The 57,671-nt window shown below is 45.9% G+C and carries 49 protein-coding genes and 1 riboswitch (1 of these 50 running past the window's edge); of the genes, 18 read left to right on the forward strand and 31 right to left on the reverse strand.

Annotation, left to right across the window (positions count from 1 at the left end; all coding sequences use genetic code 11):
• Positions 1-90: 90 nt before the first annotated feature.
• The 3 genes from hslO to GY843_RS08200 all read right to left on the reverse strand — a co-directional run bounded on the left by hslO (position 91) and on the right by GY843_RS08200 (position 3,110).
• A complete protein-coding gene (gene hslO / locus GY843_RS08190) occupies positions 91-963 on the reverse strand; it encodes an Hsp33 family molecular chaperone HslO (RefSeq protein ID WP_297308422.1) in 873 nt (290 codons plus the stop codon).
• Between the two features lie 204 nt (positions 964-1,167).
• On the reverse strand, positions 1,168-1,992 hold the full coding sequence (gene rfaP, locus GY843_RS08195; RefSeq protein ID WP_297308424.1) for a lipopolysaccharide core heptose(I) kinase RfaP: 825 nt from the start codon (positions 1,990-1,992) through the stop codon (positions 1,168-1,170).
• Positions 1,983-3,110 (reverse strand): glycosyltransferase family 4 protein, encoded by a 1,128-nt coding sequence (locus GY843_RS08200; protein WP_297308426.1) that lies wholly within the window; start codon positions 3,108-3,110, stop codon positions 1,983-1,985. The genes rfaP and GY843_RS08200 overlap by 10 nt, the downstream gene beginning before the upstream one ends.
• A gap of 369 nt (positions 3,111-3,479) precedes the next feature.
• Between GY843_RS08200 and GY843_RS08205 the strand changes: the two genes are divergently transcribed.
• Complete coding sequence (locus tag GY843_RS08205; RefSeq protein WP_297308428.1) at positions 3,480-3,845, forward strand: hypothetical protein; 366 nt, start codon at positions 3,480-3,482, stop codon at positions 3,843-3,845.
• A 115-nt stretch (positions 3,846-3,960) separates the two neighbouring features.
• On the opposite strand, the gene fdhF is transcribed toward GY843_RS08205, so the two are convergent.
• The 4 genes from fdhF to yrfG are packed head-to-tail and all read right to left on the reverse strand — an operon-like array spanning position 3,961 to position 9,335.
• A complete protein-coding gene (fdhF, locus tag GY843_RS08210) occupies positions 3,961-6,705 on the reverse strand; it encodes a formate dehydrogenase subunit alpha (protein ID WP_297308430.1) in 2,745 nt (914 codons plus the stop codon).
• A complete protein-coding gene (locus GY843_RS08215) occupies positions 6,702-8,228 on the reverse strand; it encodes an NADH-ubiquinone oxidoreductase-F iron-sulfur binding region domain-containing protein (protein WP_297308432.1) in 1,527 nt (508 codons plus the stop codon). The genes fdhF and GY843_RS08215 overlap by 4 nt, the downstream gene beginning before the upstream one ends.
• A gap of 34 nt (positions 8,229-8,262) precedes the next feature.
• Positions 8,263-8,670, reverse strand: a complete 408-nt coding sequence (gene hslR, locus GY843_RS08220) for a ribosome-associated heat shock protein Hsp15 (RefSeq protein ID WP_297308434.1) — start codon at positions 8,668-8,670, stop codon at positions 8,263-8,265.
• Between the two features lie 2 nt (positions 8,671-8,672).
• Positions 8,673-9,335, reverse strand: a complete 663-nt coding sequence (yrfG, locus tag GY843_RS08225; protein ID WP_297308436.1) for a GMP/IMP nucleotidase — start codon at positions 9,333-9,335, stop codon at positions 8,673-8,675.
• Between the two features lie 31 nt (positions 9,336-9,366).
• Between yrfG and nudE the strand changes: the two genes are divergently transcribed.
• Both nudE and cysQ read left to right on the forward strand, forming a co-directional pair.
• Complete coding sequence (nudE, locus tag GY843_RS08230) at positions 9,367-9,921, forward strand: ADP compounds hydrolase NudE (RefSeq protein WP_297308438.1); 555 nt, start codon at positions 9,367-9,369, stop codon at positions 9,919-9,921.
• Between the two features lie 52 nt (positions 9,922-9,973).
• A complete protein-coding gene (cysQ, locus tag GY843_RS08235; protein ID WP_297308440.1) occupies positions 9,974-10,789 on the forward strand; it encodes a 3'(2'),5'-bisphosphate nucleotidase CysQ in 816 nt (271 codons plus the stop codon).
• A gap of 38 nt (positions 10,790-10,827) precedes the next feature.
• On the opposite strand, the gene GY843_RS08240 is transcribed toward cysQ, so the two are convergent.
• Entirely contained in the window at positions 10,828-11,112 is a 285-nt protein-coding gene (locus GY843_RS08240) for a hypothetical protein (RefSeq protein WP_297308442.1), read from the reverse strand.
• A 284-nt stretch (positions 11,113-11,396) separates the two neighbouring features.
• On the opposite strand from GY843_RS08240, the gene GY843_RS08245 reads away from it, so the two are divergent.
• A complete protein-coding gene (locus tag GY843_RS08245) occupies positions 11,397-11,978 on the forward strand; it encodes a Fe-Mn family superoxide dismutase (protein ID WP_297308445.1) in 582 nt (193 codons plus the stop codon).
• Positions 11,979-12,048: 70 nt separating this feature from the next.
• Here GY843_RS08245 and maiA read toward each other — a convergent pair whose 3' ends face one another.
• From maiA to fahA, 3 genes are read right to left on the reverse strand one after another with little or no spacing between them, the layout of a single operon-like run.
• Positions 12,049-12,690, reverse strand: coding sequence for a maleylacetoacetate isomerase (gene maiA, locus GY843_RS08250; RefSeq protein WP_297308520.1), 642 nt, complete (start codon positions 12,688-12,690; stop codon positions 12,049-12,051).
• 11 nt (positions 12,691-12,701) lie between these two features.
• Positions 12,702-13,244, reverse strand: coding sequence for a VOC family protein (locus tag GY843_RS08255; RefSeq protein WP_297308448.1), 543 nt, complete (start codon positions 13,242-13,244; stop codon positions 12,702-12,704).
• A 17-nt stretch (positions 13,245-13,261) separates the two neighbouring features.
• Positions 13,262-14,587 (reverse strand): fumarylacetoacetase, encoded by a 1,326-nt coding sequence (gene fahA / locus GY843_RS08260; protein ID WP_297308450.1) that lies wholly within the window; start codon positions 14,585-14,587, stop codon positions 13,262-13,264.
• A gap of 135 nt (positions 14,588-14,722) precedes the next feature.
• On the opposite strand from fahA, the gene GY843_RS08265 reads away from it, so the two are divergent.
• Positions 14,723-15,619, forward strand: coding sequence for a LysR family transcriptional regulator (locus GY843_RS08265; protein WP_297308452.1), 897 nt, complete (start codon positions 14,723-14,725; stop codon positions 15,617-15,619).
• A 6-nt stretch (positions 15,620-15,625) separates the two neighbouring features.
• On the opposite strand, the gene GY843_RS08270 is transcribed toward GY843_RS08265, so the two are convergent.
• Entirely contained in the window at positions 15,626-16,243 is a 618-nt protein-coding gene (locus GY843_RS08270) for an arylesterase (protein ID WP_297308454.1), read from the reverse strand.
• Positions 16,244-16,257: 14 nt separating this feature from the next.
• Between GY843_RS08270 and GY843_RS08275 the strand changes: the two genes are divergently transcribed.
• A complete protein-coding gene (locus GY843_RS08275; protein ID WP_297308456.1) occupies positions 16,258-16,944 on the forward strand; it encodes an ABC transporter ATP-binding protein in 687 nt (228 codons plus the stop codon).
• A complete protein-coding gene (locus GY843_RS08280; RefSeq protein ID WP_297308458.1) occupies positions 16,941-19,400 on the forward strand; it encodes an FtsX-like permease family protein in 2,460 nt (819 codons plus the stop codon). The genes GY843_RS08275 and GY843_RS08280 overlap by 4 nt, the downstream gene beginning before the upstream one ends.
• Before the next feature lie 75 nt (positions 19,401-19,475).
• On the opposite strand, the gene GY843_RS08285 is transcribed toward GY843_RS08280, so the two are convergent.
• The 3 genes from GY843_RS08285 to GY843_RS08295 all read right to left on the reverse strand — a co-directional run bounded on the left by GY843_RS08285 (position 19,476) and on the right by GY843_RS08295 (position 23,777).
• Positions 19,476-20,162 carry a transglutaminase-like cysteine peptidase gene (locus GY843_RS08285; protein ID WP_297308460.1) on the reverse strand — a complete coding sequence of 229 codons (687 nt, stop codon included), beginning with the start codon at positions 20,160-20,162 and terminating at the stop codon, positions 19,476-19,478.
• A 75-nt stretch (positions 20,163-20,237) separates the two neighbouring features.
• A complete protein-coding gene (locus GY843_RS08290) occupies positions 20,238-20,495 on the reverse strand; it encodes a hypothetical protein (protein ID WP_297308462.1) in 258 nt (85 codons plus the stop codon).
• A 501-nt stretch (positions 20,496-20,996) separates the two neighbouring features.
• Positions 20,997-21,084: riboswitch (cyclic di-GMP riboswitch) on the reverse strand.
• Positions 21,085-21,200: 116 nt separating this feature from the next.
• Positions 21,201-23,777 carry a DUF748 domain-containing protein gene (locus GY843_RS08295; RefSeq protein WP_297308464.1) on the reverse strand — a complete coding sequence of 859 codons (2,577 nt, stop codon included), beginning with the start codon at positions 23,775-23,777 and terminating at the stop codon, positions 21,201-21,203.
• A gap of 67 nt (positions 23,778-23,844) precedes the next feature.
• On the opposite strand from GY843_RS08295, the gene GY843_RS08300 reads away from it, so the two are divergent.
• From GY843_RS08300 to GY843_RS08310, 3 genes are all read left to right on the forward strand, one after another.
• Positions 23,845-24,435, forward strand: coding sequence for a hypothetical protein (locus GY843_RS08300; RefSeq protein ID WP_297308466.1), 591 nt, complete (start codon positions 23,845-23,847; stop codon positions 24,433-24,435).
• 449 nt (positions 24,436-24,884) lie between these two features.
• A complete protein-coding gene (locus tag GY843_RS08305; RefSeq protein ID WP_297308467.1) occupies positions 24,885-25,283 on the forward strand; it encodes a heavy metal-responsive transcriptional regulator in 399 nt (132 codons plus the stop codon).
• Positions 25,284-25,403: 120 nt separating this feature from the next.
• A complete protein-coding gene (locus GY843_RS08310) occupies positions 25,404-25,880 on the forward strand; it encodes an MEKHLA domain-containing protein (protein WP_297308469.1) in 477 nt (158 codons plus the stop codon).
• Positions 25,881-26,007: 127 nt separating this feature from the next.
• Here the strand turns inward: GY843_RS08310 and GY843_RS08315 are convergent, their stop codons facing one another.
• The 3 genes from GY843_RS08315 to GY843_RS08325 form a co-directional block, all read right to left on the reverse strand.
• A complete protein-coding gene (locus GY843_RS08315) occupies positions 26,008-28,209 on the reverse strand; it encodes a bacteriohemerythrin (protein ID WP_297308471.1) in 2,202 nt (733 codons plus the stop codon).
• A gap of 310 nt (positions 28,210-28,519) precedes the next feature.
• Positions 28,520-29,344, reverse strand: coding sequence for an ABC transporter substrate-binding protein (locus tag GY843_RS08320; protein ID WP_297308473.1), 825 nt, complete (start codon positions 29,342-29,344; stop codon positions 28,520-28,522).
• A 125-nt stretch (positions 29,345-29,469) separates the two neighbouring features.
• The gene (locus GY843_RS08325; protein ID WP_297308475.1) at positions 29,470-30,360 is read right to left on the reverse strand and encodes an aspartoacylase; all 891 of its coding nucleotides are present in this window, start codon (positions 30,358-30,360) and stop codon (positions 29,470-29,472) included.
• 200 nt (positions 30,361-30,560) lie between these two features.
• Between GY843_RS08325 and GY843_RS08330 the strand changes: the two genes are divergently transcribed.
• From GY843_RS08330 to GY843_RS21030, 3 genes are all read left to right on the forward strand, one after another.
• Positions 30,561-31,412 (forward strand): hypothetical protein, encoded by an 852-nt coding sequence (locus GY843_RS08330; RefSeq protein WP_297308477.1) that lies wholly within the window; start codon positions 30,561-30,563, stop codon positions 31,410-31,412.
• Positions 31,413-31,594: 182 nt separating this feature from the next.
• Complete coding sequence (locus GY843_RS08335; protein WP_367183820.1) at positions 31,595-32,011, forward strand: LysE family translocator; 417 nt, start codon at positions 31,595-31,597, stop codon at positions 32,009-32,011.
• Between the two features lie 39 nt (positions 32,012-32,050).
• Positions 32,051-32,212: a hypothetical protein gene (locus GY843_RS21030; protein WP_367183821.1), complete on the forward strand. Its 162-nt coding sequence runs from the start codon at positions 32,051-32,053 to the stop codon at positions 32,210-32,212.
• 72 nt (positions 32,213-32,284) lie between these two features.
• On the opposite strand, the gene GY843_RS08340 is transcribed toward GY843_RS21030, so the two are convergent.
• From GY843_RS08340 to rpiA, 4 genes are all read right to left on the reverse strand, one after another.
• Positions 32,285-33,787 (reverse strand): peptidoglycan-binding domain-containing protein, encoded by a 1,503-nt coding sequence (locus GY843_RS08340; protein WP_297308479.1) that lies wholly within the window; start codon positions 33,785-33,787, stop codon positions 32,285-32,287.
• A complete protein-coding gene (locus GY843_RS08345) occupies positions 33,784-35,109 on the reverse strand; it encodes a hypothetical protein (protein WP_297308481.1) in 1,326 nt (441 codons plus the stop codon). The genes GY843_RS08340 and GY843_RS08345 overlap by 4 nt, the downstream gene beginning before the upstream one ends.
• Entirely contained in the window at positions 35,088-36,779 is a 1,692-nt protein-coding gene (locus GY843_RS08350) for an adenylate/guanylate cyclase domain-containing protein (RefSeq protein WP_297308483.1), read from the reverse strand. Before GY843_RS08350 ends, GY843_RS08345 begins: the two co-directional genes overlap by 22 nt.
• A 266-nt stretch (positions 36,780-37,045) precedes the next feature.
• Positions 37,046-37,717: a ribose-5-phosphate isomerase RpiA gene (gene rpiA, locus GY843_RS08355; RefSeq protein ID WP_297308485.1), complete on the reverse strand. Its 672-nt coding sequence runs from the start codon at positions 37,715-37,717 to the stop codon at positions 37,046-37,048.
• A 155-nt stretch (positions 37,718-37,872) separates the two neighbouring features.
• Between rpiA and ilvA the strand changes: the two genes are divergently transcribed.
• Positions 37,873-39,387, forward strand: coding sequence for a threonine ammonia-lyase, biosynthetic (gene ilvA, locus GY843_RS08360; protein WP_297308487.1), 1,515 nt, complete (start codon positions 37,873-37,875; stop codon positions 39,385-39,387).
• A gap of 23 nt (positions 39,388-39,410) precedes the next feature.
• On the opposite strand, the gene GY843_RS08365 is transcribed toward ilvA, so the two are convergent.
• From GY843_RS08365 to GY843_RS08390, 6 genes are all read right to left on the reverse strand, one after another.
• Entirely contained in the window at positions 39,411-42,113 is a 2,703-nt protein-coding gene (locus GY843_RS08365; protein ID WP_297308489.1) for an EAL domain-containing protein, read from the reverse strand.
• Between the two features lie 82 nt (positions 42,114-42,195).
• Positions 42,196-43,158 carry an RluA family pseudouridine synthase gene (locus tag GY843_RS08370; protein ID WP_297308490.1) on the reverse strand — a complete coding sequence of 321 codons (963 nt, stop codon included), beginning with the start codon at positions 43,156-43,158 and terminating at the stop codon, positions 42,196-42,198.
• A 53-nt stretch (positions 43,159-43,211) separates the two neighbouring features.
• Positions 43,212-43,712 (reverse strand): hypothetical protein, encoded by a 501-nt coding sequence (locus tag GY843_RS08375; protein WP_297308492.1) that lies wholly within the window; start codon positions 43,710-43,712, stop codon positions 43,212-43,214.
• A 171-nt stretch (positions 43,713-43,883) separates the two neighbouring features.
• On the reverse strand, positions 43,884-45,281 hold the full coding sequence (locus tag GY843_RS08380; protein WP_297308494.1) for a TRAP transporter large permease: 1,398 nt from the start codon (positions 45,279-45,281) through the stop codon (positions 43,884-43,886).
• On the reverse strand, positions 45,281-45,886 hold the full coding sequence (locus GY843_RS08385; RefSeq protein WP_297308496.1) for a TRAP transporter small permease: 606 nt from the start codon (positions 45,884-45,886) through the stop codon (positions 45,281-45,283). Before GY843_RS08385 ends, GY843_RS08380 begins: the two co-directional genes overlap by 1 nt.
• A gap of 147 nt (positions 45,887-46,033) precedes the next feature.
• A complete protein-coding gene (locus GY843_RS08390; protein WP_297308498.1) occupies positions 46,034-47,017 on the reverse strand; it encodes a TRAP transporter substrate-binding protein in 984 nt (327 codons plus the stop codon).
• Positions 47,018-47,465: 448 nt separating this feature from the next.
• Between GY843_RS08390 and GY843_RS08395 the strand changes: the two genes are divergently transcribed.
• The 4 genes from GY843_RS08395 to GY843_RS08410 all read left to right on the forward strand — a co-directional run bounded on the left by GY843_RS08395 (position 47,466) and on the right by GY843_RS08410 (position 53,451).
• Complete coding sequence (locus GY843_RS08395; RefSeq protein WP_297308500.1) at positions 47,466-49,076, forward strand: methyl-accepting chemotaxis protein; 1,611 nt, start codon at positions 47,466-47,468, stop codon at positions 49,074-49,076.
• A 129-nt stretch (positions 49,077-49,205) separates the two neighbouring features.
• Entirely contained in the window at positions 49,206-49,865 is a 660-nt protein-coding gene (locus GY843_RS08400; protein ID WP_297308502.1) for a hypothetical protein, read from the forward strand.
• 18 nt (positions 49,866-49,883) lie between these two features.
• Positions 49,884-52,211 (forward strand): EAL domain-containing protein, encoded by a 2,328-nt coding sequence (locus tag GY843_RS08405; protein WP_297308504.1) that lies wholly within the window; start codon positions 49,884-49,886, stop codon positions 52,209-52,211.
• 13 nt (positions 52,212-52,224) lie between these two features.
• On the forward strand, positions 52,225-53,451 hold the full coding sequence (locus GY843_RS08410; protein WP_297308506.1) for a hypothetical protein: 1,227 nt from the start codon (positions 52,225-52,227) through the stop codon (positions 53,449-53,451).
• A 102-nt stretch (positions 53,452-53,553) separates the two neighbouring features.
• Here the strand turns inward: GY843_RS08410 and GY843_RS08415 are convergent, their stop codons facing one another.
• The 3 genes from GY843_RS08415 to GY843_RS08425 all read right to left on the reverse strand — a co-directional run.
• A complete protein-coding gene (locus GY843_RS08415) occupies positions 53,554-54,693 on the reverse strand; it encodes an alginate export family protein (protein ID WP_297308508.1) in 1,140 nt (379 codons plus the stop codon).
• 241 nt (positions 54,694-54,934) lie between these two features.
• Positions 54,935-56,299, reverse strand: a complete 1,365-nt coding sequence (locus tag GY843_RS08420; protein WP_297308510.1) for a sigma-54 dependent transcriptional regulator — start codon at positions 56,297-56,299, stop codon at positions 54,935-54,937.
• A gap of 21 nt (positions 56,300-56,320) precedes the next feature.
• Positions 56,321-57,671: the 3' portion of an ATP-binding protein gene (locus tag GY843_RS08425; protein ID WP_297308512.1), read on the reverse strand. 911 nt of this gene lie beyond the right edge of the window; only the last 1,351 of its 2,262 coding nucleotides appear in the window; its start codon lies off the right edge, out of view; its stop codon occupies positions 56,321-56,323.

Genomic DNA, 57,671 nt, shown 5'->3' on the forward strand with positions numbered 1-57,671 from the left:
GGCGCGTATTATGCACAAAAATTGCTCGTTGCGCCATTATTGAAAGCAATTCGCATTTGACCTGACTCAAATTTAATCAATTAATACAATTTAATGTATTTGATCAGAACCTGAAGCGGCCCCACCCTCAACAAAAAGGGCTTCAATATCCGCCAGATCAAACTCATAGTGGGCATTACAGAACTGACAGTTCACATCGATCTGACCACGCTCCTCAATTACCCCAACCAGTTCCTGCTTATCCATCATTTTCAGTGAAGCTGCACTACGTTCACGCGAACAAGTGCATTTAAATCGAACGTCATCCGCTTTATACAAGCGGCACTGTTCTTCATGAAAGAGGCGATAGAGCAGTGTTTCATTATCTAAAGTAAGCAACTCTTCACTCTTCAACGTTGATGCCAGATGACTGATCCGCTCCCAATCTTCTTCGCCGGTACCTTCAGCAGGCAAAACCTGAAGCAACATACCTGCAGCTTTTTCACCGTCTGAAGCCAGATGTACTTGGGTAGGTAACTGTTCGGAACTCACAAAGTAGCTTTCCAGGCAAGCAGCTAGGTTGCCTCCCACCAGTGGTACGACCCCCTGATAGCGCTGCCCTTTCTCCGGCTCAACGGTGATCACCACCTGTCCCTGTGGCAGCAGATCAATGAAGTTAGCATCATCTTTAATATCACCATCAAAACGCGCAATAGCGCGTAGATCATGATTATGAGTGCATTCAGCCATTAACAGACGAACATCACCTTGCCCTTGTGCCTGCAGAATCAAACGCCCTTCAAACTTCAGGTTGGAACTTAACAGGCAAACAGCCGCTAGCATCTCTCCCAATACCTGTTGAATAGCAGGAGGGTAATCATGGTTTGCAAAACAGTCACTACAGGTCTGTTCCAGACCGCTAACAACGCCACGAATATCCAGTTCATCAAACAGGATTCGTTGAATCTGATCAGAGTTACTCATTAATGGAATCTACAATGGTTAATCAAGCGGAATACCGAGCGGTATTCTAGGAAAGTAGCCATTCTAACATAGCTGCTAAGGTGAAGTGCAGCCCTCAGAATAATCCAAGATACCAGACTCCACCTGCGGGCCTAAAGACGGTTTAGTAGATGACAAGCAATCTAATGAGCTGCTAAACAGCTTCCTTCAGCGACAGAAAGATTTTTACTGCTTTGCGAACAAGTCATTTGGTTCACGCTTCCAGTCCCTGATATAAAGCTGACGAGCCCGAGCCTGCACTTTTTGCCAAAAATCCTGTCTCTGCTGCAAAGCTTGCCGCAGAGGCAAGCCGGTGTAGACCTTAATAAAACGGAATACATCCCGTCGTGTCAGACCAATATCCATGGCAGAGAAATAGATACTCGCTACATCTTTGACTAACCAACGTTCAGGTACCTGACTGCGGATTTGTGCGCGGTGTAAATCAACCAGGAAGAAGTCCGGGTTTTGCGGATGTTTTTCTTCTGACTGATCTAAAAGAAAATGGCAGAGATACAGATCGCGATGATTGATACCATTTTCATGAATCGTACGCGCTATATACGCAACACGATCAATGATTTTTCGCTTATGTGAAGGATGAGGAGCCTGGTCCAGCCACGGCTCACAGTACTGAGCCAGGCTATAAGTTTCTGTTAACTCGCGGGTAATAAGAAAAGAGGTTTGTGCTGCGGGATTAAGACCTTTTTTTCCATAAGCCACTGCATCGAGTGTCTTCAAACCCAGACTCTGGATTAGCGCTATAGCCTCCCACTCATTTCTCGCACCTACTACTGGCAATCTGAGCTGAACAAGGTTTTTAATAACCTCTTTCCAGCCAACGCCCTCATGCAATTTTGCGTAAAAGCCTTTGCCTTCTATTTCAAAGCGTTGTGTTGTTCTGCCCTCTTTGGAGCGAACAACCTTACCTTGAATTGACTTAACCGCCTCAAAAGGATCACGATCAGCCAGCCAACGTTTAACCGTTTCAGAATTGATGATTACTGACATCGTTGCTCCCCGATGCGCTCAATACACTCAGCAGCGCGCAATGGGCGCGAATAAATATCTGCACTTTCAGCAAAGGCGCCACAACGTTGTTGCCAGTTAATATCACTGGTTAATAAATCTAACAACGCTTGATCAAGTTCCTGCTGTTTAAAAGGCATATCGACCACAGAACCCAGCTGATTATCCCGAATATAAAAGGCATAGCCACAATTTGCAGTACAAATCACTGGCAGGCCTGCAACAACGGCTTCCAGAATAACGTTGCCGGTATTCTCCAAATACGCGGGATGCATTAGCAGATCACAAGCAAACAGTAACTGCGGCACATCATCACGCTGCCCCACAAAAATAACCTGATCGGCAATACCCAGCTGCTTTGCCAGTTTCTGATAATCTGGTAAGCGTTTGTCACGCCCTATCACCAATGCTCGTACCTGACTTTTCTCATCCTCTGGCAGGGCAGATATTGCATGAAGCATCCTATCCAGACCCTTGCGCTTATAATCCGATCCTAGAAAACCAACGACCTTATGCTCAGGTGAAATACCCAGAGACTCGCGTACAGCAGCACCTTCAGCGGCACCACTCTCAGTTCGAATACGATTTCGGTTTATTCCGGGAGGCATTAGGTGGAAACGTTCAGGTTGAGTGTCGTAATACTTTTTATAAGCCTCACCCTCATTCTGCGATAACAGCAGGGTCTCAGTAGCAAGATTTTTATCGAAAACCCCTTTCTCAAAAGTTAAAGACCAACGACTACGGGGCAATAGTCTGTAAAAGAACGGCTTGTCTTCGTACACTTTGGTTGCAAAACAGGTGTCGGCACAATAGTACACATCAAGATCCGGCATTTTGTTAAAGCCGATCACCAGATCAACAGGATCATCCTTTAAGTGCTGCTGCAGCTCTCGATGAAATCGGCAATTTGTACTGTGGTTACTAAGGCGTTTGACCGAAAGGATTTTTACCTTTAATTGCTCCGGTTTTTCTCCTTCCCAAGCACCCGTATAGACAGTCACATCATGGCCTCGATTTAGTAACTCCATCGCAATTGTCAAAAAATTACGCTGCAGGCCACCGTATGGGAAGTACTTAAACAAACATAAAGCGAGCTTCATTAAACACCTTTTTCATACAGTCTTTGCCGGTTAGCACGTCGTTTGCCTAAAACTAGGCTTATCACACATTAGCTCCCACATTTACGTGCAGAACGTACAGACTGTTGAATTACCTTATCTATGATTTCTAGGTAGCCTAGCTCCATCGTTACACGCAAAACATCTTATCTATACGTGCAGCATTAGCCAGGGCCAATAATCCGGCTAGTTTACCGCCATTCTTCTGGCCCTGATAGTTTGACTTAAGGAACCTACAAGAAACGAGCTCCTGAAACCTGCCAAAAATAGCTTAACTTTTCCGACTAAAAATTGAACAATGGAAGACTTAAGAGCCGAAAGGGCAATTATCACAAGACAAAGGATACAGTGATGACAAAGAGGTTACCGGGTTTAGCAAGTATCGTTTTGCTGTCCCTAGGCGCTATGGGCCCGCAAGGAGTGCAAGCAGCAGATGAGTATTTAGAAGCTTCACGCGCTGCCTGTAATCACATTCGTGATTGCGCAATGGGAAAAATGTCAGAAATCCCCCCCGAATACAGACCCATGATGGAGCAAAGCCTTGCCACAATGTGCCAATCCCTGCCTTCAGCAGAATCGATCCCCGGATTTGGTCCAGCTCACAAGATGTATGCACCTGCACTGGCTTGCATGAAAAGCATTCCAACTCAAAGCTGCAAATCTTATCTGGATGATGGACTCATGACGCCTGAGTGCAAGAAGCTGGAAAATATGTAGGCTGGTATTTAGGGACAAGAAGTACATAAGGTGCTCTCAGAATTTGAAGGGAATCACTCTTCCTTCTGAAAGCATCTATTACTAGCCCTCTCTCCAAGATTCCGCCTCAATCGGTCTATAACTCGCTAACATCTACGCACTCGACATTTACCGCACAGGTTTTAAATTCTGGAATTTTCCCATACGGGTCAAGCGCGGCATTGGTGAGTAGATTTGCCGCCGCTTCATGAAAACAAAATGGAATAAATACCATTCCCGGCGGAACTTCTTTATCCAACCTTACCTTCAGGGTCACTTCTCCCCTTCTGGAACTAACCTTAATCGATTGCCCCGGCTCAATACCCCTCGCGCCGAGCTCTTTCGGATGTAAACTTGCAACAGGCACCTGCTCCAGTTGATTCAATACATTGGAGCGGCGCGTCATAGCACCGGTATGCCAATGCTCAAGCATTCTTCCCGTGGTGAGGATAAGAGGGTACTCTTCATCCGGACTTTCATCTGGTGCCACCAACTGAGTAGGTACCAGCCGCCCCTGCCCGGTTTCAGTTGGAAAGCCGCTTCCAAAGAGAACATCTTGCCCATCGGGATATGTGATCGAGTCTTCATTTTCTAAACGAGACCAGCTGATACCTGATAGGGATGCCATTGACCCCGACATTTCAGAGAAGACCTGCTGAGGATGTTCATAACTCCAGGCTAAGCCTAAACGTTGCGCCATAGCATTTATGATCCACAAATCCTGCTTAGCTTCTCCAGGTGGATTAACTGCCTGACGGCCCAATTGAACCTGACGGTTGGTATTGGTAAAAGTGCCATCTTTTTCGGCAAAAGCAGAAGCAGGCAAGACCACATCGGCCAAAGCGGCAGTTTCGGTCAGAAAAATATCCTGAACCACAAGATGATCCAGTTTAGCCAACGCCTGACGAGCTTTTGCAACATCCGGATCAGACATTGCCGGGTTTTCACCCATGATATACATGCCTGATATACCGCCCTGCTCAATCTCATGCATTATTTCAACAACGGTTAAGCCTGCTTCTTTATCCAGTTCAGCATCCCATAGTTCCTCATATTGAGCGTGAATCTGGGCATCAGACACAGGCTTATAATCAGGAAACACCATTGGTATAAGCCCCGCATCAGAGGCACCTTGAACATTATTCTGCCCCCGAAGTGGGTGCAATCCCGTCCCAGGCTTCCCAATATGCCCGGTCGTTAAAGCTAACGCGATCAGAGCCCGGACATTGTCTGTGCCATGAATATGTTGAGAAACCCCCATTCCCCAGAAAATAAGGGAGCGCTCTGCGTGGGCATAACTACGTGCAATATCACGTATAGTTTCAGCCGGAACGCCACAAATCGGAGCCATCTCTTCTGGGGAAAAGTCTTCAATAGCAGTTTGCAGCTCGGAAAAGCCAAAAGTATTTTTTTCTATATAGTCATGATCTACCAGATCTTCAGTAAAGATCACATGCAACATTGCATTCAATAAAGCGACATCAGTTCCTGATTTAAACTGAACCATAGGATCGGCATGGCGACCAAGCCCCTGGCCCCGTGGGTCCATGACAATCAGACGAGCTCCATCCTCTACCGCCTGTTTGATATAGCTGGCGGCAACGGGGTGGTTCTGTTCCGGACGGGAACCAATAACAATGATCAAGTCTGCCTTTAGCGCATCCATAAACGGCGCCGAGACAGCTGCTGAGCCAATACCTTCCATAAGAGCGGCAACAGAAGAGGCATGACACAAGCGAGTGCAATGATCGACATTATTAGTCTTAAAGGCTGTACGGATCAGTTTCTGGAACAGATAAGCCTCTTCGTTTGAGCCCTTCGCAGAACCAAACCCCGCTAATGCCTGCCCACCACGTGTATCTAAAATGGACTTTAATCCGCTAGCAGCCCGATCCAACGCTTCTTCCCAGCTTGCTTCTCGGAAGTGAGTAAAAGGATTTGCAGGATCGACTGACTCTTCAGCATTTTTTGGCGCATCATCACGTCGAATAAGCGGCACGGTTAAACGCTGTGGGTGATGTATATAATCAAATCCGAAACGGCCTTTAACACAGAGTTTATTCTGATTGCTTGGCCCATCACGGCCAACGGCTTTAATGATCTGATTATCATTGATATGAAAGCTCAGCTGGCAACCAACACCACAGAATGGGCAGAGGGAATCAACCGTCTTCTCAGTATCAGATTGGATGACAATCTCATCTGTTTGCGGATTCTTAGGTAGGAGAGCCCCTGTTGGGCAAGACTGAACACACTCCCCACAAGCCACACAGGTACTAGCATCAACAGTATCAGCTTGGTCGAAGATAATGCGGGAACGTCCACCACGAAAGGCCATACCTAACACATCGTTATGTTGTATATCCCGACATGCACTTACACAGTTATTACAATGAATACAGGCATTCAGATCCACTGCCAACGCAGGGTGTGACAGATCACATTCAACCTGTCCTTTTCCAGCAAAGCGAGATGTTTTCTGACCCACCTCCTTCGCCATTTCCCAGAAATGTGAATTCTTTTCAGCGGATTGTTCATACTTGGGATGATCTGCCAGTAACAGTTCCATCACCATTTTACGCGCCTGTACCACCTTGGCCGATTGAGTCATCACCTTCATGCCTTCCTGCACTGGGCGGGAGCATGATGCAGTAAGAGTACGCTCGCCTTCGACCTCAACGACACACAGGCGGCAACTACCCTCGGCCTCGTTATATTGATGATAACCAGAACAAAGGTGAGGTAAGGTGTTACCTAGCCGTTTGGCACAGTCGAAGATTGTTTCCCCATCATGAGCCACAACTTGTTGATCATCCAACGTAAATGTAACTGGCTGGCTCATCTGAAATCCTCAGCGAAGTAGGTCATAGCACTTATTAAGGGATTCGGAGCTGCTTGGCCAAGACCGCATATCGATGCAGACCTCATCACTTCGCTGAGTTCTTCCAGAAGTGAAAAGTCGAGCTTTTCATCCTCAAACATCCCAGCAATTTTTTCGCATCCAACCCGACATGGCGTACATTGACCACAACTTTCATGATCAAAGAAATTCATAAGGTTCTGGACTACCGCTTTCATATTGTCTTGATCCGACAACACAACAACAGCGGCAGATCCCACGAAACAACCATACTGCTCCAGTTCACCGAAGCTCAGGGGTAGATCACCAAGCCCAGCCGGCAAAATGCCACCGGACGCCCCGCCTGGTAGGTAAGCTTTAAAGCTATGCCCAGTAAGCAGACCGCCACAATATTCAGAGATCAGCGTATTAACACTCGTTCCTGAAGGCGCTTCAACCACACCCGGTTTATTCACCCGGCCGGACACCGAATAAAAGCGTGGGCAGCCCGCATCAATGTAATTTTGCGCCCCTTTATTTAGGATTTCGGTGACCCGCCATAAAGTTTCTACGTTATTCACCAAGGTCGGGCGACCAAATAATCCGGATTGCGCCGGATAAGGAGGTTTAATTCTAGGAAGACCTCGTTTACCTTCAATACTTTCAAGAAGTGCAGTTTCTTCTCCGCAAATATACGCCCCTGCGCCACGCCTCAGGTGCAGTGTACGCCCCTTACACAGGTCGGACTGGCGCAGATTTTCCAGCTCTTTCAGAAGAAGGGAGCGGATATGAGGGTATTCATCACGCAGATAAATATAGATATCCTTGGCATCAATCACTTCTGCCGCAATCAACATTCCCTCAAGCATCTGATGCGGATTGGTTTCCAGGCAGTGGCGATCTTTGAAGGTCCCAGGTTCCCCCTCGTCAGCATTAACAACAAGAACGCGCTCACCAGAAGAGGCCAGAAGAAACTGCCATTTCCTAGCAACAGGAAATCCCGCCCCGCCCATGCCGCAGAGCTGGGACTTTTCTAGTTCAGAGAGGATAAACGCAGTATCTATTTTACCGTTCTGTAGAGATTGTAAGACTGCATAACCGCCTTGCGCTTGATACTCGTTCAAGTCTGGATAATTAACGGTAGGAGCAATGTCATGAACGGTAACTGGAGCCTGACTGCAAGCTCCGACGCAAGGGACTGTTTTCGATCCAATGGGGAGAGGTGATTGCCTGGAGATCTGGCAAGTGATGCCATCACAATACTTTATATGCTGATCATCAGGTTCATCAGACACCTGAAAATGCGCGTAAAAAGTTGCACATTCATAAACCTCTGCCTGCGAAAGTCTCATGGCCTCAGCTAAAGCAGCCAATGTATCCCGGCTTAAATACCCATATTCATCTTGCAGCACATGAAGGTTTTCAATCAACAAATCTCGTTGATTGGCATCTTCACCTAGAAGCTTTGTAACCTCGCTAAGACGCATTTCATTAACGCGGCGACCTTTAGGGAAAGATGCTTTCATAGGAAATCCTATTTATTAGTGAACAACGGGAATTCTACTTATCAAAAATACCACGCTCGCCATCCTTGAATGAACGGATCTGACGGCGCTCTTTTTTATTCGGTCTGTTTCGCGGGTTCAAGCTACTACCCATGGCTTTACGCTGAGCAGCATGATCTTCACGTTTTTTGATACTGGCTTCCGTTTCCCGATACAGTTTCTGCGCTTCTGGAGCACCGCGACGTTGATCTGAGATCTCAACAATCACAATCTCTTTTTCGTCAAAGCCCTGACGGACTTCTAAAACCGCCCCAATCTCCACATGTCGGCTACATTTAGTGCGATGACCGTTATAGTGAACCTTACCTCCATCGATCATCTGTTTGGCAATGGCACGAGTTTTATAGAATCGTGCCGCCCATAACCACTTATCCAGGCGTACCTTATCTTCAGGCTGGGTCATTCTTATCCGTTTTGTTTTGGTGTTATTTCGTTAAAGTGTTCAATAGCTGAAAAGTCTTCTATCTCGCGTTTCGGCTGCTGACTATCCGGCTGGTAAATAGAAAGCAGATAATGGATGCCATAATCACGTGCACTTTTCAGTACCGACAAACTGTCGTCTACTAACAGTGTACGCTGTTTATCGAATGGTTCCACTTGCTGCAGCTGTTCCCAAAATTCGGGATTTTCCTTCGGCAGACCAAAGTCATGGGAACAGATTACGTCATCAACCAGTTTATCCAGCCCGGTTTTTTTAATTTTCAGTGAAAGACTACCCCGGTGTGCATTGGTCACAATCACTGTCCGGATATTCTCTTCTTTCAATATTTTCAGAAAATCCTGAACATGAGGGCGAAAAGCTATCTTTTCTTCAATCTCAACCTTCAGATCAGTAATTGGGACATTCAGCTCCCGAGTCCAATAGTCCAGACAGTACCAATTAAGCGTTCCCTGCTGCTGAATAATTTTGTCATGTAGCCATTCACGGGCTTCACCTTCATCCATTTTATGGATTTCTGCATAACGCAGGGGTAGATGTTCCAGCCAGAAAAAGGTATCAAAGTGTAGATCAAGGAGAGTACCGTCCATATCAAGAAGAACGGTATCAATATTCTGCCAATCAAACATTGCTCAGGCCATTCATTAAGGAAACTTCAGTATGCCGGTTAAACCTGAAATTTTGAAGATTACTAGCACTGCACAAAGCCGGTTATTTAAGGTCGAAGAGATAGAACTGCGTTTTTCCAATGGTGTAGAACGCACCTACGAACGCCTTGCGAAAAGAGGCTTGGGCGCAGTGATGATCATTCCTGTGACCTCAGACAACGAAGTGCTTCTGATTCGAGAATATGCTGTGGGGTTAGAGGAGTACACACTCACTCTGCCTAAAGGGCTGATTGATCCTGGTGAAAACGAACATATTGCGGCGGACCGGGAACTGAAAGAGGAAGCCGGATTTGGCAGTAAGCGCCTGGATACGCTAAAAGTTATGACATCAGCGCCTAACTATATGGGCCATACTATCACTGCTGTGTTAGCGCGTGATCTCTACCCCTGCCGTTTGCAGGGTGATGAACCAGAAGAGATGGAAGTGGTTAGCTGGCCGCTGGATAAGCTGGATCAACTGTTACTGGATGAGGATTTCACCGAAGCCAGAGCAATAGCTGCCTTGTATATGACAAAGGATTTTTTAGCCCGAGAAACTAAAGAGTAGAAACTCCAGAAAACAAAACGATTCCAAAGATAAGAATAAAAGGGAGTCAGTTATGCAAAACCACCAACAATTAATTGATGCTCTATATCAAATCTGCCAACAGGCAGCTGTAGCGATCATGGACGTGTATCAAAAGGATGACTTTTCCATTCAGGAGAAACAAGACCACTCACCTGTTACACAAGCAGACCTCGCCGCCCATGAGATAATTAAACAAGGCCTGACCGAATTAACACCAGATATTCCGCAACTGAGCGAAGAAGATACATCCGTCACGTTCACTCAACGCCAGCAGTGGCAGAAGTTCTGGTGTATCGATCCTCTCGACGGCACCAAAGAGTTCATCAACCGTAATGATGAGTTCACTATCAATATTGCGTTGATAGAAAACAACCGCCCGATTCTCGGCATTATCTATATTCCGGTAACAAAAGTTGCGTACTGGGGCAGTATCGAACTGGGAGCTTGCAAGCTGGAACATGGGGAGCAAGCTGTTCATATCCGTAGCCGCCCTATGACCGAAAATCTGATTGTCGCGGCCAGCCGCCGCCATGGTCAGGATGCAAGTGCCAATCTACTTAAACCGATTGAACATCACTTTAAGCATATCCGAAACAAGGGAATGGGTAGTTCTTTGAAGATGTGTCTGATCGCAGAAGGGGCTGCCGACTTCTATCCTCGCCTATTCCCCACCAGCGAATGGGATACAGCCGCAGCACAGGCAATAGTGGAAGCCGCTGGAGGGAAGCTGGTGAACGCCAGCAGTCTGGAACCTTTGAGATACAACCAAAGGGAATCGCTGGAGAATCCATATTTCTATGTTTGCGGTGATCCTCAATTCCCGCTGGAAGAGATTGCCAGACGTTAATATAAAAACGGGAGCTTTAAGCTCCCGTTTTTAGTTAATTATTTCTCCGCAGCGCAGGATTGATTACCTCGCGCCAACACCTCTTCAACCTTGAACTTAAAGTCAGGGTCATTCACCTGATTTGCTCGGATCAGTTTCACCTCGTTATCACTGAAATGCTTATGCACATATTTAGCTAAACAGTCACAACGCGCCTCAGTCGCACCAGGCAATTGCATACAATCTTCTTTAAAAGGTCCGAACGTGGAAGATGTCAGGAATTGCGTTTTCACCATCAACACACCCAGTGAAACAACCGCAATCCAGATAAGAACTTTATACATCGAAAACAACCGCTTTTTATAATTATGAATGGAGCCCGTCATTCTAGGGGGAAAGCTGAACAGTTTCAGCAAACTTTAGTCGCAGCCCTTTAAATTCTTAAAATCAGCCCCATATTACAGGCAATCCACAGATTAAAAGCACACTTTTTGTACCATGAAATAATCAAACTTGGGTGCTATTATTTCTGGGCTTTTTGATTTTTAGAGTTGGTTGACCGTGGGGACAACGGGGTCAACCGCCATCGACGACTGTCTACAAGACTGATACAAATAAGGTGACACTTATGAGCTTTGAACTACCAGCACTGCCTTACGCAAAGGATGCACTGGAACCACACATCTCTGCAGAAACTCTGGATTTCCACCACGGCAAACACCACAACACATACGTGGTTAAGCTGAACGGTCTGGTTCCTGGTACTGAGTACGAAGGCAAAACACTGGAAGAGATCATCACTTCAGCTCCTGCTGGTGGCGTATTCAACAACGCTGCACAGATCTGGAACCACACTTTCTACTGGAACTGCCTGTCTCCAAACGGTGGCGGTGAGCCAACTGGCGCTATCGCTGATGCGATCAACGCTAAATGGGGTTCTTTTGCTGCATTCCAGGAAGCACTGAATGACAAAGCTGTTAACAACTTCGGTTCAAGCTGGACTTGGTTGGTTAAAAACGCTGACGGTTCTATCGAAATCGTTAACACTAGCAACGCTGGTTGCCCACTGACTGAAGGTCAGACTCCACTACTGACTGTAGACCTGTGGGAACACGCTTACTACATCGATTACCGTAACGTTCGTCCTGACTACCTGAAAGGTTTCTGGGCGCTGGTTAACTGGGACTTCGTAAACGCTAACTTCGCATAAGTTTCGTTTCCACAAATTAGAAAAGGCACCCTAGGGTGCCTTTTTTGTTTTGTTCAAACTTCAACTAAGTTCAGAATAGATCTCTTTGCTTCTCAGGAGCCGCTTCCATAAATGCAGGGATTGTCTGGCAAGCCGCGTGAATACGCTGGATCATCGGGTAGGGCGACAGATCGACCTCGAAGCGCTGCGCATTATAAACCTGAGGCACCAAACACAGGTCAGCCAAGCCAGGTTGATCTCCATGACAAAAGTCACTACTCAGCTCCGACTCTGCCAGCATAGCCTCCAGAGCTTCAAAGCCTTCATATATCCAATGCCTGTACCATTGCAACTTTTCTTCTTCGCTGATCTCCAGCGTAGCTTTTAAATAACGCAAAACCCTTAGATTATTTAAAGGATGAATATCACAGGCGATCAACTGAGATAGTCCTCGAACACGCGCCCTAGCCAGAAGATCATCGGGGAGTAAGCGATACCTTTCAGGATAACTCTCTTCAAGGTATTCACAGATAGCCAAAGACTGAGGGATAAAGTCCCCCTCCAAATCCAGAACGGGAACTGCAGCTTGCGGGTTACGTTGCTTATGAAACGCCCCCCGCTGCTCAGATTTCAGCAGATTAACCGGAATCTGCTGATAACTGAGTTTTTTCAAGTTCAGAGCGATGCGAACTCGATAAGAAGCTGACGAGCGGAAGTAATCGTAAAGGTTCAGCTCCTGCACGTTTAGAGTTCCTTAAACTCGTCTTCATGCAGCCATGCAGCGTGACGTGGAGCGCGTTTGGTCTGAGACCACTCTTCCAGCATCAGAGGAGCTACCTCAGCCAATTTCTTCAGTTGTTCATCGGTGCCACAACGATAGGTCAGCTCCAGACGATGTCCGTTAGGATCAAAGAAATAGATAGAGCGGATAATGCCATGATCAGTCACCCCCACCACATCAAGCCCCTGGCTTTCCAGTTCAGCCTTTGCCGCTTGCAACGCTGCCTGATCTTCAACCTCAAAAGCGATATGCTGGCACCACTCCGGCGTATTAAGATCACGTCCCATCTCAGGTGAGTTTGGTAGTTCAAAGAACGCCAGAATATTCCCCTGCCCTGCATCCAGAAAAACATGCATATAAGGGTCCGGCTCCTTGGTAGACGGAACACGGTCCTCGGCAATCGCCACCAGAAAATCCATATTCAAAACTTTCTGATAGAACTCAACCGTCTCTTTTGCATCTTTACAGCGGTATGCCACATGGTGGATCTGTTTAACATTAATCATCTTTTACGCTCTTATTTTTATTTTGTTTCTGATCTGGCAGGCAGGACCTGAGCAGACACCTCACCAAAACCGATTCTCGCAGCACCCTGTCGCTGACAGCAGCCACTCATCATCACGACATCACCGTCCTCAAGGAACTTACGTTGCTCGCCGTTCGACAGCTGAATTGCCTCTTTTCCGCCCCGGCTAAGCTCTAAAAGTGAGCCGGCTTCTTCATGCTCCGGGCCAGATTGGGTGCCACTCCCTAAAAGATCCCCGGGACACAGGTTGCAGCCATTCACAGAGTGATGAGCCACCATCTGCCCCACAGTCCAATAGGAGTGTTCAAAGTTAGATTGAGAGAGCTTCTCCGCTTTTGTTGCCTGCTTACGCATTCGCTCTGTTTCAAGATAAACCGATAGTTCGATATCAAATGCGCCATACTTCCGGGTGTTCGCCGAATCCAGATAAGGCAGTGGTTGAGGATCTTCACTCTGTCGATCCCAGGCCTTTCGGTAAGGAGCCAATGCTTCGAGCGTTACGATCCAAGGGGAAACGGTCGACGCAAAATTCTTAGCCAGAAACGGCCCCAGCGGCTGATATTCCCAAGCCTGAATGTCACGGGCAGACCAGTCATTGAGAAGTGATAAACCAAAGACATGCTGGTCTACAGCGTCGATGTCGATACGCTCCCCTAACGTGTTACCGCAACCTATGTAGATCGCCATCTCGAGTTCATAATCCAAGCGCTGGCACGGTGACATAACAGGTTCCGCAGCGTCAGGCGCTTTTACCTGCCCGTATGGGCGATGGAATTTCTGTCCGGAAACGGCAATAGAGGAAGCTCTACCATGGTAACCAATCGGCACCCACTTATAGTTGGGCAGCAAAGGGTTATCCGGACGGAACAAAGAGCCAACCGCTGTGGCATGATGGATGGAGGTATAAAAATCAGTGTAATCACCTATCCTACACGGCAAGCTATATTCCACTGCTACCTGAGCAATCAGCATCCGGCTTAGCGGTTCTTCAAGTTCGCTACCCTGACGTAACGCTTTTGATAACTCTGCGCGCAATCCTGACCAAGCGGCAGCTCCCATGGCCATCAGTTCATTGAGTTGCGGCTTTGCACAAGCCCCAACAGCATCCTGAACCGAATCACTGAACAGGCCACTAGCAGCTAATGCAGCCATATCCAGGACCTGATCACCGATGGCAACACCTACACGGAAGGGTTCATCACTAGCCGTGGGGCGAAACACGGCAAATGGTAGATTCTGGATAGGAAAATCAGTCAGCCCGTCATTTGCAGAAACGACCCAGCTTTTCAGTTCAGGATCATGGGTCTCGTTCAATTGATACATTGCAGCCTCTATAAATTGAGAACAGGCAGGCCCGCTCTATCAGGTTATCCCTATAATTTAGTCTCACTAATCAAAACATCAATCCATATATATGGGTTAAACTGTCTCAATAATGAAACAAAGATAGAGTTTCCGATGGCAAACCTTGATGACACGGTGATCTTTAACAAAGTTGCCGAGCTGTGTAGCTACACTCAGGCAGGAAAGCAGCTAAATATTCCCAAAGCCACAGTCAGCCGACGTGTGCGTATTCTAGAAGAGCAGCTTGGAGTAAAGCTGATCAATCGAGATACCAGGAAACTGAGCCTCACAGAAGCTGGGCACTATCTCTACAACAGCACCCACTCATTACTGACTCAGGTGCAGGAAATTGAGAACTCCACCGTCAGCTTTCAAACCCACCCAGCAGGGGAACTAAGGATAACCATGCCAGTGGAGATCGGGATCCGAATGCTTAATGAAATTATCTGTGATTTCGCTAAAGCACACCCTCAGATCCAACTGGATATACACATGACAAACGATGTGGTCGACATAATCAGAGAAGGCTTTGATGTCGCAATCCGCGGAGGTAGCCCGAAAGACTCGAATCTGATCGCTAGAAAGATCATGTCCAGCCGATTCCATATTTGTTGCTCCCCAGAATATCTCCGCGAACACCCCAGCCCAGCACACCCCTTCGACCTAAAGCAGCATCAACTGATCGCCTTCCCTTACAGTAGTTACCAACAGTTGAAACTCCGCAAAGGGCAGGAAGAGGTAAATATCCATGCCAATAGCCGTATCTCAGCAAATAGCCTCGATATGTTGCTTAAAGCAGCAAAGAAAGGGCTGGGAATCGCGATTCTACCGACATCGGTTTGTTCAGATGCAATCAGGTCAGGCGATCTGATCTCACTCTTTAACGACTGGCATGGGGAAGATATCGGCCTTTACGCTCTCTACCCCGACCGGGTAAAAACCAAAAAGCTAGAGCTATTTATCCAGTATATTGAGCAGCGGCTTTCAGAGCTGGAAAAAGGCTTTGTGTAGCCCTTTCTACTCTTCAAGCAAAATCTCAAGATATGGCCACACCGTCGCCAAAAGATAGGGCTGACCCTGAGCACTGGGGTGAATACCATCCTCCTGCATCCGTTCAGGATATAAAGCCACCTGTTCCATAAAGAATGGAACAAGTGCGATACCTTGGTCATCGGCAAGGTCCGGATAAATTGCTTGGAATTGCTTGTTGTACGCAGCACCGTAGTTGGAAGGTAGTTGGATACCCAACAACAGTACTTTTGCTCCGGCGTCTTCGGCCATATTTACCAGACGATTAAGATTCCTTTTCACAGCAAAAGGAGGTGTACCGCGTAAACCATCATTACCACCCAGCTCGATAATCACGATTTCTGCATCAACCTGTTGCAGCAGTTTGCTGAGACGGGCGATGCCATTTTGGGTAGTATCACCACTGACACTGGCATTAATTACTTCATGGGGATATCCCTCTGATTGCAGCCGTTGCTGCAACAGATACACCCACCCCTGCTCGCGCTCCATCTGATATGCAGCAGAAAGACTATCGCCCAACACAACAAGGGAACGAGCCTGAACCGGAAGTGTCACAACTACGCATGAAAGTACGAATACAAGAAAGGTCAGCAGTTTACGCATAGGAATTCCAGATAATGCACACAGTGGATACAGTTGTCAGCGCTCAGGATCTCGCAAAACAGTTTACGACTCAAGCCGGTCACCTGGATCTCTTTACCGGTATTAATCTTGAGATCAAACGAGGAGAGAGTGTCGCTATCATCGGCCCCTCAGGAACAGGAAAATCCACACTGCTCTCCCTGTTGGCTGGACTGGACCAACCAAGCTCAGGAAAAATACTACTGAACAATACTGATCTTAATTCTCTGAACGATAAACAACGTGCAGAGTTCCGTAACCAGCATATCAGTTTTGTGTTTCAGGCATTCCATCTACTACCCGACCTGACCGCGCTACAAAATGTAATGCTGCCTTTACAGATCCGCAATCACAAGAAGGCTGAACAGGAAGCCGCCGTTTGGTTGGAGAAGGTAGGCCTTGGCGAACGGCTCGATCACAAACCAGCTGAACTTTCCGGTGGCGAACAGCAACGTGTTGCTATAGCCCGTAGCTTTGCCACAGAACCCACCCTACTGTTTGCCGATGAACCAACAGGTAATCTGGATGAGCACACGGGAGAACAGATCATCCAGCAACTGTTTTCTTTGAATCAAGAACAGCAAACCACTTTGATTTTGATTACTCATGATCCCCTGCTTGCCAGGCGCTGTCAGCGAGCGCTGCGATTACATAACGGCACACTGGAGGAGATTGAAGCATGATTCAGTCGGCTTCTTTCAGGCTTGCCACCCAACAAAGTATCAGTAGTCTGAAACTGAGTGAGTGGCGCGCACTGATTATCGCCCTGACGTTGGCCATTACCATCGCTAGTTTGATGGCTGTACTGGGAGAGCGTATCGAAAAAACACTGATGCGTCAGGGCAGTGCAATTCTTGGAGCAGACCTTGTCCTGAGTAACAGCCGCCCTCTATCCAATGAATCAATTCAACAAGCTAAAGCACTGGGGCTTGAGTTTAACGAAGTCACGCAACTGGCCACTATGGCAAACAGCGGTGACAACTTCCTGCTGGTATCTATCCGAGCTCTCAGTGCCCCTTACCCTCGTGGAGGGATAGCATTACAGCAAGAGATTGATCAGCCCCTGCCTGATCCAGGTACCGCGTGGGCTGAAGCGGGTGTATTTGAACGCTTAGGGTTACAGACAGGTGACCCGTTGGTTTTAGGAAACTCAACATTCACGCTAAGCGCCCAGATTCAATCGGCTCCTGATCGAGGTCGAGGCTTTATCAGCTTCAATCCACAGATTGTGATCAATCAAAATGAGTTGAAAGCGACCGGTCTGCTTGGTCCAGGAGCTCGAATGCAATACCGGCAGCTTTTTGCTGGAGGCTCCGTTGCGCTACAACAACTGGAAGAAACTCTGCAACAAAACCTAAAAACCGGCGAACGCCTCACCTCGCTGAGTAATGAGGAAAGTCAGCAGAACAGCGCTTTAAACAAAGCGTCCTCCTATCTTCGCCTCGGGGCACTCTTTGCACTGCTGATCTCAGCTATGACAATTTTCCTTAGCTTGAGGCGTTTTACCCAGAGCCAGAATAAACGCGCCGCCCTGTTCAAAAGCCTTGGTTTAAGTAATCAACAACTGCTGCAGCTATACCTGAATCAACTGGGTCTTGCCTGGATATTCTGTTCTATCTGTGGAGTTATTCTGGCCTATCTATTGGAACAACTGGGACTGCAACTCTTGCATAGCCTTCTTCCACAGCCGGTGCCAGAAGCCGATATTTACACTTATCTCTCGGGCCCACTGCTGGGCTTGGCAATCCTGTTTTGCCTTGGCCTACCCGCTCTGTTCCGGTTGCAACAAAGCAACCCAATTCAGCTACTACAGGATCAACCTTCCCCGCTACGCTGGGGCTCAAAGCTTCCCTACATTGCAGCCTTTGCTCTACTGCTGATCTTCACCAGTTGGTACCTGAATAATTTATTACTTACTCTTAGCCTGACACTCTGCTTGTTATTGATCGGCAGCGGTCTGGGTTGGCTGGGAGCCCGTCTAGCCGAACGACTGGCAAACAGCTTTTCCCGTCATCATCGTCTGGGGAATCTATTGCTTAGCCGAGTACAACAGCAGCAACGTTGGTATCGTATCCAGATCCCGGTTATTTGCCTGCTGTTTGCTCTGCTGAGTATTAATCTGATCGCCCTGAATGACCTCTTAGGGCGCTGGCAGAACCAGTTACCTGAAGATACTCCCGACCATTTCCTGATCAATATTCAGGACTGGGAAAAAACCGAAGTTGAAACTCTGCTAGAGAAGCACCAGATCAGTAATCAGCTCTGGCCAATCTATCGTGGTCGCCTCAGTAAAGTGAACGACAAACCTCTCTCTGAAGCCCTAACTCCGGAACAGCTCGCGCAACCCTCTTTGAAGCGGGAGTTAAACTTGACCAGCTCTGCCCTGATGCCGGCGCACAACAAACTGGTTGCGGGGGAGTGGTTAACTAAAGGCAGCGTCTCCATCGAGCGAGAAGAAGCGGAGGAGCTGGGACTGAGGATTGGTGACAAGATCAGTTTTGATATTGCCGGACGAGAAGTCAGCGCCACAATAAGCAGTATCCGCGAAGTACGCTGGGATTCGTTCCAGCCTAACTTCTACTTTATTTTCTCTCCCGGAGTTCTGGATCAATTCTCAGCCAGTTATATGACCAGTTTCCATCTGGGAGATTACAGTGCTGATGTGAGCCGTGAACTCATCCACCAGTTCCCTACCCTGACGCTGGTTGATGTTCGCCAGATACTGGACCAATTACAACAACTGCTCGGTAAACTCTCACTGCTATCCAGCCTATTGATGCTGCTCACCACTTCTGCAGGCTTGGTACTGCTTTACGTCACCCTGACACAAGAACTGGAACAACGCCGCTACGAAAACGCTCTGCTGCAAACACTGGGAGCAAGCCAATATCAGTGTAAACAACTGGATCGGATGGAGATGGGTTTTATCGGTGGAATAAGCGGTATTCTGGCGGTGCTGATAACAGAACTAAGTCTATGGCCAATCCACCAGCAGTTGCTAAAGCTGGAACCAGTAGCGCACCCAATCTTATGGGTAGCCCTGCCACTACTCAGCTGTTTACTGTTTATTCTGATAAGTCACTTCAGTCATCGTCAACAGGATTTGAGTCAAAGTTACCGCACTCTTTCATCCCGCTAGATCAGACATAGAAAAGGTTTAATAAGAAGTGCTGTATAGCGGGTTTCTGTCAGCACTTTTAGTACGATAAAGCTCTCAGGAAACAGGCCGCTGTATCTCCCTTCGTAGACGCTGCACCATCGATTTCCACTGCTGAATATCATCGACATTTCCCAGGCGTTCCGAAAGATCCTCGTTCTTCCACACACCAAAGCTATTAAGATGAAACACTGGGGAAAGGTCGGTCCTTTCCGACCCTTTTAAAATATCATTGGTCATATTATCCAGAATCAGCGGGTCACTGTTTGGGTCAGAGAAGTAGGTCAGCACCATATGTGCCTGTTGTCCCTGGCGATATTTCACATAGGAGATTTTTAGCTTCTCTTCCGATACCCCCATATGCAACAGGCTAAAGTATTTTGCGATAGAAAAATCTTCACAATCCCCCGCATTTTTCAGCAGGCTTTCTAGCGGTGTTGCCCAGTAATCCTTCTGCCCCCAGAGTTCACGATCCTCCACCCATTTCATGCGATTGAAGAAATGATTTACCCGCTCCAGTTTACCCCTGTCATCAAGTTTGGCTCCTGTCGCCATCAGATCTAACCAACTCTGAAGCCTATCCCTAGTCTCATTGTCATATTTCTTCTGGACCTTTTTAATTAACGTTTGTGGGAAAATCTTTTGAAGGTGGTTTGCATGAGCGGGGTTGTGGATATAAAGCAGAGCAATTATAGAAACATGCAGTGGTTTGAGGTTCAGTAGTCCTGCAATTTTAGCTTTCATGATCGCCTCCCTTATTCATTCTTCTGGCATAGTTTCCCTAACTATTGAGGAAACTACGCCAGACCACACACCTTCTTACCAATTAGAATGAACTTGATTTCCATATGGATCTTGAAGTACATCTTCCATTTTTCCACCAGCCGCTGTTGGCTGCTCCTCAAGCTCCTTATTGATCTCATCCATACTCATCATCTCTGTAGTTTTCATCTCATCAGTTACTGTTTCCAAACTGAATAGCTCAGGTGTCAGCTCGCCAAACTCTGAATTTCCTGCAACTACTACAGCAGGAGCAAACAATAGGGCAAACGCCAGTGCTTTATATTGAATAGCCATAACACGATACCTATTTTGTTATTCATCTTACTGCTCGTATCAACTCTGACCACTCATTAGGCACTCTGTTCAGTACTTTTGATTATTTTTTATACAGAACATATCGATCAGTGTCCCCCTACCAACAGAAGAAAACGAAGGTAAAAGCCCCGCATTTTTCTCTTTTGCTGCTTCCGGCTATCCACAACCTTCAGGCAGCGACTACTAGTAAGAGTTCTGGCGTTTGCTCCTTTATAGCGTTCTTGTATGAAGCATGGGGCTGTTTTTTGAGGTACTGAAGAAAATGTAACTGCTGTGTATGCTGGAGAAACTAGCAAAGGCCCTGTACTTCCAGGAGTAGCTGCAATCGCTGAATCAAGAGGGATAGAAAGCATCAGGCAAAGACTTAGCCGACGTATTGGACGTGTTATTAGAAACTGAGATTTCACGATGACCTCCACTAATCATGTGCAAGATCCTCATGAACGAAAGTTCCTGGGTTGCTCTCCTTTGCTTCTCTCCTTTGGTAGACCGGCCATCCCAATCAATTTCAAGTATGGGACCCGTGACTTTGCGTCCCTCGATTACTCGAGGTTTGCCTTTTTCGAGAGAGGATCTCTAATAAAAAACATTCATACGAACGTTTGATTAATTAGATCTTAGCACAAAAAACAACCAGTAAAGGTGTGACTACCCGGATAAGTGATCTGTATCAACCCATACAGGTTACAAACCCAACGCCACTTGTGGTTTTTCTTTAGAGGTCAGGTCCACTTTTGGTAAACAGCTAAACAGGCGCTCAATATCAATCCCCAACTTGCCGGACAACTCCCCCTTAATTACGTCACTGCGTTGCTGGGCCAATTGCTGCAGTTTCTGCTCTTGCAGTGATTTAAGCTCAACCTCTTTTAAAGGCTCCTTACGTTTCTTATTTTCGTCCAATAAGGTGGCCCAAACCTTAGGCTGGTCAGCTGCCACCGCATAACCACAGATATTCATTCGCATCGCCTTACGCTCATTCAGCATCTGGCCTAACTTTGCAATATACTGTTTTGACTCTGCAGAAAGGCCCGATTGTGCTGGCGCGAAATAAACCGGCTGCAGGTTGATAAAGGAGCCTTTATCCTGAGCATCTATCACCATTTTACCCAAAGAGATTAGGGTACCGAATGGCTGCAGAGCTTTAGTTAGATAACCCATTGCAGCACTTTTCAAACCTTTGCCCGCCAGCTTATTAATCACAGTTTGATACCCGAATTGCGGATCATCCAAGGAACCATCAATTGGGATCTGCAGATCGATATTATCGTCGTTGTCCTGCAGGATCATAATGGCAGTATCCAAAGGCATAGAAACCTTCTGGTTAAACTCACCACTGCGCTCACTGTTCTGTGCTTCCACCTGTAGTTTATTCAGACGGATATCAGAATCACCATCCAGCTTGCGGTCTTTGATTTCACCTTTAGAAGTTACGCTCAGCTGCCCACTATGCAAGTAATATCCTGTATATTGAAGTGAGTAAGGGCTCACTTGAGGCAATTCTAAGCCTTTAATCTCCAGGTCCCAGTTACCGCCATAATTACCGCTAAATAGCTCAATTTCACCTTTAGCATTCAAGAGGGAGAACTTATTTTTAGCCTCTAATAGGAAGTCTGTTTTGCCATCTGAAGCGGTGTTGATCTGGTTAAGCTGCAGCTTTTTGATGTCCAGCTCAGTTTTAAAAGCCGGTGCAACACCACCATCCACAATGGCGAGTTTGTTGCTTCCGGTTAGATCAAGTTTGCCGATATTAACGGTAAACGGTTCTGAAGAGTCCGCATCTGATTGCTCCTGTTTAGAACCGCCGGATAAACGCCCCAACAGCCAATCCAGATCACTTAACTGACGCTGCTTGGAAAGATGGACACGAGTCTGGCTATCACTTAACTTGATACTGCCAATATCCAACTGGTTAAGCTGCTTAAGATTCAGATTTTGCAAACCGATATTTTGCCAACGGGAGAACACACCGCCATCTCCCATCACAGTCAAACCGGATAGCTTTAGCGCACCCAGATTGATCTGCTCCGTATGTTTCACCTCTGCCCGATTCAGATCCAAATGACTAAGCTCAACTAGAGAATCCCCTGCAACGGATAACTTAAACTGCTGTAACTGCGTAGAAGGAGCACTAACCATCCACTGGCTCATGTCGGGTGTTTTAACATCAGCTTGAAGCTTTACCCCCTGAAGGGAGAGCAACTGGTTACCCTGTTGTAGTTTTAGGTTACTTAACGCTATATCTACAGCGTTTGCCTGTAGCTTTTTCAGCCCTTGCAGATCAACCTCAGCCTGTAAGTCCAGTGCTTCCGCTGCGACACTGTTACCCAATTGTTTCAAATCCAACTGTGCCAGATTGATCTTGTTCTTACTCTTCAAAGCTGACAGTTCACTGCCGTTCAGAGCCAGATCAACAGAACCATTCCAACTTAGGCTCTTACTCTGTATCGCCAGATCCGTTTGTTGAAAAGCAAAGTTACGAATTCGAATGGCACCACTCTGCGTTACAGAGGTCACCTTACTAGCCAAATCGCTTTTCGCTTTAATATTCAGATCCAGATCAACCATGGCACGCAATTCAGGAAGGAACAACGCGGTAACACTGTGTAATGGGAAATTATCGAGCTTGATCTTAAGCTCTGAACTTTTCTCTTGCGGAAGAGGTTTTGAGCTTGAACTAAGTACTACGGGTGCACCATTAAGAGCACCATCCAGATCGATTGAAACCGGTTGCTGCTGATCCCATAAATAGAAATCGGCTAAACGTCCCTGCTTCACCTGCAAGCGATGATCTTGCCCTGCAAGCTGTGCACGCCAGTTAATGTCATCCAGCACCAGTTCAGCCAGGCCAAAGCTCCATTCAGAAGGAGCTTCATCACCCGTTTTTTCTTCTGTGCCTGTGCCATCAGAAAGAGCATTAAGATCAATGGGGCCAAACCACAAAGAGTCTCCATGCTCCCGGATCCCTGCATTAATACCCTTTAGTTCAATCAGACTGATTAAGGCTTTCTTTTCACTAAGCGTTGAATAGTCCAAATCAACCAACAGGGTATCAACCTGTAGCTTCGGTTTACCTTCAGCCTCAACATTCAGATGACCAACTTTTATCCGACCAGAAAACCACTCTACTTCCAGAGCTTTGAGCTGGGCTGTTTCAGCACCATTATCCAGCAACCAGATAACAATCTGGTCACGCACTAGCAACGGCAGGTTATGTAATAGCAGGGCAATAACAACGACAAAGGCAATTAGAAAACGCAGCATGATCCTTTCGCTCGAACAGACATATCTGTTTATCATAATGGATGAAGCGAGAAAGAGTTATCACACCATGATGAAAATCTACGTTTTATTTATCGCTCTACTACTATCAGGTCAGATCAATGCGGAAATACGTTATGCAGATCTGCAATCTCAGCTAGGTGGGGATGAACTGCTTTTTATTAGCATGGCCGATGCTCCAAATGTTCTGGCGGATGCTGATTCAGCCAGCCACCTGCGCAGCTACCACAACAAGTTTCTACGCGAACCCCTTTACGATGACTACTTACACAGTCTACTAACAGCCATGCTTGGATATAACGGTTTTCAGCACCTGTTCAAAAATCTGGGAGGAGGTTTTGTTCCCGTAAAAGTAGAGAACGATATTCTGATTATGAAAGGCACGCAGGACCACTGCGGTGGAATGGAGGAAGCAATAGTACTAGTAGATCTAAACAGCGGTGATCTAACCAGCATACTCTACTCCCAAGAAAGCTTTCTGATTCATTCCACTTATGAAACCTCTGAACAATTACCGCAAAAAGGGCTGCTGTGGATAAAAAGGATTCTCGATGCCTACGGCACTCGTACAGAACCTACACGTAATAAATTGCTTCTAAGGAAAATGGCTGGGGATTGGTGTCAGGGCTACAAAAAATGAGCCTTTACCATAAACCGACCAAATACCCTTATAAAAAATAATGATACCTAAATACTATTAAAATATTTAAGGTTAATTTATTTTACCTATTAAAAAATGATCAACCCTGATAGAATCGCGCGCCAGAAACAGATCAAGACAGTTCTATGCAACTTTAACCAAAGCACGGCTCTGCTCGGTCCAGCCCAAACTAGAAGCACTTAAGTGCTCGCCCAGGGCGAAGTAACTTGCTGTTTACTTCAAAAACCGAATACCCCTGCTGCCATAATATGAGGGTGACTTTCATGGCTGATAACGAAAACTTCCGCGACTCTTCAGGTTTTACTTGGATCATCATTAACCTGGCTGCTATTGGCTGGATCACAATGCCAGCAAGCATCGCTTGGAGCAACGTACTGCTGTAAGTAGTAATAATTGAGCTGTTTCTCACTCCATGCTAAATATGCAGTATGAAACAGCTCAAAATAGGCCAAGTGGCCAAACAAGCAGGCCTTACAGTAGAAGCTATTCGCTACTATGAACAGCGCGGCCTGATTCCAGAACCCCACCGTCTTGATTCCGGTTACCGGGTTTACCCCGAATCCATTCTTACCCGCCTTCACTTTATTAATCGCTGCAAAGATTTAGGGTTTTCTCTGCAAGAGATCTCCGAACTGCTGTCTATTCAGATCAACCCTGAAAACAGTTCCGCTCTGGTAAAAGAACAAGTGGAAAATAAGATTACCCTGGTCAAAGAAAAGATCTCAGAACTACAAAAGCTGCAAGACTCGTTAGAAAAGCTCTCTGGCCTATGTTGTGGAGATGGTTCGGTTTCCGACTGCCCTATTATCGACTTTTTAAAGCATTGAATAAGCAAAGGGCAGAATTGCTAGAATGCTTCGCTGCTAGTGGCAAGGAAAGCCTGATTTAGCTTTGGCAAATAGTGATACTATACGCGTGTAATTCAGATTTACGTTTAGGCTTCATCAATGGCAAAACCTAGCAAACCATCCTCAGAAAATAACTACAACGCAGAGCAAGCGGAACGGCTACTAAGTAGCTTCCAACGCTTGACAGGAAAGTCTCTTATACCTGCTGGCATCACCGGGAATGGTCGCTATAAAGCGCTCTACGATGCAGAATTCCCCGTACTGTCTCACAATGCAGAGGCCGATCCGAAACTGGACTACTCCAATGCGGCAGGTATGGTGCAGTTTGAGATCAGTTGGGAAGAGCTGATTAAACTACCTTCACGCTATACGGCTGAGCCGCAAATACAGGAGGAGCGGGATCGCTTATTGAAGGCTGTAACCGACAACGGCTTTATTGATGATTATCAGGGCGTCAGAATTTCCGCAAAACAAAATCGTTTTTTTGTGGAAGAGGCGATTGTTTGGAATATCGTTGATGATGAGGGAACTTACTGGGGACAAGGGGCTGTACTCTACAAGTGTAAGCCACTTTGATTCAGATTCTTCTGAACAGTGTTTTTAAACTGGTATTCCTACGCATTCATGAGCCAATATATTTCGTCTGAAAGCTAATTAAGGTTTTACGCTAGTGCCGGGACTATGTGGTTGAGATCCTCTTCGATTACTTAACATCCGAGTAGACAACCACCTGATTTCGGCCTTGAGCTTTAGCCGTGTACAAAGCTTCGTCAGCCGCACTGAGCATATTATTAAACTGGTTAAATTGCCCCTCTTGCCAGCTAGCAACCCCCACACTAACCGTAATGGATATTTCTACCGTTTGGGTTCTAATGTGTAGCTGCTCAATATTCTCTCTGATACGTTCCGCCACTTGAACCGCCGCAGCTTGTTCAGTTTCTGGCATTAAAACAGCAAATTCTTCTCCACCAAGGCGAGCTACAATATCGGTCTTCCGTGCAGCCTCAACACAGGCGTTGTAAAACACCTGCAACACCTCATCGCCAGCCACATGACCATAATTATCATTAACCCGTTTAAAATAATCTATGTCCAGCATGAGCAATGACAATGGTCGCTGGTAACGCAGCACTCGACCCATTTCATGATCAGCTAGTTTATTGAATTTACGACGATTAACCGCACCTGTGAGGGAGTCAGTAGAAGCAAGTCGACGGTATCTCTCATGCTCAATCGTTTTATGCTTAAGATCCATCAGCTGTCGTTGCTGTTCCACTGTGACCCTAATTTCCGCCTGCAGCAGACTACGACGACATTCTTCATAAGCGGCAACAGAGCGGCCTAGCTCGTCATCTGCAAATTTGTCGGAAAAGATAAACCCCTGGTCACCACGAGAAAGCCTTACCATCGCTTTGTTTAGCATTCGCACTGGTTTGATGATACTTAGATTGAGTAGCCAACATGCGCCTATAGTTAGCGTAATAACCAATATAAGAGCGATAGAGGTTATCCAGAGCTGAACCTGTGCATCCTTAGCATTGTTCTCTGCCTGAGATGTGATATCCAATACCAGACGATCTGCCAAAGCTTTTAATAGGTCTATTTTCTCTGATAAAGCAGCAAACCATAATGCCTCATTTAACGGTATATCCTGACTGTTCTCAGTCTGCAACGCTAAATATAGCTGCTGCTCAAAGCGTTCTACCTGCTCAAAACTTTGACTCTGCTCTAAACGTTGATAGGCCTGCTGCTGACTGACACTCGCCACCTGATTAAAATACTGAATCAGTCCCTGCTGCTGCCCCATCAAGGAGATAAAATTATGCAGTGCAGACTGATCTAAACGATCATCTGCCAGAATCAATGTGCCTAACGCACGCTCCTGGCCGGCAACCTCTTTTAAATTCACGACCGACGTAAAACTGGAAACATGGGACTCTAATTCTGCATCCAAGCCCATAAAGGTGAAAGTCGCTGGAATTTTCAGGAGGAGATCAATCACGGAGGTGTAATAGTGCTGCATCTCAACGATTGAGAGTAGCTGCTGATCTACACGTTCTCGCTGTTGCTGAATCACTGCTAACCATTCAGAGGCCTCTACTAACTGTTCATGCAACTGCTGCGGAAGTGTCTGCTGCTGTAGTTTTTCACTTCGTAGTAAAAACGCTTCCAGTACCTGATCTGTTTGCTGCCGTTTACTGGCTATTTCAGAAATAAAAACCCGGTACCCTGAGGCTATATACCCTGTAGTAAGCCCACGTTCCGCCTGCATGCTGTGACTAAGAGCATTAATCTCATGAGCGATAGCACTGATTTTTGACAACTGTTGCATGTTCTGAGAGCGTTCGATAGTGCCACTCAGCAGGACCAAGCTGAGTAGAACCATACCCAAAGCAGGTATCAATGCAGTCAGGATAATTCGCCAGCCAAGTGCTAGGCGTGAACTGATATAACGCCCTATTTGTGAGAACCAACTAGGCGGCTTGGAGCTACTGTCAGTTAATCCCCTGTCACATAAACACTGATGGTAAGACATATCATCAACCACGATATGATTAAGCAGCCAATCCACCAGAAACAGATAAACATCTCGCGCTACTTCAACAGAATCAGCGTGCAGAAGTTGTTTTTTTAGTTCAGGAATACGTTTAAAAAAGGATTGATGACCAAGAATATGTTCATCAAGATCAGGATAGCCACCGCGCTGCATAATGGCTTCTTCACGCTGAAAGTGAAAACGCACATACTCTTCCAGCTTGGCAAAAACCCGACCTATAGTTTCCTTCTCGTGGTCTTCTTCAATGGCATGAGCTAATTCAGAAATAATCGCTAACAACCGCTTATGGTCGTTATCAATCTCCTCAATTCCAACACTTAAGCCCTGATTCCATTGGAAGTCAGCCATTATGCATATCACTCAAAAAATAAGATAAGTCAGCACCAGCCCAAGACATCCTCTGCCCTATCCATTCACCCTTTACGCGCAGGCTGCTATTAACAGCATAGTAAACGATCCACTCTATAAAACCATTGTGCTTTGTCAGTAATACAACCATATAAATTCAAAACTAAAAAACTAAGAAGAAATATTTTAGAAATGCCGTTGTAGATAATGAATCATAGGACGGGAAAGGAGGGGGCAAAGCACTTCATTGAGGAGGTTGACCTTGAAACTAGCGCCATATGCTAATCCAGCGTTCTGTAATTGCTTCATTTCATTCCACTGGATGCATTTCTTCATCCAGCTGACTGTAATTAAAGTGCTCAAGAATTTTTGCAAATCGGTTTTCATTGGCGCTGTTCGTTGCTTGTTTCGCTCGGTTCAGCGCTTGTTGATAGTTTTCGACAATTCTGTCCTCGGTTTGCAGATTAAAAGCAAAATAGAGTAAGCCCGGCTGCCCAAGGTAAAGTGCCACTGTGTACTCTGCGGGTAACAGCCCTAAACGTCTTTGAATATCTGCCGCAACGTTCACATCATAAGCCCATATATCCAGACTACCGTTCTCTAACATCATAGCGGCCTTTTCTGGGTTAACTAGGTGTATGATTTTGATATCTGGGATATTTAGTTCTTCGAGTAAAATTGCAGCGATATCATTTTTAATCACCCCAACCCTAAGCCCTTTCATTCGCCTGTAATCACTATAATCCTGTTCAAGATATGAGCGGACAATTAAGCCATTTCGTGAAGAAATAATAGGCCCAACCCATTTGAACAATCTTTCCCTTGCCTGTGTTCGATGTGTAGAAAACAGCATACTGTTCTTTTGTGTCAAAGCACGTTTATATCCCCTAGGCCAAGGCCCAAATTGAATATCCTCAACTCCTAAAGGGGAGCTCATCTGCTCAAACATTATCTTTAATAGCTCGACAGATATCCCCTGTGGCTTATTATTACGATAAAAGTTAAATGGAGGGTAATGTTCTGAGTAGATGACAACCTCATCATCAGTAGCGTGAGCCATAGGACCCACAAGCAATAAAACTGCTAGCAAGAAACAAAGAAAACTGCGGTAAAGGGGAATAATCAGTAGACTCATAATTCACTCATTATCGCTTGCGTATTAAAGAGTGTAGCCCAGATTGTCAGGGAAGAGCCGTAGAAGCTAGAGCAGGAGAAAGGCTTTCTAGAAAGAAAGCCTCAACAGAGCGCACGTTTAGATTTTTAAACGGAACCACAGGAAACTATTTTCTTTCGCATCAGCGATAATCCGTGCGCTTGGTCATAATAAGCCGCTTCATTCACAAATGCTGTGAAAACCTGCTCACTACCGTCATAGCAAATTGTTTCACCCTCATCTGTAATAAACAGTGGGTCACCGGGGTTTAGTGGCTGATAGTCATTATCCTGCACATCCGGATGAATCATCCCGCAAATATCACCTGTTTCATCACGCGGCAAATGCAATTTCTCAATAAACTCGTAGGTATGCAATTCCTCAGGAAGTACCGGAATCTCGTTATTGTTGTAGCGCTCAATAAAGTCCAGAGCATGGAACAAGCCGTCCTGAGTCAGCTTGAAAATATCCCAACGCAATAGCCCTTGCGGGACTGGCCCTACTTCAATTAACAAACTGTGTTTGGCGATAGAGCCTAAAAAGTTGTCTTCTGCCGGATCACGATCTTCGTAGAAAATAACGGCATCCGGAATCAGGCTCTGAATATAGGCAGCCATTTGTAGCGCAGGTTTATCATTCTGGTGCACCACCAGTGTTAACCCCATATTGGTGGTGGTTGTATGCAAGTCGATAATCCAGTCAGTTGCAGAATCATCACCTTTGGGACCATATTGCGAGTTGATTTCCTGAGCACGTTTTTGCTCAACGTTTTGAGGCTCGCCATTCAAAAGGGTATTAGAAAAGCAGCGATTTAAATCCTGCTCGATATAACGACAGTTCTTCTCTATTGCGGAGGTGTTAGCCAATAGTGTTCCTACTGTATAGCTGCGATCACGAAATTGGCTGATGTTTCGGTTGAGCGCCTTAACACATTGAACTCCAGTTTTTTCATTTCCGTGAGTCCCACCAACCACCAACACACGCTGAATCTCCGCCATCACTGCCCTCAAACTGACTTTTTATTGAATGAGCAACGAGTATCTAATATGCGAGGCCACTTGTTAAGTTAGTTTTGGGATTAGAAGGATAAAGGGTAGATTTTTCAAAGTCCCCTATATGGGGGTTAATAGAAACGTCCAAGCTCCATAAGAGTTGGTAAAAGCTCGTCTATACTGCTTGATAGATCTAGGAGTGCGCCGTGAAAGCTGTAACTTGTCTATTTGTGTACCTGCTGTTTTTTATTCCGCTTAGCTTTGCTAAAGACACTGTTCGATACACATCATCAGTGAAATACCCTGATACCAAACAGCAATACTTTATCGACACCCTAACCCTCGCTCTTGAGGCTACTAAGGACGATTACGGTGACTACGAGCTACTCCCAATTGAACTTGAAATCCCACAAGGTAGAACCTCCGCCCTAGTCGAGTCAGGAAATAGTATCGATATATCTTGGAGGATGACATCAGCCGAACTAGAGCAACGATTAATGCCCATTCCAATACCTTTATTAAAAGGCCTAATGGGTTATCGCATAGGTATTATTCGTGAAGGCGATCAGCAAAGATTCCCTAGCAACATCACCGAGGGTCAGCTGCAGCAAATTATTATCGGTCAGGGCTATGACTGGCCCGATACAGTGATTCTTCGAGAGAACGGTATGACGGTTATCGAAGGCTTTGCTCATACATTGCTTACCATGCTTGAACAAAAACGTTTTGATTTATTTTTACGTGCGTTGCACGAACCCTGGGTCGAAATAAAGGATAAGTCGGAATTTACAGTAGAAAAAAACATACTCGTTCAATACCCTGCTCCCATGTTTTTCTTCGTTAATCGCAACAATAATCGGCTCTATGAAAGGCTTACTGTGGGGCTAAACCAATCTATTGATGATGGCAGTTTTCAAACTCTTTTTGAAAATCATCCAGTGACAGCGGATATAGTTTCAAGAGCTAATCTTGAGCAACGAAAAGTGTTCAAATTATCCAACCCTTTACTCTCTGATGAAACGCAAAAACTTATAGGTGACAAGCGCCTCTGGCATTAGCAACGCGCTATTTCTAGATTTACAGTTTTCCTGAATCATGAACCTAAGCCTTGCTCTAACCTTCGTCTACAAATTTCAGTTATAGCTAACTTATAAAACCTACTATCATGTATTCTCATATTTAGGATAACGCCTAAGATTGGGTGTGCTCGTTAACTTCAGGATTAGGATAAGGGAACGAAATGATTTCTTTAGAGTTTCTGATCACATCTTTAATTATTGTACTAATACCGGGAACAGGAGTTCTATATACAGTTGCCACAGGCCTATTGATTGGCAAAAGAGCAAGTCTATTCGCCGCACTAGGGTGCACGCTCGGCATTGTGCCAGCTATGTTAGCGAGCATTTTTGGCTTGGCTGCGATCTTTCATACCAGCGCCATTGCTTTTCAAGTTATAAAATTTGCCGGTGTCGTGTATTTACTCTATCTAGCCTGGATGACTTGGCGCTCTGCAACACCCCTAACCGTTGCTTATCTCGACACTCAGAAGCAACATACTGGAATTATTATCAAAGCCTTCCTACTAAATATATTGAACCCGAAACTCTCAATTTTTTTCCTGGCCTTTCTACCGCAATTCATCCCTGAAACAGCCTAATCTCCTTTGTACAATATGTTTGTTCTAGGCTTTATATTCATGCTTATGACTTTTGCAGTATTTGTTATTTATGGTCTGTTGGCAGGGCACTTCAGTGAATTTGTCAAAAACTCAAAGAAAGCCAGTACCTATATGCAAAAAGCATTTGCTGCTGGATTTGCTGGTTTAGGCGTAAAGCTGGCCTTCAGTGGGCAGTCGTAAAAACACAATAACGAATAACAAGATCGTTATTTCTTAACAGTCCTCAACAGCCTCGATCTCGATAGTCATCTGCTAAAAATACAGCCCTAAGCGGCGTTTAGTTTCTAGGTCGACCCAGCCGGATTCAGACAGAGACTCCGCTGCCTGAAATTGCTTCAATGCAGTAACCGTTCGATTACCCCATTGTCCATCCAATGCGCCGGGGTCATACCCTTTTAGCTCTAGGGCTTGTTGAACCTTTAAGACGAAATTGCTCTGCGGCCCAGCAAACAATGAATGCATAGTGGCTTGATTAGATAAACCATCCACTGCCAATCCAGCTGTCTGTTGATACAGAGCCAAAGCGGTTGTTGTCGCCAAGCGCCAATCAGAACCATTGGCGGGTGATGGATACCCCTGTGCGAACAACGCGGTGTTCAGTAACCTAATTTGCTCGGAAGCCGGGACAACGGCATTGAGGTACTCCGGTAGTTGAACATATGAACGCTTTAACAAGACATGTAGAGTGTCCTGGTCAAACACTCCAGACGTCTTCAAGTCATGGGCATGCTGAAAATAGATATATTGATATAAGTTGTCTGAAGACCAACGGCCATCAAAGCGCCCCGGTTTACCTGCCCAGTTGGCTAACGCAATCTGCACTTCCTGCGTTAAACGCACCCGCTGGAAGCGATTCAAATCAAGATCACCCAGAAGTTGAAACATATCCAGCCTGTCAGGATTTACCTTCGCTATTTCAGGGTTAGCCAAAGCGATCTTGGTTAAACGATCTAGCTCGCCTGTAACAGGCAGCAATGGACTGTCTTTCTGAAATTGCAGCAAAGCTTTATAGGCCTGATAGCTCCAATTCTGGCCTAACTCCCCCGACCTGTAGCCCAACTCGGACAGCTGTATTTTAGCCGTCTCAGCCAACTCACCCGGATAACGTTGCGTACTGTACAAGCGATCATCAATCTTAGTTTCCTCATCGCAGCGTTCCAGATGACAAAATTGCTCAGGGTTAAGCGCCACCAGCGTTCTGCGTAGGTTCGTTATCTCTGTCTGTAATACAGTGATTTGGGCATGTAGCTGTTTAGGGTCGTAAATATTGAGGTGTTTATTCTGATTTTCCAGCGCTTCAGCAATCGCCATTAACAACGATTCTTCACTTTCATAATGACCGGATAACTTAATAAAGACTTGCTGATCCAACAGTCGGAAATTGTATTTCAGAACATCCCCCTGCTTTATAAACTGTACCCCAGCCTGCAAATGAGGAGTGAAGTCACGGTTATTAAACAACACTTTATTCGGCGTCAGTAACGCATTGATGACAGAGCCTTCCTGCACCAATTCCAAACGCTGCCACTGTATCTGCTGCCAGCGGCTAAACAGCTCCACCAGCTGTACAACTTTGCGTGTTTGTTCGGCAGAAAGCTCACTCCCCTGCAGGTAAAACTCTCTGCCCGCAGCGCTTTGCAGATGTGACCAGCCATCTTGCTCAGACAGTTGTATTACGCCATGTTCTTGCCAAATATCAGCACGCACAGGCAAAACTAAAAAAGCCAAAACAAAGCTAATTACCAGTCTGCTCACTGTGCATTCCTCTTTTTAAGCAAAATCACTTTATCCATAGCCTGAATGACTTGGCCGGTATTCAATTTGGAAACCTTAGCCCGCAAACCTTGCTCGGAATCCACAAATACTAACTCCGCAATCAGTTGATCATCTTGCCTGAATACCAACGCCATATCGCCGATGTCAGTACGATACGGCCTAGCAAAATGGACAACCACATTTTCTGCATCTCTTGGATCGAGCACATATCCGGCCTCCTCCTGCTGGACTAATAACTTACCTAGAAAATACTGATAACTGTCCAGCTGTTGCTCAGAGGTGCGCAGGTTATCCAATAACGTGCCACTCAGCTCGCTATAACTTGAATTGAGGCTGTCAGTCATCACTTGAAGGTGGGCAGAAGCTGACTGGGGTGAATTGATGTAGGGTATTTCAGCGATACGTGATAACAGCATCGCCTGGTTTTCCTGGGTTGCAATCAACTGCGAAAGGGCACCGCTGGAAATAAGTCCCATATCACTTAGATACTTTTGCTGTTGCTCAGAAAAAGCTTGTGAATCTACCTCTTTTAATCGGGTATTCAGAATCTGGTTGATCTTTTGATCATCAAACTGAGGGTTGTAGCGGTCGATTAGGAATTGCTTCTCTTTCTCAAATTCAGCCTTAAGATCTACTATGCGCTTCTCATAATATCGTTGTACATTTTTAATCCGCAGCTCCTGAAGCTTTTGCTCTGGGTTTAATATCGCAGAGCTACCTCCGGAGAATCGCTGAACCTCACCTTCCACCTGATCAATTTCAGCCTGCAATTTATCGATCTGAGCTTGTTTACTGCCTTTACGCTTTAAATATTGCCCCTCCAGCACTTCCAACGCCTGTTTAAGCTCAGTGTTGAGTTGCTGAATTTGAACATCATCACTCTGCAATTGTGCTAACTTCTCCCGGCGTGCATATTCAGCCACTACGACTGATTTAAGATCGGCATGTTCGTTCTCAATTTCGCTTAATTCCGAGCGCAGCATATCCAACTCAACGTTGGAATTACCGATCGAAAACACCAACTCTTTTAATTTAACCTCATCAAACTCAGCAATATTGATCTCAACATTATTCTCCTGCTGGCGCATATACAGATGAAAAGCAACGCTGGTAAGCAGCATGAACACTATCAGAGAAGAGATGATCTTGGTTAACTTGTAACTTCGATTCAGCTTGGAGCGAGCAAACTCCTGCTCCAGAGAATAGACACTGGCAGCTTCGCCCTGATGCAACGCTTCATGCGTCAGAAACGATTCTTTAGTGACACGTAAACGGTCGTTTACTTCGAAGTCAGAACCCATGTTCCATCCCAATCACCTGGACACTGCCCAGACGTACGTTGCTTAAACTCATCTGCCACAGGTAAAGCGCATTGGCAGAAATACTCATGTGCTTTCTGCCAATCACCCTGATAATAGCAATTTAGCCCTTGTTCAAAGGGCTTCAACTGTTGTTGTAACACATCGCTATATTCATCGATTGGTACCGGCCAGTAGATAGGTAAGGCCTCATTTTTGCCTTTCACTTTTACACTATCGATATTGATAAACTTAAAGCCTGACTCTGCTACCGCTTGTAGAACATCATCCCGTACCGAATCCGAACAGATCATGGGCACTTTGTAGATGCGGGTAAGCCCCTCAAGGCGTGACGCAGAATTTACCCGGTCACCAATCACGGTGGTGGTCATTCGTAGCTGCGAGCCTATAGTGCCATAAAACACATCACCACAATCGATCCCAACGCCCACATCCAGTAATACCGCCTGATAAATGGCCTCTTCTTGCTCAGTCAGCGAACCCTGTTGGGCAATAAGATCCTGCTTACGCTTTTCCATCTGCGTTTTTAAAGACTCAGTCGCACGAATAATGTCATGAGCTGATAAGAGCGCTGCGTAAGATTTGTTTTTCTCATGGTCCATCACACCATAAACCGCGAGTAATGCATCACCGATAATGGAAGCAATCACTCCTTCATGTTCATAGATATTGGCGATGGCATGATCGTATTGGATATTCAGCAGTTTGATAATGTCCGTGCCTAAGGTCTCCGTCATGTTGGTATAACCTTTGATATCGGTAAACAGCATGGTCAGCTGTTGTTGGTCGCCCTCTAAACGGATCTCTTTCTCTTCGTAGGCTTTTTTGACTATGTCTCGATCGGCGAATTTTTTAAAAATATTCACCAACACATCCATGTTGTGAGATAGGACATTAAACGACATGCCCATGTAGGTCACATCGTCGTTAGGCGCATTTTCCAGAGGTATAGGTGCCAGTTTCTGCTTTTTCGTCATATCCATGATTTCATGGGTAATAGTACTGATAAAACGCAGAATATATCGCACCACATAGATAGCAGTGACCGCCGATAAAACCGTTATCAGCAGAATAATCAAAATAATCAGCAGGAAGTTTTGCCAGGATTTTTGGTGGTAAGCCTCATCATCTTCACCCCGGAACAGATACATATCCCAGTGTTTGTTGTATTTGTATATACCAAAATATTGTTTGCCGTTTATCTCTGTAACAACAAAATCCTCATGCAAGGCTTCTAAGCTGCCACCACCCTTTTCCAGTAACGGCTGCATATCAAACTTAGTCCCTTTCTGATCCAAAGTTGAGAAAACTATGTCTCCATTTGGCTCGAAGCCGAGAATAACAGAGCTCTGATTCTCAATTTCAAATAAGCTTTTTTTCTTTATATTGGCGAGGGCTTCAGCCCTATCCTGACTAATTTCGAAGATCTGCCACTGGATATTGCTGAAATTAGAGATCTCTTTTAGATCTTTGATAAGTAACTGCTTGGTGAAGTGCACCTGATTGATACGGTTAAATACCAAGCTGATGTAGTTGGTGGTGAGATTAGAGACAATAATGAATAGCGTTAACACCACAACAATCTTCAACGCTACCGGTATTACCCGGACCTTTCCAACCTTGTCAAAACGAACAAAATTGAGAAGTTTCATCCTGTAACTGCACTCCAATCTGAACTTCACACGCAAAGGTGTATCAAGGGTTCATTAGGAGAGTAGTCAGCCGTTCTAGGAAAGTCTAGGTATATATAGTTGTAGGCAATAGAGGCAGGTAAAGATGGCAACAGATCTTTAATAAACCAAGTACCTCGAAACCTTTCTGCTTAACCAGAATTCACATTAAAAAGCCCCGCAAATGCGGGGCCTATAATGCTTTTTTGCAACGAAGCGCTGTCGCTTATTTTAGGCGGTTTTAACGACTATAAAGTAATCGTTTCAACACCATTCGGCGTTCCCATCAGCACAACATCTGCACCACGATTAGCAAAAAGGCCGTTGGTCACAACACCAACAATATTATTCAGCTGTGTTTCCAGTTCTTTGGCGTGCAGGATTTCCAGATCGTGGACATCCAGAATTACGTTGCCGTTATCGGTGGTGAAGCCTTCGCGCCATTCTGGCATACCATCCAGTTTTACCAGTTCACGAGCAACCTGCGAGCGTGCCATTGGGATAACTTCAACAGGCAGTGGGAATTCACCCAGCACATCTACTTTTTTAGTGCTATCAACGATGCAAACAAACTCTTTGGCTACCGCAGCAACGATCTTTTCACGAGTCAGTGCGCCGCCACCACCTTTGATCAGGTTCAGACCGGAGTCGAATTCGTCTGCGCCATCTACGTACACTTCCATTTCAGCAACAGAGTTCATGTCGAAGACTTCAATACCATGGCCTTTAAGGCGTTCTGCTGTTGCTTCAGAGCTGGCTACAGCACCGTCAAACATGTGCTTAATCTCAGCTAACGCATCAATAAAGAAGTTTGCGGTAGAGCCGGTACCTACACCAACAATACTGTCTTTGTTTAGCTTAGGTTTGATGTATTCAACAGCGGCTTGGGCTACCGCTTTTTTCATCTCATCCTGGGTCATGATAGGCACCTGTGCTCTGCTACCCTTAATCGGGTGCGTGGTAAATGTGAAATTGCGCAAATTATACGCTGCAAAGGCGACCTGTTGTAGACGTAACAGGGGGTTTCCCATTACCATTTCGGCCCTATTTTTATTTTCAGACGAAAGAAGCGATCATGCCTGATAGATATATCAAGAAAATCCTCAAAGCCCGTGTCTACGACGTGGCCGTGGAAACGCCGTTGGAAGAAGCAAAAGGTCTGTCGGAGCGTCTGAAAAACCGAATTTTGCTTAAGCGTGAAGATGAACAGCCGGTATTCTCTTTTAAACTGCGTGGTGCCTATAACAAGATGGTGCAGCTCAGCGAGGAAGAGCGGGCTTGTGGTGTGGTAGCTGCGTCTGCGGGCAACCATGCTCAGGGTGTGGCGATGTCCGCCAAAACGCTGGGTATTAAAGCGACTATCGTGATGCCTAAAACGACACCAGATGTGAAGGTGAACAATGTTCGCCGTCTGGGCGGTAAGGTAGTGCTTCACGGGGATGCCTATGATGACGCTTCAGCCCACGCTAAGAAGCTGGTTGAAGAGAAAGGCATGACCTACGTGCACCCGTTTGATGATCCTGATGTGATCGCGGGTCAGGGTACGGTTGCGATGGAAATCCTACGTCAGGAGTCCGGCCCTATTAACGCCATCTTTGTTCCTGTTGGCGGCGGCGGCCTGATCGCAGGTATCGCAGCTTACGTTAAGTACCTGCGCCCTGAGACGAAGATAATTGGCGTTGAATCTGAAGACTCTGCCTGCCTGTACGAAGCAATGAAAGCAGGTGAGCGAGTTATTTTGCCGCAAGTAGGTATATTCGCTGACGGTGTTGCCGTGGCTCAGATCGGCGAGAAAACCTTTGAAGTAGCCCAGCGTTACGTGGATGAAGTTATCACTGTATCCACTGATGAGATCTGCGCAGCGATAAAAGATATCTATGATGATACCCGTTCAATCTGTGAACCAGCCGGTGCTCTAGGTGTAGCGGGTATGAAGAAATACGTGGCCCGCGATGGCATTGCTGATCAAACCCTGATCGCTATCGATTCCGGCGCCAATGTAAACTTCGACCGCCTACGCCATATTGCAGAACGTTCAGAATTGGGTGAGAAACGTGAGGCGATTATCGCTGCGCGTATTCCTGAGAAACCGGGAAGTTTTAGAAAGTTCTGCTCTGCCTTGGGTAAACGCAATATCACCGAGTTTAACTACCGCTATAGCGATAATGATCAGGCGATTGTATTTGCTGGCATCCAAACTAAAGCAGAGGCGGATCGTAATGATCTAATCAACGAACTTCAGGATAAACAGTACGAAGTCGCTGACCTGACTGATAACGAGATCGCAAAGATCCACGTTCGTTATATGGTTGGCGGACACGCTCCGGAATCACTGGAAAATGAAGTGATCTATCGTTTTGAATTCCCAGAGCGGCCTGGAGCCCTGATGAACTTCCTCAGCAAGCTAGGCGGAAAATGGAACATCTCTATGTTCCACTACCGTAACCATGGTGCAGCTTATGGTCGTGTTCTGGTTGGCATGCAGGTACCTGAAGGCGAGCGAGATCAAGTAGGAGCCTTCCTAGAGGAGATTGGTTATAACTACTGGGAAGAGACTGATAACACTGCGTATCAGCTGTTCTTAGGTTAAAAACAGCCACATATCTGGCAGAACTACTCTGCCAGATATCCTTCTCTATATAGGAATTCAATCAACTCATCTGCTGGCAGCGCCGGCGAAACCAAATACCCCTGTATCTCATCACAACCCAATTGCTGCAGATAAGTTTTCTGCCCCTCATTTTCAACGCCTTCCGCTATCACTTTGAGACCTAATCCGTGCGCCATCGCTATAGTGGCTTTAACGATAGCCGCATCATCCAGATCCTGTTCAATTTCGTTAATGAAAGAGCGGTCAATTTTCAGCTTATCGGTAGAAAACTGCTTTAGATATGAGAGTGATGAGTAACCCGTACCAAAATCATCAATCGCTGCTCTGACACCGAGCTTACGCAGATTACTCAGCACCGTAATCGCATTGTTCACATTATCCATCAGCATACTTTCAGTCAGTTCTAACTCCAGCATGGAAGGTTTAATACCGGTACAATCGAGCGCTTCTTTGATCTGCTTTTCCAAAACCACATGATCCTGGAACTGGCGGGCCGAGATGTTGATGGATACAGGCAGTGTCTGCTTTATCTCTTGTTGCCATTGAGCTGCCTGCTGACAAGACTGATGAACCACCCACTCTCCTATCTGACAGATAAGACCACTCTGCTCAGCTACATCGATAAATGTACCTGGGTAAAGCACCCCCTCTTGCGGATGGTTCCATCGTAATAAACACTCAAGGCCAATCAGAGAGTTAGTACTAAGATCTATCTGCGGCTGGTAAAACAGCTCAAGCTGCCCAAGCGTTAGCGCATGACGCAACTCCATTTCCAGCTGCATTTGACGCTCAATTCTCTCTTTCATCTCCAAAGTAAAGAACTGATAGGAATTGCCTCCAGCACTTTTCGCCCGATACGTAGCCAGATCTGCGTTTTTTAGAATTTCTTTGCTCTCAATACCGTCCACAGGGTAATGGCTGATGCCAATACTCCCCGACAAGAAGATCGAGTGGCCACCTATATCAAACGCTTCAGATAATGCACCAAGTAATTTATCCGCTAAGCGGGCTTGATCAATATCTTTCTCAGCTTTGACCAGCAGTGTGAACTCGTCCCCTCCGAGGCGCGCAATAAGATCACTACTGCGACAGCAGGCTCGTAAACGATCAGCAACCGCACAGAGTAAGCGATCACCATGATCATGTCCCATCGAATCATTAATACGCTTGAATCCATCCAGATCGATAACAAGGACTGAAAATTCGAAGCCGCTACGCTCCGCCTCTTTCACATTCTGTTCAAGGAACTGCAGAAAAGCATTACGGTTGTAGAGCCCTGTTAGAGCATCATAAGTCGTCAGTTCAAGCAAACGCTCTTCAGTTTTCAGGCGCTGCTCTATGTTCGTGACACTACCACGGACAACCACGTCATCTATGGCAGGAAAAGGTACCAACCTAACTTCACAAGCCACTGGGTCGCGACGGGAATTGATATGTGTCCAAGTGAAACTCTCATAATCGCCTGCCAGCGCTTTTTCAATATGGTACTTAGCCCGTTCAGCGGAGAGAGTTCCATCTGGCTGCTCTTCTGGTGAAACATCTCTCACGCTCAATTTGAGCAACTCTTCCCGGCTGTAGCCATAGAGCTTCAAAGCATTATCATTAACATCGATAAAACGGTCTTGTTCCAGACTGAATAACACCACGGCTTCCGGCGCATTTTCAAATAGTGCTCGGTAACGCCTCTCATTGGTTTTTAACTCTTGAACGGTGGAGCTCAACGCCTCTTGCTGTAACTGCAAAGTTTCATTTTTTTCACGCAGCTGTTCTGTCGCACGGTTGATTCCTATTTCCAGCTTTGCACTCAAGCGCTGCATCGCCGCACGCGCTTTCTCCCGCTCAAGAATTACCGAACAGAGCAATAAGCCACACAACGAGATACAGCACATATATACCTGCTGTATTAGTAACGACTGGGGAATATCTTCAGAAACAAAGGGGCCATAACCAGCTAAGGTGCCATTAATTGCAGATAGCGCAATGAACAAAACCAACAGCGTGCTTCCTCTGTAACCAAACCTATACCCCACAGCAATCAACAGGGGTATTGGTAGAAAAGCTAAGGGGGCGTGGGTCATTTCAACAACGGTCCAGCCGCCAAATACAATTAGAGCCAGAATGATAGAAGCGATGGTATAGCCGAAAACCTCTAAAAGACTGCTATCCGGTGATTTATATTCACGCGCAAAGACCATAATTAAAGGGGTAAAGATGAGAATACCGACCAGATCCCCAAGCCACCAGACCAACCATATACGTTTAAATTGATCCATAGCACCGCTAGAGGACCAATCCGTAACCGCATGACTGCCTATCACTGCAGCCAAAGCGCAGCTAACTACAGCGATCAATGTCAGTTTGAAAATATTATGCGGGTCGTTAAAGAAGTAACGCCGAGTAATAAATTTATTGGTGAGAAGTAATGCAGTTAATGCTTCCAGACTATTACCAAAAGCAATCTGCAAGGCAGTTACACTGGCGCTATCCACCTGCCAGTTAACAAAAAAGGCTCCAAGAAACACTCCAGGCAACATGCCCATGCCACCGAGAAGTAACGCCGCCAGGCTGATGCCACTTGGAGGCCAGAACGGGCTGGCATAACCGTGTTCCGCCATACCCAAAGCAAGTTTTGCCGTAACCAAATACGCAATCATGACCACTAGGTTTAATACCAGAGGATTCTGAATCAACGTTGCCTTGCGCATATTGGCCGCTCTCCATACTGCAGAAATGAAGTTATTCGTGCACTTACACAATGACCGCCTAGAGTAGCAAATTTTTGAATGCTTATTCTTTGCTGTAGGACAGCATTTCAGGAGAAAATGTTTCTATCTCCACCTTTTCATCATCAATGTTCAATTCCAACCGGCTGGCCTCGAGCAGATGATATTCTGAGCCCAGTTGATCAAAGTCATCGCTTTGCAGGGCAGCTTTCAATCTTTTCAGGTAGAACTGACCCGATAAAGCATAAATTTTATCGCCAATGATCGGATAGCCGAGATGCGCCAGATGTACACGGATCTGGTGTTTTCTTCCGGTATACAGCTCACACTCGATTAGCGATCTGCTCCCTTCTCTTTGCAACACTCTGAAAGCAGTTTTACTATGTTTTGGTTTGGGATAAAGCTCAGAACGATCTTGATCAACCACATACACCTGGCTACGAATCGGGCTATCGTTTTTTTCAGATAGCTCACAATCCAGTATTTTCTTATCCCATTTGGGATTGCCAAATACCCACGCTTGATAGACCTTACGGGTTATCAAATGGCCTAACTGTGGCTTCCACTTTTTATCAGCAGCCACCGTTTTAGCAATCAGAACAATACCTGAAGTTTCTGCATCCAGGCGGTGCAGAAGATGCGCAGTAGCGTAAGGAGTTTGTCTACGTATTAGAGAGATAAGAGTATTGTACAGATTTCGCGTTGTACGACTGACGGGCAATAGATGCGGTTTATGCACAGCCATCAGCTCATCATTTTCCCAGAGCTTGTACCACTGAGTATCGACAGGCTCTTCTTGATGATCAGGAAGAGTAACCTCTACTTTCTGACCCGGTTGCAGCTTATGTGTAGAAGTTACACATTCGCCATCAACCCGAATCAAACCTTGTTCAAATAAAGTATCGAGCTGCTGTTGATGATTTGTAGCAAGTCTCGAATAAAGGAAATCGGATACAGAGAATTCTGCCGACAAAACGTCAAAGCAGAGTCTGAAGTTTGAAGGATCAACACTTAAGCTTTCAGCCACAAGGGGTTCCTAGCTCCTAGCAAGCAAAGCATCTAGCCACTCGCCCCTGCTTTCTACGGCATCTCCGGAGAGTGCTGGAAGCCCTGACTGAAAAACGCCTGTGCGGTAAAGATGAACAAAGATGCCAGTCCCCATGCCAAACCAGTCACTACACCCAGATCGACTATTCCACGCCATGGCTGGTCTAGCTGATGCACCAGCAGCACCATACCAATGATACCGAAGGTCAGACAGTACGTAACGATCATGCGCTTACGCACAATATCAAAGAAGCCCATACAGAATAGCGGAGCCAGAATCAGACGAACAGGTGAGACATTCTGCGATAGGAACAAGATACGGGCAGCGACACGAGGTGACCACGCTTGTTGGAAGCCACGGTAACCTTCAGCAAAGCCCATGAATGCGATACTCACAGCCAGTGCAACCCAGTGATACCAATTCAGGTCGTAATCAAATGTCTGCATACCAATAGCACTGAGGCGATAGATCGCGCTGCCCAACAGCAGGCTGATACCCGTGATTCCCCAAAGTGCTGCAATGTAACCTAACACGCTAATTCTCTTCGTCTCTTGTCATACGAGGCGCGGATTATACCTGTTGTACGTAATTCATCCTAATTTGCAGACAAAAAAAACCACCGCAAGCGGTGGTTAATAGCACTAATCAACAGTTTGATCAGGGTGAGGCACATCCATGTACCCTCGGTCTTTCAAGGATGAAATTTAGTAGCCTTTCATTTGATCAATATATTCTGGCAGGAACAGAGATATCTGCGGAACATAAGTAATCAACATCAAGAAACCTAACAACAGGCAGAGCCATGGCAGACAAGCTTTAATAACCCATATCATGTTCTGCCCGGTTATCCCGGCGGTAACAAAGAGGTTAAGCCCCACCGGCGGGGTTAACATCCCTATCTCCATGTTTACAACCATGATGATACCCAGATGAATTGGGTCAATGCCCAGCTGCATAGCAATTGGGAACAGGATAGGCGCCATGATCAGCAGGATTGCAGATGGCTCCATAAAGTTACCCGCGATCAGCAGCAGGATGTTTACAATGATCAGGAAGCCCCATGCTGGCAGACCCCAGTCCATAATTGCGCCTGCAATGCTGTGCGGGATACGCTCGGTTGTCAGTACGTGTGCGAACAGCATTGCGTTGGCAATGATGAACAGCAGCATCATGGATACTTTAGAAGCATCCAACAGTACTTTACGCACTTCAGGGTCACGAACTGATTTAGGCAATGCCCAAAGCATCTGAGCACTATTACGGATTGCTGCCGTAATGTAGTTCTCACCGTCTTTCAGCCATGGGATACCTTTCATTGGTCCGATATCACGGTAACCCATTACCGCAATAAAGTAGCCATAAACAGCAGCTACAGCAGCCGCTTCAGTTGGCGAAGCCACACCACCGTAGATGGAACCCAGTACGATGATAATCAGCATCAAACCGCCCAGAGCAATCAGCCCGGACTTTGCCAATGCTTTAAAGCCTGGGAATGGCTGTGATGGAAGACCTTTAACACGCGCAACGATGTAGATCGCGATCATCAGAATCAGGCCCATCATCAGACCTGGGATGAAACCCGCCATAAACATGCGTGATGCAGATACTTCCGTTGCTGCTGCATATACCAGCATTACGATTGATGGAGGAATCAGGATACCCAGTGTACCTGCGTTTGCGATTACACCTGCCGCAAAAGACTGTGGGTAACCGGAACGCACCATACCTGCAATACAGATCGTACCGATCGCAGCCACAGTTGCAGGCGATGAACCTGATACCGCAGCAAATAGCATACACGCCATTACCGACGCCATCGCCAGACCGCCTTTGATATGCCCTACGGTATCAACCGCAAAGTTGATCAAACGTTTCGCTACCCCCCCGGTAGACAGAAACGCTGACGACAGGATGAAGAACGGAATCGCCAACAGCGTGTAATGTTCAGAAGTCGCCTCAAACAGTTTTAGGGCAATAGATGCCAGAGAGTCGTTTGAGAACAACAGAATTGTAGTTACAGAAGACAGACCAAGTGCTACAGCGATCGGCATGCCGATAATCATGCAGCCAAACAGTGTGATAAACAGTACCGCGATAGTCATTATTTATCCCCCTGCTTTGTTTGGCTATTTGATTTTTTTGAATCTTCAGCACTACTTTCATCACTACCAAGCGCGGTTTCTTTCAGCTCGTTAGCGATCTCCATAGATTCTTCAGCTTCATCAGCAAAGTGGAAACCTTCAGCTTCATCCTTAATGACTTTCCAGCCCAGCTCTAGGAAGCGGATAATCAGTAGAACGAAACCAATAACCAGAATGCTCATCGGTATCCATTTCGGTACTGGAAGATCTTCCAGCTCGATACCGATCATCTTCATCTTGCTCAGGTAGATCCAGGAACCGTAGAGGAACAGACCGCAGTAAACCAAGCACAGGCCAATTGCGACCAGAGTAATAAAGCGATGGGTGTTATGTGGAAACATTTTCACAAATACGTCCACACCAATGTGTGCACCCACTTTCACGCCATACGAAGCGCCAAATAATACAAACCAGGCAGCCAGCAGAAGCGTTACTTCCTGCGCCCAGTGGATACCAGCGTTGAAACCAAAGCGGGCTACCACTTCAGCAAACACTAGCAGTGTCATTGATACAAGCAGGAGAGAAAGAAAACCTTCTTCCAGCTTGGTTACGAGATTACGTACCATAACGGCCCCCGTAGCGACTCACGTCGTTGTTCGTTCTTAGAATAATTGCGGAGTTAACATCCACAGGACAGCTCCTTGCTCTCCTCTGGATGCTATGAAGGAATGCCCGGGTGGGAAGCGAGATCCACCCGGGACAGATCTAACTGATTAGTTGTTAGATGCTTCAGCAGCTTTGATCAGGTCAGCACCGATCTGATCTTCAAACTTCTTCCATACTGGCTTCATTGCTTCAACCCACTGAGAACGTTCTGCATCAGTCAGGCTTAGCACTTCAGAGCGCTTGGAATCGATGATTTTCTGTTTGTCAGATTCAGCTTTTTCAGCAGCGATGTTGTTACCGTGCTTGATTGCTTCATCCAGAGCAGATTTGATTTCAGCCTTCAGGCCATCGTCCAGACCCATCCAGAATTCAGCAGATGTTACAACCAGGTAGTCCAGAACACCGTGGTTAGACTCAGTGATGAAAGGCTGTACTTCGAAGAATTTCTTGGAGTAGATGTTAGACCAAGTATTTTCCTGACCGTCGATCGCTTTAGTCTGCAGCAGTGTGAATACTTCAGAGAATGGCTTTTTCAGAGGAACCGCATCTACAGCTTCGAACTGAGCGTGCAGTACATCAGAAGTCATGATACGGAATTTTTTGCCCGCAGCATCTGAAGGAACTTTCAGTGCATTACTTGCAGAAAGCTGTTTCATACCATTGTGCAGGTAACCCAGACCAACCAGACCTTTCTTCTGCAGGGAGCCCAGCAGTTTCTGGCCATCAGCACTGTTCTGGAATTTTTCTACTGCAGCCATGTCTTTGAACAGGAATGGCAGGTCAAAGATCTGCAGTTTCTTAGTGTATTTCTGGAATTTAGACAGGGAAGGCGCAGCCATCTGCACATCGCCCAGCAGCATCGCTTCCAGAACCTTGTTATCACCAAACAGCTGAGAGTTAGGGAACACCTTAACTTCAACTTTACCCGCCAGGCGCTCATCTACCAGTTCTTTAAACTTGATAGCCATCTGGCCTTTTGGTGTGTTTTCAGCAACTACGTGAGAGAACTTGATCTCTACCGGAGCAGCTACAGCAGCCTGAGCACCAAGGGTCAGGGCAAGGGAAGTTACGGCAGCAGTCAGTAAACGCATTATGCATCTCCTGTTATTTAGATTTATGTTTATCGTTGTTTTAGTAAATTCAGCTTTAATCCGATCACGGAAACTTTCTGAATCCATGCCCTAAGTAGAGCAATTAGAGGGCCAACTTATAAAAAACACATTCAAAAAACAAAAAACACAATAAAAATCAACAAATTAAAATCAGATCATTAAGAATGGACTCTTAATATGAATTCTAAATAATGTGTGGATTTCCACACATTCACCAAAAACAAGGGGGCGGAAATCCGCCCAACAATGACCCGAAAATAATTTAAACGAAAAACAACAATAGCCGATACCGACCATACGCCCCGGATTTTATTGATCTGGGTCTTTAGATAGGACAGATTAGGCTATACCTTACATAGAGTTAGCCTTATGATTGGATCACAACTAATATAAAAACTGTTTTGTAAGCGGATGCAGGAGCCGAGTAGTGAAACTAGAAGGCATTTCTATTCAGACGAAGGTCAATCTATCCCTCGCTGTCGTATTTCTGATCATTCTGGTCAGCTCTCTCACAGCCATCAACCGCAGTGAAACTGCACTGGTACTGGATGTAGTTAAGAAAACTACCCACGATACAGCTGACTCATATTTTGACAGCATCAATATATTAATGCTCAGTGGAGCAATGGCTAACCGCAAGCCGCTTCAGGAAAAAATCCTTGCCAACGAAGATGTAATCGAAGCACGAATTATCCGCGGTGAGCAGGTAAGCAGCATCTATGGCCCTGGCACCCCTGATTCCAAAGTTGTTGATGACTTCGACAAACGCGCGATGCAAGGTGAAGAGATCATCGAAGAAATCCACGATGAGAAGGGGCACCGCCTGACGGTTGTTGTACCGATGAAAGCCCTATCCGATTATAAAGGTACTAACTGCCTGTTATGTCACCAGGTACCTGAAGGTGAAGTTATCGGTGCAGTTCGTGTCACTTACTCTTTTGAAAACCTAGACAGTACAATCACCAGCAACCTGATCAGTGTTGCGATTACTGAAATTATCCTGTTTGTTGTAGGCTTGGTTATTATCAGCCTGATGCTAGGTCGTATGGTTGTTCAGCCAATCAAACGCATGGGTAAAACGATAAACACTATTCATAACAACTCAGATCTCAAACTGCGTATAGATGTGAACTCGAAAGATGAGATTGGTGTTATGTCCAATTCCCTGAATGTAATGCTGGAAGATTTTCATACCAGCCTGAGCAAAGTAAGCACTACCGTACACCAGTTAAGTACATCTAGTTCTTCGATCAATGAAATTGCTGACATGGCGAACAGTGCAGTGAACAACCAGCAGATGCAAACCAGTGCCGTTGCCTCAGCAATGGAGCAGATGGAAGCCGCGACCAAGAGTGTTGAAGCAAGTGCTGAAAATACCGTATCCGCCTCTGACCTTGCCCTCGAGCAGAGCCAAGAGGGTACTGTGATCACTGACCATGCGATCAATGCAATTGAGCAACTTAAGAGCAACATTGATAAAGCATTGGGCGTCATCAATAAACTGGATGAACAAAGCCAGAGCGTTGGTACTGTCCTTGAAGTAATTCAGAAGATCGCTGAGCAGACTAACCTTCTGGCATTGAACGCAGCAATTGAGGCGGCACGTGCAGGAGAGCAGGGTCGAGGCTTTGCGGTTGTAGCCGATGAAGTACGTACCCTGGCAAGTAAGACCCGTAACTCCACCGAAGAGATCAATGCCATTATCGAAGAACTGCAGCAGGATGCCCGTGATGCAGTATCGGTTATGAACGAAGCACACACTAGTGCTGAAGCGGGTGTAAGTAAAGTTCAGGAAACTTCGGATGCTCTGACTAAGATCTCAGAAGAAGTTAAGATGATTAACGATATGAACCATATGGTTGCTTCCTCTGTTAAAGAGCAGACAGAGATGGCTAGCAGCGTTGAAAGCAGTGTGCATGAAATTGCACAAACAGCAGAACATACCTCTTCCCGTGCCGGTAAGCTGAATGGGGTTGCTCATGAACTGAATACTCTGGCAGGTCAGCTGGAAAGTATGGTTCAGAAATTTAAACTGTAAATTCTTCTCTTTATAAAACATAAAAAGCCCTGCCACTGAGCAGGGCTTTTCATTTATTAAGCAATAAGGAACCTATACGCTCTATAACAGTCAGTGTAACTGGACATGATCTAGTTACGGAGAATAACTGTGTATATACGCACACTACTCAGCGGCCTTGCGATACTGTTCCCTGCAATAGGAAACGCGACCACCCTTGATGTAACCGTTAAAAACCCAGATCTCTCTGGTGCTGAAGCCATCGTTATATACGCTGAACCCCTAAATCACTCCGTCCCTGATTTACAAACTAGAAAAATTGAAATTTCGCAGAAGGACCGAGCTTTTGCGCCCTATATAACCGTGATACAGCGCCAAGATACGGTTGAATTTAGCAATCGTGATGATTTCACCCATCATATTTATTCGATCTCAGGAGAGAACCGTTTTTCCTTTAAACTAAAATCGGGAGAATCCAAAGCCTTGCCCGGCTTAAAAAGTTCATCTGAAGCGGAAACTATTGCGATGGGCTGTAATATTCATGACTGGATGAGTGGCTTTATTCTCATTCTTGATACCCCTTATTTCACTAAAACAGATGAAAAAGGGCAGACCTCACTTAAACTAAAACAACCGGGTAAATATCGCCTAACCTTATGGCACCCCCAATTAAAAACGACTGGAAATCGATTAACTAAAACAATTGACGTGACACAAGACCAAAAAATCACTTGGTTGTTAACTGATAGATTCAAAGCCATACCTCCTGAAGCTGACGAAGAAGACTTTGAATTTTTAGACAAATACTAGTTGATGGAATAGCTAACCATGGGCAGTTTAAAGACCAAAATTTTTATCTTCTTCGTAGCCTTACTGATGGTTGTACAAGCTTCCTCGTTGTGGACCGTTTACGATGCAAACACAAAACAGGGCGAGGAACAGATTCAGTCAAGGCTAAATGCTGCTGAGTCTGTTTTTAACACTCAGTACCAACAGCGAAGTTATTACTTACAAGCTTTTGCAGAAACCGCCGCTAAAGATTATGGCCTTAAAGAGGTATTTGGTGCCGATCAGCGCAGCTTTTTGATAGCCTTGAATAATCACCGGAAGCGAATCGATGCAGACATCGCAATCGCGGTAGACGAGGAAGATAAAATAGTCGGCCAACTCATTCGACGTGCGCCACATGAGAAAATAAGCATTGGCCCTGATCAAGGTAATACCTTTACCAGCCCGCTTTGGTTTACCAATGAAAATGCCTTTACCCACCTCTATCAACAAGGAGAGGAACTTTACCAGCTCAGTTTTGCTCCACTAAAAAGCGGTCAGCAAACCGTAGGTTGGATCGGTTATGGCTATCAAATCAATACCGTATTAGCTCAAACCTTCGCCGATATTACAGGATTGAGTATTGAGTTTATGCTCAAGCAAAATACCGGGTATTGGCGCTCAATCGCTGCCGCAATCCCCAGTAATTACCCCTTGGCACCAAGCCATCAGGGGCTCAATATTCTCCAAAACACCTTACCTCAACACATCATCGCTACCCAGATAAAGGTCGGCATGGTCAATGAGCTACCGCTACATGTAACGATTTTTGGTTCCCGCTCCAACCTGCTGGAAACCCTCCAAGGAAACTGGTGGCACTTACTGGCTCTGGAAGGCGGTATGGTCTCTATCGCGCTCTTTGCTGCATATCTGCTAGCCGCCGGAATTACCCGCCCCGTGAGGCAATTAGTACGCCAGGCACAGTTTATTGCTAGCGGTAACTATGGAAGTACGGTTGATATAGAGGAAAAAAATGAATTGGGCCAACTCGCCAATGAATTTAATGAGATGCAGAAAGCCGTCCTGGTCAGAGAGCAAAAAATCAGCCATCAGTTAAAATATAACAGCCTTACCAATCTTCCTAACCGATACTCTCTCCTCCAAGTACTCGAGACAAAACTAAACGGAAATAATCCAAGCTTTTGTCTTCTGCATCTGGATATTCGCCGCACCCGTACTGTCAATGACACGCTGGGCTACCAGATCGGAGATTTGATGATTCAGGAGGTAGGGACAAGACTCGTTCAGCTCGATAACAAAATCCAAACGTTTCATCTAGACGGTGACGAATTTGCGCTTGTCACCGAAAGCTCCAACTTAAATGAACTCGCGCAATGGCAACGTAAAATAGAAGAAGCGATGGATAAACCTCTATGTGGTGAAGACACCTTACTACATCTTCAACTCCAGATAGGGTTTGCCCGAGCCCCTGAAGATGCAAGAGATGCTCACGAATTACTGCAAAAAGCAGATACCGCTCTTAGCCACGGAAAACGAGAACGGCGTGGCTTTCAACAATACCTTGTTGATATGGATGCTGATGCAAATCGCCGTCTGAGCCTGGTAAATGATCTGAAAATAGCCATAGAACAAAATCAGCTACGCTTGTTTTATCAACCCAAAATGGATCTTAGAACAGGAAAGGTCAATCAATTAGAAGCCCTAGTTCGTTGGCTTCACCCTATCCAGGGCATGATTCCACCTGATGCCTTTATTTCTATTGCAGAACAAACCGGGCAAATCGATAATTTAAGTAATTGGGTTTTGAACGAAGCTGCACGCCAATACCAAGCTTGGCTCAAGCAAGGGCTCGAACTCACTATTGCCGTAAACATATCTGCCGAAAACCTTAAAAACCAGCAACTTACTGAGACACTCCAACAAGTGTGGAAGCAACATCAATTGCCTGCACATGCGCTTTCTTTGGAGGTTACAGAAAGTGCGGTTGTGAGTGATCCGGATAGTGCAATCCGTATGCTATGCGAGATAAGGGATCAGGGTATAAAGCTTTCCATCGATGATTATGGAACAGGTTACTCGTCCTTAGCACAGCTTAAACAGATGCCCGTTTCTGAACTGAAAATTGATCGTTCATTCATCGATAAAGTTCATTTAAGTTCTGATGACCAGATTATTGCTCGATCGACAATTCGTATGGCGCACGATATGGGGTTAATTGTTGTAGCAGAAGGCATCGAAGATCATGACACGCTATTATGGTTAAAAGAACATGAATGCGACCTAGCTCAGGGCTATTTTATAAGCAAACCACTTCCGGCAGATGAATTCAGGCAGTGGTTACTATCCTCTGACTATAATCCAACTTAGATAGGGACGTTATATGGTGAGCCGATGGCTATTAGTACTGTCTGTGGTATCCATACCGACATATGCCATTGATATCGAATGGAAGGGCCTTGCCGATCTGAGAACCAGTCATTCATCCGGTAGCCCTAGCTATGTCAGCGGCCAAAATGGAAAGCTACAAAACTCTCCCGGCACAGATCTTTCTTTAGGACAACTAGGAATAGCTTTAAGGTTGGGATTAAGCGACCAAAGTGCCCTCATAGTAGTAGGGAATAGCTTTATCGATAATGAAAAAAACGCTACAGGCCTGACTGAACTTTATTTTCAGCATTCCGGCCTACCGGATGAAAATGGACTCCGTCACAATCTACGCCTTGGAAGATTTTATCCACCCATCTCTCTAGAAAACCGTGCAACAGCATGGTCCCCTGCTAACTCTTTAACCCCTTCAACCATGAACAGCTGGATTGGCGAAGAAATTCGTACTACAGGAATTGAATATTCAGCTGAATGGCTAGGGAAGTTCAGAGATACAGATTACGACCTAAAGTTAAGCACCGGACTTTTCACGATGAATGACACTGCCGGTGCGATGCTCTCCTGGCATGGCTGGACACTGAGTAGCAGACAGTCTGTCTTTGGTGAGGGGCTGCCTATACCACAAACCCCTGCACAAACAGGTATTCTTTCGGCACAAGCTAAAGAATCCGACCCATTTCATGAAGGAGATGATCGCCTAGGCTATTTTCTTAACTCTGAATACATCTTACAGAGAAAACTGCGCCTGCAAGCTGGCTTCTATGATAATAATGCAACCCCTTACGTAGAAACCGATGGTCAATATGGCTGGAAAACTCAATTTGGTTATGCTGGATTTCGTTGGCAAATAAACAAACAGTGGAGCCTTATGGGTCAATTGATGCAGGGCAGCACTCTGATGCAATCACCCCAGAAAGTTAACGTGGTCGATAATGATTTTCGGAGTGCTTATTTGACTCTCGGCTGGCGGCATCAACAGCACCGGATAAATGCTCGCTTGGAAGAGTTCTCTGTCAGCGACCATGACCAAACCATGGGAGATAATAACGATGAATATGGTAAAGCATTTACCTTAAGCCACCGTTACCGCTTAAATCGCCAATGGTTTCTCCTCAGCGAATATATTTGGCTCAACAGCACTCGCCCCGCCAGATTATATTTTGGCGAATCAGCGAAGCAGATTGAAAAACAACTGCAACTTAGCCTGAGGTATTATTTCTGACTTATGCAAAAAAGCCGTAGGTAACTACGGCTTGAAAACGGTGCGAAGGGGTTGCACCGAGCGATAAGTGGCCTAGTCACTACTCCAGACCACTTTTTACTATTAAAACTTAGCAGTACCTGTCAGCCAAAGTTTGTCTGTATCTGCACCGGTGTCGCCGGCTTCATAATCAGCATATTTCAAGCTTAGACCGTAATTTTTACCGAATTTTTTCGCTATAACTAAACCAAACTCAGATCCCAGATCAGTAGAAGAACTTTCCGCTTCAAAGTCATGGTAAACCGCCAACAGCTTAACGCCAGCAACCTTAGTACCTACTGATACATAAAGGTCTTCAATACCGTCAGGGTAACCTGCTACCGGGCTCAGGAACTTATCTGTCCAACCATGGAACTTATGTTTCGTTGCTAAAGGTGTATCGAAGCTTACGCCATTATCCGACTCCAACACTTCATAACCTAGTTTAGCTGTCACACCTGCGGCTTTTACACCACCCTCAATCAGATAATAACCTGGGTCTCCATCGCCCTTCTCCTGTGACGCATATTCTGCGGTGTACAGAATAGTTGCATCACCAGCAGGCTTAGAACCCACAAGACGAATACCAAACGTATCAATGCTGTCAGTCGCTGCATCAGGTTCAATCTGATAGTAGTAACCTGTCACAGATCCAATCGGCAGGCCTGAGTATTTGGCATTAACAAGGTGTGTTTTATGCTTAATATCACTCGCAAAGATATTATTTACTTCGGAAATATATCCGTAGAAGAGAGTAGTATCTGGTAAAGATTTATTAGTCAGAGTTACAGCATCATAAGTCTGCTCATTCTGGCGGAAACCTACACCACCCACAAAACGCTGGTTATCAAGCAGGATACGCTGACGACCAAACTTCACTGTCGTATCAGCTGCAGTGTAGGCAAGATAAGCTTGGTTTACATCTGTATATTCTGAATCGGCAATCCCAGAGTAATCTTCATCACCCAAAACAGTAGTGTCATCTACTTCAAATAATGCTGAAACGCCATTAAACGTATCTGTTTTGTATGTCAGGCGGCTTTTTAAAGTCAGTGCATCATTGCTTACTGACCCAACTTCTACGTCTTCAAAGCGCAGGCGGAAGCTCACGGAGGTGCTACCGTTCTGGAATGCTTCTGCAATCGATTCAGCAGCATAAGCGGATGGATTAGCGATGGCTGTGATAGCCGCAGCTAACAGCAGTTTGGATGGAAGTTTTCTCATGGTTTACTCCTAACTCACAAAATAATTGTTAGTCAGAGAGCAACCGCTGTGCCAGCGAGCACATTTTTGTCACTTTTTAGTAAAAAAAGAGTAAAAATGTTTCTCTTGCACATCTTTAAATCAAAAAAGCATACTCACTGCCTTTTTGCGGTGCAGCAAAGACATTAAGTAATCACTAATACAGGGCGCGACAGCCCATAATTGATCCGACACTACCTAAGGTTATTCAGGACTTAAGTACTTATTTATAATCATTTTTATCCAAATCGTACTTTTTCATTTTGTCGTACAGCGTTTTTCTCGGTAGGCCTAAGCTGGAAAGAGTTTCCTTAATAGATCCAGCGCAACGGGAGAGTTCTGCCTGAATAAGCATCTTCTCAAATTGCTCAACTTTGTCAGGTAAACTCATTGCCTGGCTAGCATCAGAATCGGTTATAGGACGGTTTTCAAAGTCGAATGTACAGCTTTCCCCCAGCAGTACATATCGCTCAGCCAGATTGCGTAGTTCTCGCACATTACCCGGCCAGTCATAAGTCACTAGGCTATGCATACGTTCCGGAGAGAGTAATGGCACTTCACGGCCATACTGGGAAGACGCAATAAGAGCAAAATGTTGGAACAACACACTGATATCATCCCGACGCTCACGTAGAGCGGGGATATCCAGACGAACCACGTTGAGACGGTAATACAGATCTTCTCGGAACTCACCACGCTCTGCGGCTTCTTTAAGATCCACTTTTGTTGCTGCCACAACACGTATATCCAGTGGAATAACTTCATTTGCACCAAGCCGCTCTATCGCCCGCTCTTCAAGCACCCGCAGCAGTTTTATCTGCAGCGTCATCGGCATACTCTCAATCTCATCCAAGAACAGAGTACCGCCATTTGCATGCTCGAACTTACCTATTCGACGTGCTTTAGCATCGGTAAACGCACCTTTCTCATGACCAAACAGTTCAGACTCAATCAGGTTTTCAGGAACCGCTCCACAGTTGATCGCAACAAAGTTTTTATCACGACGATTACTGTGTTCGTGAATATAACGGGCCATCAGGTCCTTACCTGTACCGGTTTCACCCAGAATGAGAATATCTGCCGGAGTATCAGCAATGGCATGAACCAAACTTCTGACTTGAGCGATCAGTGGCGTATTACCAATAATTCGTGGCCCCGGAGCGCTCTGTGCTTCAAGTTCCTGCTTAAGTTTGCGGTTTTCAATAACCAGAGCTCGTTTCTCAACGGCTCGACGAACCACATCAAGCAATAGTTCAGAGGAGAAAGGCTTTTCAATAAAATCATAAGCGCCATCCCGCATAGCACTGACTGCCATGGTGATATCGCCATGACCGGTAATCAGAATAACCGGAAGAGTTGGGTCCAACGCTACGACCCGCTTCATCAATTCTAAGCCATCAATACCCGGCAGGTTAATATCAGTAATCAGAATACCCGGCCAGTCATCATTGATTACCTGTAGCGCTTCTTCAGCCGTTTCCAGCGTTGTAACGTCATAGCCTCCCAACTCCAAAGACTGGCCAGCAGCCAAACGGATGTGTTCTTCGTCATCGACTAAAAGAATGGGGAGTTGAGTATTATCTGACATAGAAAAGATCCACAGGAAAATTTATCCAACAACATTATCAGGCGCCGGGGCCGCTGGTAAACAGAGAGTAAACACCGCGCCCCCATCAATATGGTTAGCGACAGATAGTTCGCCCCCCATACTCTCGATAATACGATGAGAGATCGACAAGCCAAGACCTAAGCCCTGCCCCGCTTTTTTGGTTGTATAAAAAGGCTCAAATACCCGATCAACTTCATCCACGGGGATTCCAGGGCCATAATCCCGAACCTGCAACGTAACCTGTCCGTTATCGCGTTTTGTGCTGATATCGATCTGTTGAGAGTCCTGCTCCTCCATTGCCTGCAAGGCGTTACTGATCAGGTTGACCAATACCTGCTCCAGACGCACGGTATCACCCATCACATAGAGCTTACTCAGGCCATCAGGCCAGTTCACCGTAGCATCTGCTTTATGAAGGCGGCCATACATGATGGACATTGCTCCATCATGGACGTTTTGCAGACAAACCGATTCCGGTTGGCCTGATGTTTTGCGGGAGAACTCTTTCAACGGGTGAATGATCTTAGCCATACGCTCGGTAAGGCCACTGATCTGTTGTAGGTTGGTCTCCACTGTTTCCATCTTGCCCATATCCATAAACGCTCTTGCGTTGTCGGCATAGGTCCGAATCGCGGTCAAAGGCTGATTCAACTCATGGTTAATACCTGCTGACATCTGCCCTAATACCGCGAGCTTGGCTGTCTGAATCAACTCATTCTGTGTGTTTTTATGTTTCTCTACCTCATCCACCAGTTTCTGGTTGGCATCGGTTAGGTCAGCGGTTCGCTCTTCGACCCTATGCTCCAACAGGTCACGGGCATGCTGCAATTCCTCTTCGTATTGCTTACGCTGAGTAATATCATGGATCGTAACGATAAAACGCTTCTCCGAGCCATAATCCATATATCCGATAATCAATTCAATTGGGAATGTGGAACCATCCTGACGTAAGCCATTTGCTTCGATAAACAGCTCCTCAAGCCTTTCATGATCTTGCGCTGTGATATGTCTCCAGCAGATTGCTCTGTCAGCCTGAGCCAGAAACTTACTGAAATATTGATCTTTGATCGTCTCTTCTGCATAACCAAACAACTTTTCAGCCATAGTGTTCATGCTCTCAATACGGCCCTGCGCATCCAGAGTGATCAATCCAGCCTGGGTATTATCAATTATCTCTCGTACACGCTCCTCATTCGCTTCCAATGCTTGTGTTTCCAAGCGTTTAAAGCGCGCTCGCTCTCGGGTAATACGTTGTCGAGTTGAGAGGAAAAGTACTAGCAACACCATGGCAACAAAGATAAAGCCACTGGTAATGGCGCTGTAGAACATGCGCTCATGCACAGGCTTAGTA

It is taken from the genome of Neptuniibacter sp., from assembly GCF_024231755.1.
GTDB lineage: Bacteria > Pseudomonadota > Gammaproteobacteria > Pseudomonadales > Balneatricaceae > Neptuniibacter.

Excerpts from the sequence above, each read along its gene's own strand:
- GY843_RS08320 (WP_297308473.1), bottom strand. The coding sequence starts at position 29,344 with ATGAGTCTACTGATTATTCCCCTTTACCGCAGTTTTCTTTGTTTCTTG.
- cysQ (WP_297308440.1), top strand. The coding sequence starts at position 9,974 with ATGCAAAACCACCAACAATTAATTGATGCTCTATATCAAATCTGCCAA.
- GY843_RS08300 (WP_297308466.1), top strand. The coding sequence starts at position 23,845 with ATGATGAAAATCTACGTTTTATTTATCGCTCTACTACTATCAGGTCAG.
- GY843_RS08315 (WP_297308471.1), bottom strand. The coding sequence starts at position 28,209 with ATGGCTGACTTCCAATGGAATCAGGGCTTAAGTGTTGGAATTGAGGAG.
- yrfG (WP_297308436.1), bottom strand. The coding sequence starts at position 9,335 with ATGTTTGATTGGCAGAATATTGATACCGTTCTTCTTGATATGGACGGT.
- GY843_RS08240 (WP_297308442.1), bottom strand. The coding sequence starts at position 11,112 with ATGTATAAAGTTCTTATCTGGATTGCGGTTGTTTCACTGGGTGTGTTG.
- GY843_RS08245 (WP_297308445.1), top strand. The coding sequence starts at position 11,397 with ATGAGCTTTGAACTACCAGCACTGCCTTACGCAAAGGATGCACTGGAA.
- fdhF (WP_297308430.1), bottom strand. The coding sequence starts at position 6,705 with ATGAGCCAGCCAGTTACATTTACGTTGGATGATCAACAAGTTGTGGCT.
- GY843_RS08335 (WP_367183820.1), top strand. The coding sequence starts at position 31,595 with ATGATTTCTTTAGAGTTTCTGATCACATCTTTAATTATTGTACTAATA.
- GY843_RS08385 (WP_297308496.1), bottom strand. The coding sequence starts at position 45,886 with ATGGTACGTAATCTCGTAACCAAGCTGGAAGAAGGTTTTCTTTCTCTC.
- rpiA (WP_297308485.1), bottom strand. The coding sequence starts at position 37,717 with ATGACCCAGGATGAGATGAAAAAAGCGGTAGCCCAAGCCGCTGTTGAA.
- GY843_RS08290 (WP_297308462.1), bottom strand. The coding sequence starts at position 20,495 with ATGGCTATTCAATATAAAGCACTGGCGTTTGCCCTATTGTTTGCTCCT.
- GY843_RS08380 (WP_297308494.1), bottom strand. The coding sequence starts at position 45,281 with ATGACTATCGCGGTACTGTTTATCACACTGTTTGGCTGCATGATTATC.
- hslO (WP_297308422.1), bottom strand. The coding sequence starts at position 963 with ATGAGTAACTCTGATCAGATTCAACGAATCCTGTTTGATGAACTGGAT.
- GY843_RS08205 (WP_297308428.1), top strand. The coding sequence starts at position 3,480 with ATGACAAAGAGGTTACCGGGTTTAGCAAGTATCGTTTTGCTGTCCCTA.
- GY843_RS08410 (WP_297308506.1), top strand. The coding sequence starts at position 52,225 with ATGGTGAGCCGATGGCTATTAGTACTGTCTGTGGTATCCATACCGACA.
- GY843_RS08265 (WP_297308452.1), top strand. The coding sequence starts at position 14,723 with ATGGCAAACCTTGATGACACGGTGATCTTTAACAAAGTTGCCGAGCTG.
- hslR (WP_297308434.1), bottom strand. The coding sequence starts at position 8,670 with ATGACCCAGCCTGAAGATAAGGTACGCCTGGATAAGTGGTTATGGGCG.
- GY843_RS08345 (WP_297308481.1), bottom strand. The coding sequence starts at position 35,109 with ATGGGTTCTGACTTCGAAGTAAACGACCGTTTACGTGTCACTAAAGAA.
- GY843_RS08270 (WP_297308454.1), bottom strand. The coding sequence starts at position 16,243 with ATGCGTAAACTGCTGACCTTTCTTGTATTCGTACTTTCATGCGTAGTT.
- GY843_RS08390 (WP_297308498.1), bottom strand. The coding sequence starts at position 47,017 with ATGCGTTTACTGACTGCTGCCGTAACTTCCCTTGCCCTGACCCTTGGT.
- GY843_RS08405 (WP_297308504.1), top strand. The coding sequence starts at position 49,884 with ATGGGCAGTTTAAAGACCAAAATTTTTATCTTCTTCGTAGCCTTACTG.
- GY843_RS08415 (WP_297308508.1), bottom strand. The coding sequence starts at position 54,693 with ATGAGAAAACTTCCATCCAAACTGCTGTTAGCTGCGGCTATCACAGCC.
- GY843_RS08295 (WP_297308464.1), bottom strand. The coding sequence starts at position 23,777 with ATGCTGCGTTTTCTAATTGCCTTTGTCGTTGTTATTGCCCTGCTATTA.
- GY843_RS08305 (WP_297308467.1), top strand. The coding sequence starts at position 24,885 with ATGAAACAGCTCAAAATAGGCCAAGTGGCCAAACAAGCAGGCCTTACA.
- GY843_RS08255 (WP_297308448.1), bottom strand. The coding sequence starts at position 13,244 with ATGATTAATGTTAAACAGATCCACCATGTGGCATACCGCTGTAAAGAT.
- rfaP (WP_297308424.1), bottom strand. The coding sequence starts at position 1,992 with ATGTCAGTAATCATCAATTCTGAAACGGTTAAACGTTGGCTGGCTGAT.
- GY843_RS08280 (WP_297308458.1), top strand. The coding sequence starts at position 16,941 with ATGATTCAGTCGGCTTCTTTCAGGCTTGCCACCCAACAAAGTATCAGT.
- GY843_RS08325 (WP_297308475.1), bottom strand. The coding sequence starts at position 30,360 with ATGGCGGAGATTCAGCGTGTGTTGGTGGTTGGTGGGACTCACGGAAAT.
- GY843_RS08365 (WP_297308489.1), bottom strand. The coding sequence starts at position 42,113 with ATGCGCAAGGCAACGTTGATTCAGAATCCTCTGGTATTAAACCTAGTG.
- GY843_RS21030 (WP_367183821.1), top strand. The coding sequence starts at position 32,051 with ATGCTTATGACTTTTGCAGTATTTGTTATTTATGGTCTGTTGGCAGGG.
- GY843_RS08215 (WP_297308432.1), bottom strand. The coding sequence starts at position 8,228 with ATGAAAGCATCTTTCCCTAAAGGTCGCCGCGTTAATGAAATGCGTCTT.
- GY843_RS08275 (WP_297308456.1), top strand. The coding sequence starts at position 16,258 with ATGCACACAGTGGATACAGTTGTCAGCGCTCAGGATCTCGCAAAACAG.
- GY843_RS08420 (WP_297308510.1), bottom strand. The coding sequence starts at position 56,299 with ATGTCAGATAATACTCAACTCCCCATTCTTTTAGTCGATGACGAAGAA.
- fahA (WP_297308450.1), bottom strand. The coding sequence starts at position 14,587 with ATGTATCAATTGAACGAGACCCATGATCCTGAACTGAAAAGCTGGGTC.
- GY843_RS08200 (WP_297308426.1), bottom strand. The coding sequence starts at position 3,110 with ATGAAGCTCGCTTTATGTTTGTTTAAGTACTTCCCATACGGTGGCCTG.
- nudE (WP_297308438.1), top strand. The coding sequence starts at position 9,367 with ATGCCGGTTAAACCTGAAATTTTGAAGATTACTAGCACTGCACAAAGC.
- GY843_RS08310 (WP_297308469.1), top strand. The coding sequence starts at position 25,404 with ATGGCAAAACCTAGCAAACCATCCTCAGAAAATAACTACAACGCAGAG.
- GY843_RS08350 (WP_297308483.1), bottom strand. The coding sequence starts at position 36,779 with ATGAAACTTCTCAATTTTGTTCGTTTTGACAAGGTTGGAAAGGTCCGG.
- ilvA (WP_297308487.1), top strand. The coding sequence starts at position 37,873 with ATGCCTGATAGATATATCAAGAAAATCCTCAAAGCCCGTGTCTACGAC.
- GY843_RS08285 (WP_297308460.1), bottom strand. The coding sequence starts at position 20,162 with ATGAAAGCTAAAATTGCAGGACTACTGAACCTCAAACCACTGCATGTT.